Annotated in this window: 42 protein-coding genes (1 of these 42 running past the window's edge); 6 read left to right on the top strand and 36 right to left on the bottom strand. The window is 39.2% G+C overall.

Features of this window, described 5'->3' with window-relative positions; genetic code table 11:
- From ACRRSQ_RS19520 to ACRRSQ_RS19505, 4 genes are all read right to left on the bottom strand, one after another.
- Positions 1-2,780 carry the 5' portion of an AAA family ATPase gene (locus ACRRSQ_RS19520; protein ID WP_440877459.1) on the bottom strand. The gene continues 1,036 nt to the left of window position 1, outside the view, so the window shows 2,780 of its 3,816 coding nt (coding positions 1-2,780); its start codon is at positions 2,778-2,780; the stop codon falls past the left edge of the window.
- Complete coding sequence (gene sbcD, locus ACRRSQ_RS19515; RefSeq protein WP_440877458.1) at positions 2,777-4,015, bottom strand: exonuclease subunit SbcD; 1,239 nt, start codon at positions 4,013-4,015, stop codon at positions 2,777-2,779. Before sbcD ends, ACRRSQ_RS19520 begins: the two co-directional genes overlap by 4 nt.
- Positions 4,016-4,232: 217 nt before the next feature.
- Positions 4,233-4,445, bottom strand: coding sequence for a hypothetical protein (locus ACRRSQ_RS19510; protein ID WP_440877457.1), 213 nt, complete (start codon positions 4,443-4,445; stop codon positions 4,233-4,235).
- Positions 4,446-4,592: 147 nt separating this feature from the next.
- Positions 4,593-5,639 carry a zinc-binding dehydrogenase gene (locus ACRRSQ_RS19505; protein ID WP_440877456.1) on the bottom strand — a complete coding sequence of 349 codons (1,047 nt, stop codon included), beginning with the start codon at positions 5,637-5,639 and terminating at the stop codon, positions 4,593-4,595.
- Between the two features lie 136 nt (positions 5,640-5,775).
- Between ACRRSQ_RS19505 and ACRRSQ_RS19500 the strand changes: the two genes are divergently transcribed.
- Positions 5,776-6,231, top strand: a complete 456-nt coding sequence (locus tag ACRRSQ_RS19500) for a methylglyoxal synthase (RefSeq protein ID WP_440877455.1) — start codon at positions 5,776-5,778, stop codon at positions 6,229-6,231.
- A gap of 247 nt (positions 6,232-6,478) precedes the next feature.
- Here the strand turns inward: ACRRSQ_RS19500 and ACRRSQ_RS19495 are convergent, their stop codons facing one another.
- Both ACRRSQ_RS19495 and ACRRSQ_RS19490 read right to left on the bottom strand, forming a co-directional pair.
- Positions 6,479-7,777, bottom strand: coding sequence for an ATP-binding protein (locus ACRRSQ_RS19495; RefSeq protein ID WP_440877454.1), 1,299 nt, complete (start codon positions 7,775-7,777; stop codon positions 6,479-6,481).
- A 146-nt stretch (positions 7,778-7,923) separates the two neighbouring features.
- Positions 7,924-8,640, bottom strand: a complete 717-nt coding sequence (locus ACRRSQ_RS19490; protein WP_440877453.1) for a response regulator — start codon at positions 8,638-8,640, stop codon at positions 7,924-7,926.
- Positions 8,641-9,177: 537 nt separating this feature from the next.
- Here ACRRSQ_RS19490 and xthA point away from each other — a divergent pair.
- Together xthA and ACRRSQ_RS19480 are read left to right on the top strand one after the other, a co-directional pair.
- Positions 9,178-9,987, top strand: a complete 810-nt coding sequence (gene xthA / locus ACRRSQ_RS19485) for an exodeoxyribonuclease III (protein ID WP_440877452.1) — start codon at positions 9,178-9,180, stop codon at positions 9,985-9,987.
- 15 nt (positions 9,988-10,002) lie between these two features.
- Positions 10,003-10,800 (top strand): ribonuclease H family protein, encoded by a 798-nt coding sequence (locus tag ACRRSQ_RS19480; RefSeq protein ID WP_440877451.1) that lies wholly within the window; start codon positions 10,003-10,005, stop codon positions 10,798-10,800.
- A gap of 87 nt (positions 10,801-10,887) precedes the next feature.
- Here ACRRSQ_RS19480 and ACRRSQ_RS19475 read toward each other — a convergent pair whose 3' ends face one another.
- The 16 genes from ACRRSQ_RS19475 to ACRRSQ_RS19400 all read right to left on the bottom strand — a co-directional run bounded on the left by ACRRSQ_RS19475 (position 10,888) and on the right by ACRRSQ_RS19400 (position 37,225).
- Positions 10,888-13,125, bottom strand: coding sequence for a DUF6351 family protein (locus ACRRSQ_RS19475; protein ID WP_440877450.1), 2,238 nt, complete (start codon positions 13,123-13,125; stop codon positions 10,888-10,890).
- 299 nt (positions 13,126-13,424) lie between these two features.
- Positions 13,425-14,435, bottom strand: a complete 1,011-nt coding sequence (gene pyrD, locus ACRRSQ_RS19470) for a quinone-dependent dihydroorotate dehydrogenase (RefSeq protein WP_440877449.1) — start codon at positions 14,433-14,435, stop codon at positions 13,425-13,427.
- A 135-nt stretch (positions 14,436-14,570) separates the two neighbouring features.
- The gene (locus tag ACRRSQ_RS19465; protein ID WP_440877448.1) at positions 14,571-19,421 is read right to left on the bottom strand and encodes an NAD-glutamate dehydrogenase; all 4,851 of its coding nucleotides are present in this window, start codon (positions 19,419-19,421) and stop codon (positions 14,571-14,573) included.
- A 306-nt stretch (positions 19,422-19,727) separates the two neighbouring features.
- The gene (locus ACRRSQ_RS19460) at positions 19,728-22,040 is read right to left on the bottom strand and encodes an efflux RND transporter permease subunit (RefSeq protein ID WP_440877447.1); all 2,313 of its coding nucleotides are present in this window, start codon (positions 22,038-22,040) and stop codon (positions 19,728-19,730) included.
- Between the two features lie 5 nt (positions 22,041-22,045).
- Positions 22,046-23,071, bottom strand: a complete 1,026-nt coding sequence (locus ACRRSQ_RS19455) for a WD40/YVTN/BNR-like repeat-containing protein (protein ID WP_440877446.1) — start codon at positions 23,069-23,071, stop codon at positions 22,046-22,048.
- A gap of 69 nt (positions 23,072-23,140) precedes the next feature.
- Positions 23,141-24,505: a DUF1329 domain-containing protein gene (locus tag ACRRSQ_RS19450; RefSeq protein WP_440877445.1), complete on the bottom strand. Its 1,365-nt coding sequence runs from the start codon at positions 24,503-24,505 to the stop codon at positions 23,141-23,143.
- A gap of 49 nt (positions 24,506-24,554) precedes the next feature.
- Complete coding sequence (locus tag ACRRSQ_RS19445) at positions 24,555-26,636, bottom strand: DUF1302 domain-containing protein (RefSeq protein ID WP_440877444.1); 2,082 nt, start codon at positions 26,634-26,636, stop codon at positions 24,555-24,557.
- 327 nt (positions 26,637-26,963) lie between these two features.
- Entirely contained in the window at positions 26,964-27,179 is a 216-nt protein-coding gene (locus tag ACRRSQ_RS19440; RefSeq protein ID WP_440877443.1) for a DUF2835 domain-containing protein, read from the bottom strand.
- A gap of 349 nt (positions 27,180-27,528) precedes the next feature.
- Positions 27,529-30,090, bottom strand: a complete 2,562-nt coding sequence (gene pepN / locus ACRRSQ_RS19435) for an aminopeptidase N (protein ID WP_440877442.1) — start codon at positions 30,088-30,090, stop codon at positions 27,529-27,531.
- A 135-nt stretch (positions 30,091-30,225) separates the two neighbouring features.
- Positions 30,226-31,683 carry a Na+/H+ antiporter NhaC gene (nhaC, locus tag ACRRSQ_RS19430; RefSeq protein ID WP_440877441.1) on the bottom strand — a complete coding sequence of 486 codons (1,458 nt, stop codon included), beginning with the start codon at positions 31,681-31,683 and terminating at the stop codon, positions 30,226-30,228.
- 451 nt (positions 31,684-32,134) lie between these two features.
- Positions 32,135-34,171, bottom strand: a complete 2,037-nt coding sequence (gene prc, locus ACRRSQ_RS19425) for a carboxy terminal-processing peptidase (protein WP_440877440.1) — start codon at positions 34,169-34,171, stop codon at positions 32,135-32,137.
- A 15-nt stretch (positions 34,172-34,186) separates the two neighbouring features.
- Positions 34,187-34,828: an RNA chaperone ProQ gene (gene proQ / locus ACRRSQ_RS19420; RefSeq protein ID WP_440877439.1), complete on the bottom strand. Its 642-nt coding sequence runs from the start codon at positions 34,826-34,828 to the stop codon at positions 34,187-34,189.
- A 20-nt stretch (positions 34,829-34,848) separates the two neighbouring features.
- On the bottom strand, positions 34,849-35,130 hold the full coding sequence (locus ACRRSQ_RS19415) for a hypothetical protein (protein ID WP_440877438.1): 282 nt from the start codon (positions 35,128-35,130) through the stop codon (positions 34,849-34,851).
- Complete coding sequence (locus ACRRSQ_RS19410) at positions 35,127-35,591, bottom strand: GAF domain-containing protein (RefSeq protein ID WP_440877437.1); 465 nt, start codon at positions 35,589-35,591, stop codon at positions 35,127-35,129. Before ACRRSQ_RS19410 ends, ACRRSQ_RS19415 begins: the two co-directional genes overlap by 4 nt.
- An 86-nt stretch (positions 35,592-35,677) precedes the next feature.
- A complete protein-coding gene (locus ACRRSQ_RS19405; RefSeq protein ID WP_440877436.1) occupies positions 35,678-36,439 on the bottom strand; it encodes an SIMPL domain-containing protein in 762 nt (253 codons plus the stop codon).
- Between the two features lie 129 nt (positions 36,440-36,568).
- On the bottom strand, positions 36,569-37,225 hold the full coding sequence (locus ACRRSQ_RS19400; protein WP_440877435.1) for a YceH family protein: 657 nt from the start codon (positions 37,223-37,225) through the stop codon (positions 36,569-36,571).
- Between the two features lie 342 nt (positions 37,226-37,567).
- Between ACRRSQ_RS19400 and ACRRSQ_RS19395 the strand changes: the two genes are divergently transcribed.
- Both ACRRSQ_RS19395 and ACRRSQ_RS19390 read left to right on the top strand, forming a co-directional pair.
- The gene (locus tag ACRRSQ_RS19395) at positions 37,568-39,022 is read left to right on the top strand and encodes a DUF1501 domain-containing protein (RefSeq protein WP_440877434.1); all 1,455 of its coding nucleotides are present in this window, start codon (positions 37,568-37,570) and stop codon (positions 39,020-39,022) included.
- Positions 39,023-39,024: 2 nt separating this feature from the next.
- Complete coding sequence (locus ACRRSQ_RS19390) at positions 39,025-41,640, top strand: DUF1800 family protein (RefSeq protein ID WP_440877433.1); 2,616 nt, start codon at positions 39,025-39,027, stop codon at positions 41,638-41,640.
- A 154-nt stretch (positions 41,641-41,794) separates the two neighbouring features.
- Here ACRRSQ_RS19390 and galK read toward each other — a convergent pair whose 3' ends face one another.
- The 14 genes from galK to yceD form a co-directional block, all read right to left on the bottom strand.
- Positions 41,795-42,943 carry a galactokinase gene (galK, locus tag ACRRSQ_RS19385; protein ID WP_440877432.1) on the bottom strand — a complete coding sequence of 383 codons (1,149 nt, stop codon included), beginning with the start codon at positions 42,941-42,943 and terminating at the stop codon, positions 41,795-41,797.
- Position 42,944: 1 nt separating this feature from the next.
- Positions 42,945-43,991, bottom strand: coding sequence for a UDP-glucose--hexose-1-phosphate uridylyltransferase (locus tag ACRRSQ_RS19380; RefSeq protein ID WP_440877431.1), 1,047 nt, complete (start codon positions 43,989-43,991; stop codon positions 42,945-42,947).
- 3 nt (positions 43,992-43,994) lie between these two features.
- A complete protein-coding gene (galE, locus tag ACRRSQ_RS19375; protein ID WP_440877430.1) occupies positions 43,995-45,005 on the bottom strand; it encodes a UDP-glucose 4-epimerase GalE in 1,011 nt (336 codons plus the stop codon).
- A 273-nt stretch (positions 45,006-45,278) separates the two neighbouring features.
- Positions 45,279-48,143 (bottom strand): TonB-dependent receptor, encoded by a 2,865-nt coding sequence (locus ACRRSQ_RS19370; protein WP_440877429.1) that lies wholly within the window; start codon positions 48,141-48,143, stop codon positions 45,279-45,281.
- Between the two features lie 581 nt (positions 48,144-48,724).
- Positions 48,725-49,360: a dTMP kinase gene (tmk, locus tag ACRRSQ_RS19365; RefSeq protein ID WP_440877428.1), complete on the bottom strand. Its 636-nt coding sequence runs from the start codon at positions 49,358-49,360 to the stop codon at positions 48,725-48,727.
- Positions 49,361-49,479: 119 nt separating this feature from the next.
- Positions 49,480-50,493 carry an endolytic transglycosylase MltG gene (gene mltG / locus ACRRSQ_RS19360; protein ID WP_440877427.1) on the bottom strand — a complete coding sequence of 338 codons (1,014 nt, stop codon included), beginning with the start codon at positions 50,491-50,493 and terminating at the stop codon, positions 49,480-49,482.
- Positions 50,494-50,530: 37 nt separating this feature from the next.
- On the bottom strand, positions 50,531-51,331 hold the full coding sequence (gene pabC, locus ACRRSQ_RS19355) for an aminodeoxychorismate lyase (protein ID WP_440877426.1): 801 nt from the start codon (positions 51,329-51,331) through the stop codon (positions 50,531-50,533).
- 102 nt (positions 51,332-51,433) lie between these two features.
- On the bottom strand, positions 51,434-52,672 hold the full coding sequence (gene fabF, locus ACRRSQ_RS19350; protein ID WP_440877425.1) for a beta-ketoacyl-ACP synthase II: 1,239 nt from the start codon (positions 52,670-52,672) through the stop codon (positions 51,434-51,436).
- A gap of 145 nt (positions 52,673-52,817) precedes the next feature.
- Entirely contained in the window at positions 52,818-53,051 is a 234-nt protein-coding gene (acpP, locus tag ACRRSQ_RS19345) for an acyl carrier protein (RefSeq protein WP_440877424.1), read from the bottom strand.
- Positions 53,052-53,229: 178 nt separating this feature from the next.
- Positions 53,230-53,964 carry a 3-oxoacyl-ACP reductase FabG gene (gene fabG, locus ACRRSQ_RS19340; RefSeq protein ID WP_440877423.1) on the bottom strand — a complete coding sequence of 245 codons (735 nt, stop codon included), beginning with the start codon at positions 53,962-53,964 and terminating at the stop codon, positions 53,230-53,232.
- A 7-nt stretch (positions 53,965-53,971) separates the two neighbouring features.
- Positions 53,972-54,907 carry an ACP S-malonyltransferase gene (gene fabD, locus ACRRSQ_RS19335; protein ID WP_440877422.1) on the bottom strand — a complete coding sequence of 312 codons (936 nt, stop codon included), beginning with the start codon at positions 54,905-54,907 and terminating at the stop codon, positions 53,972-53,974.
- A 103-nt stretch (positions 54,908-55,010) separates the two neighbouring features.
- The gene (plsX, locus tag ACRRSQ_RS19330; RefSeq protein WP_440877421.1) at positions 55,011-56,039 is read right to left on the bottom strand and encodes a phosphate acyltransferase PlsX; all 1,029 of its coding nucleotides are present in this window, start codon (positions 56,037-56,039) and stop codon (positions 55,011-55,013) included.
- Positions 56,040-56,051: 12 nt separating this feature from the next.
- Positions 56,052-56,222 (bottom strand): 50S ribosomal protein L32, encoded by a 171-nt coding sequence (rpmF, locus tag ACRRSQ_RS19325; protein WP_440877420.1) that lies wholly within the window; start codon positions 56,220-56,222, stop codon positions 56,052-56,054.
- A 37-nt stretch (positions 56,223-56,259) separates the two neighbouring features.
- The gene (gene yceD / locus ACRRSQ_RS19320; protein ID WP_440877419.1) at positions 56,260-56,772 is read right to left on the bottom strand and encodes a 23S rRNA accumulation protein YceD; all 513 of its coding nucleotides are present in this window, start codon (positions 56,770-56,772) and stop codon (positions 56,260-56,262) included.
- A gap of 116 nt (positions 56,773-56,888) precedes the next feature.
- On the opposite strand from yceD, the gene ACRRSQ_RS19315 reads away from it, so the two are divergent.
- Complete coding sequence (locus ACRRSQ_RS19315; protein WP_440877418.1) at positions 56,889-57,482, top strand: Maf family protein; 594 nt, start codon at positions 56,889-56,891, stop codon at positions 57,480-57,482.
- Positions 57,483-57,671: the final 189 nt, after the last annotated feature.

The raw sequence follows: 57,671 nt of genomic DNA, 5'->3' as shown, positions 1-57,671 counted from the left end.
TGCATTTGCATATCGGCATCTTTTATTTGAGCACTTAACGTCGACATTTTTTGTTCAAGCTGCTGTTTATCTTGTTGAAGCTGCTCTCTTGCCTGTGCCACCGTTTGCTGGCCAAATAATTGCTCTCGCGTTTGCATAAGCTGAGTTTTATCCGTGATTAAGCGCTGAGATAAGCGATTGCTTTCATTAATCTCAGTTTCTATACGTTTAAAATTTTCAGTGATTGAGGCAATTGTGTGGTTTATTTCCACGCTATGTTGAGTTAACTTTTGATGCTGTTGCTCGCGCTGGTTAAATGTGGCGACTTGCTGGTTAAGCTCGTTAAACCACGCTTCACACTTGTTATGTTCGGGCACAGTTAAGTTCGCTTGGCTAATGCTTTGCTCAAGCTGCTGTTGTAAGTTATTTATCGTTTGGGCTTGTTGACTAAGCTGCAGATCGAGTTCGCCTAACTGTTTATTGTGCTGGCCTATCGATTGTTCAACTAATGCCTGCTCACTGCGCTTTTGGCTTAATGATTTATCGGCATCGCTAAGCTGCTGATGCAATGCTTGCAAAGACTTATTCAAATGCAAATATTGCTGCTCAATAGCGGTTAACTGTTCTAAGTTATTGCTTTGCTCGACAATATATTCATCTAATTCGGTTAACTGCTCAATGGTAAAGCTTAGCATTAGTGGCTCGCTAATTTGTTGCCACTGAACTAACAAGGATTGCTGCTGTGTATTTTTCTCAGCTAAGGTTTGAGAAAGTGCGCCAATTTTACCTTCAATTTGTGCCAACTGCTGCTTAACACTATTACCTTGTTGCTCAATTGATGCTACCACTTGTGTTATTTCAACTAAACGTTGTTGATGTTCGTTTGGGTTAATCGCTTGATAATTTTCAATCGCCGGATGCTGAGTTGAACCGCACAATGGACACGGCTGTTCAGCTTGTAAATTGGCGCGGTGATCAGACAGTGCCATAATCGTTTGATGCTGAGCAACAATGGTTTCAAGATCACGCTTTTGCTGATTATGTTCGACATATTGCTGTCTGAGTAATTGACGCTGCGCAGTTAATTCTTGATGCGTTTTATTATCGCTTTCTAACTGCTCAGTAGTGGTTGTTATTTCTGCCGTTAATGCATGGAACTGGCGAGCATATTGTTGGGCAACTAGTAGCTGAGTTTGGTTATTTTGCTGCGCTTTAATCTGCGCTGTCATTGCTTTTTCAAACGACGCTGGCTGTTGCGCTCCATTTTCTAGTTCAGTATCAGCCAAAGCTGCAACAAGAGGTAACGCGTAACCTGCAAGCTCTTGTATTTCAGAAGATATTTTCTTTTCTTCTAAGCGAAGGTTATTAAGCGACTCTTCACATTGTTGGCCGGTGATCACTAGGTTTTGCTGCTGTTTTTCTTCAATATCACGCTGATTATTGATAACCTGCTGCTGTTTTTTCAACGCAATCGATGACTGTGTTGTTTCACCTAATTGCGCAAACTGACTTTGCCATAAGGGCAGAAATTGCGGTAGATTTTTTAGGTGTGTTTGCGTTGATAAATAACCAGCAATCTCCGTTATTTCTTGACTCGTATTTTCTAGCAAATGTTGTTGTTGCTTTAACTTAACATCAACGCCTGATAATTGCTCAGCAAGCACATTTTTGCTTTCCTGTTGCTTATTCATAGCAATAGTAACTTGGTCAATTTCATGATCAAGCGGCACTATTTTTTCATTAATCAGTTGCTCGGCTTTTTGCCACCCCTCTTGTGCGTTGTCCTGCTCTTTTGTCGCTGCCGTTAATTGTTTAGCTAATAAGCCTGACTGACTTTGCGCTTGGTTAAATTGCAGCTTGTTTTGTTCGACAATATTTTGTTGTTTAGCATGTTCATTAATCAGGTGTTTTTGCTGCTCGTACGCTATGCGAAGCGCTTCAGCAGGCGCAGCCAAATTAAGCTGAGTTAATTGTGCATTTGCCGCCAATTCTTGTGCTTGATTTTGCTTAAGAAGCTGTTCACCTTTGATTTTCTGTTGAGTGCTTATATGGTTTTGCTCGTGCCATTTAATCACGTGGCTCAGCCAAGTTTGTTGCTCAACCAGTGTTTTTTCTTGTTGCTCATTTTCTTGTAGTTGTTGATTTAAGGTCTCAACTTCGGTTTCCGTTAAAAGCTGCATGCCTTGGCTTTGCGCTAACAACAACTTTAATGCTTCATTAGCCTCTTTATGCTGAGCAAAAATAAACTGCGAGATTTGACCATAAATTTCAGTACCGGTTAATTCTTCTAGCAGCTCAGCACGCTCACTCGCTTTAGCATTTAAAAATGCGGCAAAATCCCCCTGCGATAACAACATAGATTTGGTAAAACGGGAAAAGTCTAAACCGGTTAACTGAGCAATTTCCTGTTTAACCTGTGATAACTTATCGACAATAATTTCACCGTCGAGGGTGGCAAGTTCAGCTTTTGCTGCTTGTAATTTTCCATCAGCCTGTCCTTTTGCGCGGCGCTGACTCCAAAAGGCGCGATAGCCCTTACCTTTTACTTCAAATTCCACTTCCGCTAAACAGCTACTGGTGTGGCGGGTCATTAATTGGTTTTGTTTATCGGAAATAGTCAGCCTTGGGGTGCGATGATATAAGGCTAAACACATCGCATCTAAAATCGTTGTTTTACCAGCACCGGTTGGGCCTGTGATCGCAAACAGACTATTGCCGTTAAAAGGTGCTTGGCTAAAATCAATGAACCAGTGCCCTTTTAAGGCGTTAATATTTTCAAAGCGAAGCGAGATTATTTTCATGCTTGCTCCTCTTTACTTGCTGCAACCATTTGTAAAAACAGCTGCTCTAGGCGCTGTTTTTGTTCACCTTGCTCATCTTGCCATTCTTCTTGTGCTAAACGTGCGTTAAATACGTCCATTAAAGTAAGTTCATTTAAGGTCACTTTTTCTTGTTGCTCTGGCATCGCTTGGCGAGAAGTTTTTGCCCGCCTAACCAATAAAATTTCTACAGGTAGGTTTTCAACTAAAGACGCTATCCGCATTTGCAAGTCTTGTAAGTATTGCGCGCTGCTAATTTCAATGTCTAGCCAAATACGTTGCTCTGGCGCCTGTTGATGGTTTGCTTGATATTGCTCAACCGCTTGGCTGACTTGTTCAACAACATTTTCTAAGCTGGTTTTAACCATGATCAGCGGCTGAAAACATGGAATGGTTAATGGTAATACTTGGCTCAAGCGCTCTTGCTCAAATTCAGCGATCAGCACAGATTTTTCTTGTTTAGCTTCATCAAAACTCAGTGCAATTGGTGAACCGCTATAACGAATATGTTCGCTTTTTGCGACTTTTTGGCTGCGATGAATGTGCCCTAAAGCAATGTAGTTTGCCGGTGGAAAGGCATCTGCAGGGAATGCTTCAAGTGTACCGATATAAATATCTCTAACCGATTCAGATACAGTGACGCCGACCGTGGTTAGATGGCCTGTTGCGAGAATGGGCAATTTGTCATCTGCCAACGTTTTTGCGTGTTGATATAAACGCTGATAATGATCGGCTATGCCTTGTTGCAGCGACAATTGCTTGTCGCGTGCACTTTGCCCTGCCTTACTTGTTAAAACGTCGCGTGGGCGTATATAAGGAATAGCGCAAACAACCGCAAGCGGTTGGTTATTTTTATCAGATAAGGTAAAGACTTGTTGGTTAATATCGTCGCTAACCACAGGCACAACCTGTGTATTTAAGCTTTTTAATAAGCCTTTTGCTTCACTTAACATGGCGACTGAGTCGTGGTTACCTGCTAAGATCACCAATTGACAATCGAGCTTATTCAGTTTTTCAATAAAATCAAAATAGAGTTCGCGGGCATAACTTGGCGGCGTACCGGTATCAAAAATATCGCCAGCAACGATAACAATATCGATATTTTCATCGCTAATAGTGTTTAGTAGCCAATTTAAAAATTGTTGATGTTCATGCGCTCGGCTTTTGCCATAAAAATATTGACCTAAATGCCAATCAGACGTGTGGAGCAAGCGCATAGTTTTAAATCACTCAATTAAAAAGAAAAAATAAGGAAATGATTCTAACCGATTGATACGTGTTTTTCAGCGCTTAAACAGACTTTGTTTTAAATGAATTGTGTTGCTGTGAAATGGTGTTGCTTTGAAACGGTGAAGTTTTACAAAACAAAACGCACCGACCATGTATATGGTCAGTGCGTTTATTATTTATTATTTACTAATTAATTTATTCATTTTAAGCATTCGATTGAGCGTTGGTTTTGGCAAAATTTTGCTTAACTGGCTCAATATTAACGTCGATTTCAGCTAGCTCTTTGTTAATGCTTTGTTCAATTTTAGTCTTAAGTTGCTGTTTATCAATTTCAACGTCTACTGGCTGTGCAACAGGTGTTGCAGCGGCACTAAGTGTAAACAAACCAACAATAGATGCTAATAAATACTTTTTCATGTTAATACCTCACCGACAAATGTTTAAATTAAACGCTATGTGGTTACTATATCGCCAAGCATGTGGTCGAGCTGTAAATCTATTAATACTTCCTGCAACAAAATGTAATCGCACTACATTTAGTGCAATTATCAAGCGATAAAACGGCTAACTATTGCAATATAAAATAACTTTGCCATCGCTTTTATGTTGCGCATAATGATCAATAGCCTCGCCAAAGTCGCTAAAATCAACGACTTTATAAATATCTGTTTTAAAAACACCTTGCGAAAATAATTTTTGCACTTTACGACTTAACCGTAAAACTTGTAAAGGGTTGGCATTTGAAATGTAATTGGCTAGCCAAAAGCCCTCAATATTCATTTCTCTAAAAATAACATCTGCGACCGGAAATTTTCCGCCAACAGGATCGTGCGTTTCCGTTAATCGTCCGTAAACAATTGCCGTTGATTTATTAGGCATTGCCTTTAAGACCTGAGCGGTGTCGATATCAGCAACGGAATCTAGTAGTACAGTTGCGTTATTTTGGGCACAAAGGTTTTTTAATTGCGCTTGATAGTCGTCAGTGGTGGTCAATAAAACGTGGGCGGCGCCAAGTGCTTGCAATGGGGCTATATTGCTATGACTTCTCACGGTGGCGATGGTTTTTATTCCCAACATTTTAGCATAACGAATAACGCCCTTACCCACTTGGCTAGCTGCCGCATTAACCACAATAGCTTTCGCTTTAAGTGTTATTGCGCGTTCAACTAAACAAACAGAGGTGCAAGGATTAACAATTAACGTTGCCGCTTGCTCATCACTAATATCTTTTCGCACCGGTAAGCAATAATTAGCTTTAGTTACCGCATAATTTGCCCACACACCATCTATGCCGGGTTGAGCAGATAACGCAACACGCTTACCGACTAACCATTTGCCATAAAGCCCAGCATTCGCCTCAATAACAATACCGCAGCCTTCAAAGCCAACATAGGCATTATCGTTAGGAGGCAAGCCATATTTACCGAGCAAATAAACAAGATCAGAAGGGTTAACTGGAGCCGTTAACATTTTAACGAGTACTTGACCCGGTTTTAATGCTGGAATTGGTTTTTCTTGTAACGAAATTCGACTTGATGATGCAAGCTCAGCGTTGTCTGAAAGCTTAAGCGCAAAACCTAGATTTAATTTAACTGACGTTGGTTTATTCATATTATTGTGTTCACAGCCAAAAAAATTAGCCTAACACAATCTTTTTATGACCACACATTTAAAGCACAATTAAGCGCTTGGATTTGCAACAAGTTATGATAATCTAAATCCACCTAGTTATTACTTTGTATGTTTTATGCATTATAAAAAAGTTACTGCAGAAAAAACCAAATCGATTGCTCTCGTTGCCCATGACAACATGAAAAAAGACCTTATTTTATGGTGCCAATACTATAAAGAGAAGTTAGCTGAGCATACCCTATACGCTACAGGCACTACCGGTACTTTATTAGCAAAAGAAACGCAATTATCCATCAATAGCCTGATCAGTGGTCCTCTTGGTGGCGACCAACAAATTGGCGCGCTGATCACCGAGCAAAAAATTGATATGCTGATTTTCTTTTGGGATCCGCTTGAAGCGCAGCCGCACGACCCTGATGTGAAAGCGTTATTACGGTTAGCTGCAGTGTGGAATATTCCTGTTGCCTGTAATCAGGCCAGCGCTGACTTTTTAATTAATTCAAGCCTGTTTGATCAAGCTTATCAAAAATCAATTCCTGACTATGATGACTATATCGCTAAGCGTACTTAGTCTGAATTGCTAAACAGAGTTTAACGGATTCTAAATGGGGTCGGTGACATATTTACAAAGCAGACAATTATCCTGCCACCATAATCAAAGTTTTAAATTAATGTCACCGCTCCCGTCGATTACATAATCATGATTCTAAATGGGGTCGGTGACATGCTTGCAAATCGAACACAATAATGCCTGCTTAATCAGAGTGTTAAACTTGATGTCACCGACCCCTTTGTGCCCCGCCGACTGTCAAAAAAATCTAAGAAAGCTGCTTTTGCTCGGTTAACGGCCAGGTTAATACAAAACTCGCGCCACCTAACTCACTATCAGTAACTGTTGCTGCACCTTTATGCCATTCCATAATACGGCCAACAATGGCTAAACCTAAACCAAAACCACCAGTTTCTTTGTTTCGGCTATTGTCTCCGCGTGAAAACGCGTCAAACACCACACTTTGAAATTCTTTAGATACGCCTTTACCATTGTCTTCAACTTTAATCACACATTGGTTATTTTCAGACATGATGGTGACACGAATATGATCTTTACCATACTTAATAGCGTTTGAGATATAGTTGTGCACGGCTCTTTCAATAAAATGATAGTCACAATCTGCGTACAAGCCATTGGCACTTTTAATGACTTCGATTTGGCCCTGGTATTGTTCGTATTTTTTGACTTGCTGATTTACTAAATCGACCATATCTTGTCGTTCTACTTTTAGTTCAGGCATGGTATTTGAAAAACTAGCGTATAACAGCATTTCGTTGATCAGCTCGTCTAGCTCGCCAACATCTGTGGTAATTTGTGCCAGATAACGTTCACGTTTAGCCTCATCTTTAACCGACGACAACATTTGCAAGGCAAACTTTGAACGAGCTAATGGCGTTCTTAATTCGTGAGCAACAGCATTAGTTAACTCTTTATGGGCTTCAATCAAGCTTTTTATACGATCGGCCATCATATTAAAGGCGGTCACCATAGGCTCGATCATATGTGATGTTGCTTTATCCGATTTAATTTCAAAATCGCCTTCACCAAATGCCTTGGTCGTTTTCTGTAATTGATCCAAATCTCGAGAAATTGGCCATAGCCAAAAGAAAATCATCACACCAAGTAAGCCAAAAACAATTAACCGCACTAGCGCTTCAGCACGAGGCCTTGACGGCATGCGTGTTGGACCTAAGGTTAAAATTTGGTCACTGTCTGCAAGCACATGATGCAAAGTGACTTTTTTGTCATAATAAAAAACATGGGTATTGTCTTTTTCAATCTTGTTGTGCTCATGATATTTTTGTTCAGACATTTCAGACTGCGGCATTAGATTCAATGGTAAGTCGTAACGTTTAGACGTTTTTTTAATAATATCGGGCCACTCTTCCTTTGGGTGTTTACTTAAATAATCACCAACGGCCAGTAGCATGGTTTGATAGCCAGTATAAGATTCAATGTCTTGTTCAACATAAGAATTCCAAATCTCATCAACAACCCAAGTAAAACAAATAAACAAAACAATATTAAGAAAATAAAGACTAAAAAAGGAACGACCGAGTCTCATATAACACCCTTTGACAACACATTGGAGGAATAAAGTTTAATATATTTTATTTTATCCCATATACAAAAAAATTAGTCCCCCTAAATTACTCAAGTTACAAGTAATAACAGGTGAACTAATTTTTCTTAAATTATTGAGCGGTAAATTTAGTTCCAAGCATCTGGAACAAATAAATAACCTTGGCCCCAAATAGTTTTAATTCTAAATGGTGTTTCATTACTATCGTGTAATTTTTTACGTAAACGTGAAATACGTACATCAACACTTCTATCCAGTCCGTCGTATTCACGACCAACGACAGCTTTGTAGATAAAGTCGCGGTTTTGAACTTCACCAGCGCGGCTTGCTAATAACCATAACAAGTCAAACTCTTGGCTAGTTAAGTCAATTGAATCTTCATGTAAAGTAACTTGTCTCGAACTACGGTTAACATATAGTTGACCAATTGATAGCTCAGATTTTTCGTTACCGTCTTGAGGTAATTCACCACGGCGTAATAATGCATTAACACGTGCAAGTAATACGCGAGGCTCTACTGGTTTTATAACATAATCGTCAGCACCAATTTCTAAGCCTAAGACTTGGTCAAAGTCGGTACCTTTAGCGGTTAACATTAAGATTGGGCCGTTAAATGTAGGACGAAGTTCTTTACATACTGTGAAACCGTCTTTACCTGGTAACATAATATCTAATAAAATTAAGTCTGGTGAAAACTGCTGTACTTTCTTAGCAACGTTATCACCACGAAATTCTTGTTTAACGTGGTAACCTTCACTTTCTAAAAAATCAGACACTAGATCTGATAATTGGCGATCATCTTCAACAAGTAATATTTTTTTAACTGAAGAATTTTTATTGGTCATTGGACTGCTCCTACAATGTAAACAATTACATAAATTTATATAAAATTACCTGAAACATTCTTCGTTATAATGCACTCAGATAATTACATTTCTTTTTCATCTTTAACGATATGGCTCTAGATTAAACAAGCTACAATTGTTTAACAATATTTATTACATAGTGATACTGTAATAAAACATTTCATTACATTTACCGAACGCCGCAATTTTCAGCATTTTTGTTATATTTTTGAAATTTTTCTCTTGCTTTTATCAGCATTTCGCATTTTTTATCAGCAAAGTTGTTTTGTATTTGTAAAGAAATAAGACGAGCATTAATCGAAAACTAAACCACTTAATGCTTTGGTTAAATTCCGTAATAAAGCATAGTTCAACTTAGCTAAAAAACTATTTATTTTTCTTTTAAATAAAGACATTAACAAACTATTCGCTTTGTTTTATCATGACACACAACAAGCCGATAAAGCACACAGGTATTGCGCTAGCACTACAACGATGTGATTTTACCTTCTCAACTAATTAAGCAAATTTTACCCTATGAAAATAATCTCTTTTAATATAAATGGCTTACGTGCCAGACTTCATCAATTACAGGCTATTATCGACAAACACGCGCCAGACATTATCGGCCTTCAAGAAATTAAAGTTCACGATGAAGCCTTTCCACTAGCTGACGTTGAAGCTATGGGTTATCAGGTTTATTTTCATGGCCAAAAAGCCCACTACGGCGTCGCTATGCTATGTAAAAAGCCGGCAGATAAAGTAATTAAAGGTTTTCCAACTGATAATGAAGATGCACAAAAACGCATGATTATGGTGGAAACTACCAACAGTGCTGGTGAAAAAGTCACGGTATTAAACGGTTATTTCCCACAAGGTGACAATATCGCGCATGAAACAAAATATCCTTACAAGCGTCAGTTTTATAAGGACTTGATGAGTTACTTAAATGATCACCATAGCCCAGAAGAGAATATTGTTGTCATGGGCGATATTAATATTTCGCCAACCGACCTTGATATTGGCATTGGTGAGCCGAACCGAAAACGTTGGTTAAAAACGGGAAAATGTAGTTTTCAACCGGAAGAACGTGAATGGTTAAAAACACTTATGGATTGGGGCTTTAAAGATACTTTTAGAGAATTGCACCCAACGCGTGAAGAGCGCTATTCTTGGTTTGATTATCGTTCAAAAGGCTTTCCTGACAACCGCGGCCTGCGAATAGACGTAATTTTGGCAACAAATACCTTGGCAGGAACTTGTGTCGAGTCTGATGTTGACTATGAATTACGTGGCATTGAAAAGCCGTCTGATCATGCGCCAATTTGGTCCACTTTTGCTGAGTAATATTGAGTAATCATTATGGCTAAAAAACATTATGTGGTCTGGAAAGGCGCTCAAACCGGCGTTTTTGATACCTGGGCAGAAGTACAATCTCATACTCAAGGGCGTGCTGATGCTCAATTTATGGGCTTTAATTCCAAACAAGAAGCTGAGCTTGCTTTTCAATCGACTTATACGCGTGCATTAATGAAACGCTCGCTAGAAAAAGGCCAAGGCAGTAAAAGCACAACAGGCGGCAGCTCAACCAGCACTAGTAAAACATCGAGTAAAAGTTCGAGTTATCATGCCAGTAACGATGCAGACGTTAACATTTATTGTGACGGCGCTTGTTCTCCTAACCCAGGCAAGTCTGGCACCGGTATAGCGATTTACCATAAAAGCGAGCTGAAAGCGCTCTGGTATGGTTTATATAACGCAAATGGTACCAACAATACCGCAGAGCTAAATGGTTTATTAGAAGCGTTTAAATTAGCGCAAAACTACATTAGCCAAGGCTTGAATGTGCAAGTGCTGTCTGATTCAAAATACTCGATTGATTGTGTGACCAAATGGGCAACAGGTTGGCAGAAAAAAGGCTGGAAAAAAGCCAATGGTGAAGCCATTAAAAATCCTGAATTGGTGCAAGCCTGTTTTAACCTTTATCAACAGATAAAAACCAACTTGAAGGTTTCACATGTCAAAGGCCACGCCAATATTGAAGGCAATGAACTCTCTGATCGCATGGCCGTTTACGCACGTAGTCAACACGAAAAGTCGTTTGTTCAATTCCAAGAAAACTTGAATATTAAAGCCATTCTTGCCATGGAATCTGGCTAAGCTAGCAAACACTACCGCGCTTTATTAATGATAATTCGCGGTAGTTAATAGTGTTTAAATACTAATAGCTTTAAATATTAATAACGTTTAAATATTGGCAGGCCTACCAACATCTACTTGTTGATAATCACAAACACCGTCAGGAAATATTTGTTTTAACCTTGCCAAGTACGGCGTTAAATCGAGCTTGCCGTAAATACCTTTTTGAATCGCGCTTTCTATGCTGATTAATTGGCATTTAAATAAATCTCCTGCCCACCGGCTACCTGCTTGAATTCGGCTTGTGCTGTACATTGGAAATAATTGATGGCATTTTCCGTCAGCTTTATTATTCCAGCTACCATTCCAAACGTTGTTACCCTGCGCAATTATCGCACCTGAAGCGTCAAAACAAGCATCATTAAGGTACTCTGGCTTACTCTCAACTGTGTTTTTAGATAACGGCTCAGTTTCTTGGTTTAACGACTGTGAAGCAAGCTGCTGCTTATCTCTTAGGGCAAGTAACCATTCGTCCATGACTTTGAAGGCTAGATGTGCGGGATTATAGTTTTTATCGGCAATCCAAATAACATGATTTATTGCGTGACCGTTTGCTTTTTCAATACGTAAACGGCTATAAAACGAAGCTGAGATATGATGCATGTCGAGTTCATCTTCTAAATAATGCCGCACATCAAGAATAGGCAAGTCGACCTTACCAATAAAGACTTGTCCCCAGCGATAAGCTGCTTGCATCGCGCTAATGGATCCTTGATGACGTGGTGCAACGCCATCATCCCCCTCAGTTATGTTATTGTTTCCCCATAACGATAACCATAATGGAATTTTACGACCAAACGGCGTGAAGATAGACTCTTTTACCATTTGTTGCTGTGGCTTCCAACTGCCTATCTTTTCATTAATATCAAAAAACTCTTCAAAAGAAATGGTATTATTTATCAGGGCCTTTAAACCGTATTGCACGCCAACATTGTCCCACGTACTTAAGCCATAACCTTGCTTGTCAGTACCCAAAATCGCTTTTAAATCTTGCCAATAACTCCATTTAACTTGCTCACTTACCTTAGGGTGAAAAAACTCTCGAATAAAGCCCTGTTTCGGGTTATTGATAAAACTTGATAAACCAAAATAGCCATTAATGCATTCACTATTGCCTTTGGGTAATGAAGGAACAAAACCGGCCATAATTTGATTCATTGGCTGCAGGTAAGCGGCTCGTTGCGGAAAATCGTTAGTGGCATTCATGCCTTCGATTTGACGACGTTTTTGCCAGTCTAACCAAGCTGAGCGCTTATCGGCACGAAAGGTAAAATAATTATTAAGTAAATCACAATCGAGCGCATAAGTCGTTTGGGTGATCATATCTGGGTATGAATAAAGTGGAATGAGACCGTCTAAAATACCGGTGCTGTTTTGCGCAATAAGGTATTGCGCCAAACCACCACCAGAGCCGCCAATGCCAACGGTATATAACGGCTGCCCATATAAACTGGTGAATTGTTTTTTTACTCGTCTGGCAGTATCTTCTGCTAACAACATGTTGTAAGTATAACTGGTGCGATTGCCACTTGAGCTGATAACCGCATAGCCATCGAGCAGTTGCTCAACTTGTCTTTTCAGCACCTTGCTGTGCTTTTGTTTCCCTTGCCGATAGCCAATACCAGAGCCGCCGTTGAATTGATAAATTAAACGTTTATTCCATTGCGATTGCGCTAACCTGTCGCCAACTTCTGATAAGGTAATTGGCATGATCAACGTATAAATAAAGCGATTAATCGTGCCCTGCTCAACCCGAAAGATGCCGAGCAGCTTTTCATCCAAAATGTATTGCTGGGCAATTTCTTTATTGGTTAACTTTTCTTCTATTAACTTAACGATGTTTTTTTGCTCGTTAACACCATAATAGTTTAAGCGAGAATTGGCGCCGCAATCCTTACTGTAACCGATTATTTTATCTTTTGATTCAATCGATTGATAAACAGGTACACCATAACCTAATTGGTTATCAACATTAGGTTGGCCAAGGTCTGTATTTAAGGTCATACAATAAAAAGGGTATTGTAACGGGCCAGAGTACAGACTTTCATTAGGCCCTTGTTGACCAAGCGCAATAGGAAAGTTAAAAGTTTCAGCTGGCCTTATGCTGTTGCTTATGTGGGTATCGACGGTTAATAAATAACTGTCAGACGTTGGGGCTATTGCTTTGACTTGTCTAAAATCAAAACTTGCTTTTTCTTTGTTAAAATACAGTAAGCTTGCGCCAACTAAAACAATAACCAAGGCAACGGTAATTAAAATTATTCGATATAAAATCCTCTTGATCATCATACACTCCTCAACTAAAAAATGAGAAAACGACTGCCATAATTTACTACTAGCAAAACTAAGTTTAGTTGAAAAAAGTACGAGTTACGTAAAGCAGTCGTTCGATATTATGAGATGAAAATAGGCAAAAATTAGCAATTAAACACGCTAAATCTGCAGTGAAAAATTTACGTTAATGGATATCAAACAAGATAAGTTATTGAGGATAGGTTATAAAAAATGCCAGTTCAGACAAACTTTATGTTTGTGCTAACTGGCATTATTTGAATACAAAATTAGATATTTTTAAAATACTAAAATTAAATAGCGTTAACGATGTCGGCAACTAAGTCAGGGCCACCATAAATGAAGCCAGAATATAGCTGAACAACTGAGGCGCCAGCAGCGAGCTTATCTTTTGCATCTTGTGCGCTCATAATACCGCCAACACCAATAATCGGTAACTTGCCACCCAACGCAGACGATAATAGTTTAATCACCTCTGTGCTTTTTTCTGTCACCGGAGCACCACTTAAACCACCTTGTTCATCACCGTGTTGCTGCCCTTCAACCCCTTCACGTGATAAGGTAGTATTGGTTGCAATAACACCATCAATTTCATTATCAATCAGCGATTGAGCAATAGAGTCAATTTCTTCTTTCGACAAATCAGGGGCAATTTTAACAGCAACTGGAATGTACTTACCGTATTGTTGTGCTAATGTTTTTTGTTCCGCTTTTAATGCAGACAATAGTTCGTTTAATGCATCACCGTACTGAAGTGAGCGTAAACCTGGCGTGTTAGGTGAAGAAATATTGACCGTAATATAGCTGGCGAAGTCGTACACTTTACGCATACAGTGAATGTAATCGTCTTTGGCATTTTCTTCTGGGGTATCTTTATTTTTACCAATATTAATACCTAAAACGCCTTTAAAATTGGCTTTTTTAACTTGGTCAACCAAATAGTCGACGCCTTTGTTGTTAAAACCCATGCGGTTGATAATGGCATTTTTTTCAACAATACGGAAAATTCTAGGTTTATCATTACCCGGTTGAGGGCGAGGTGTTACTGTACCCACCTCAACAAAGCCAAAGCCCATTGCAGAAAAGGCATTAATACATTCACCATTTTTATCTAAACCAGCGGCAAGACCTACAGGGTTTGGAAATTCAATGCCCATAACGTTAACGGGCTTTTGCGCTAATTTCTTTTTATAAAATAAATTAAGAGGTGAACTACCCGTCGCTTTTAGTCCTTTAATAGTAATTTCATGAATAGTTTCGGGGTCAAATTGAAAGAGCACCTTTCGAATAGCTGAATAAAACATAATACCTCTGTGGTTAAAATTACAAAATGGACGGTAACGGATAAAAAAAATCCCCGCTTTGCGAGGATTTTATCAGCTTAGTTTATGTCGCGAAAGTTCAGATAACAAACTGATGCAAATAAACTTTGCATTAAGCTATCTAGACGGATCGCAATTTAAACTTAATAGCATTAGTTCACGAAGTGCTACTGAGAATTTCGCAAACTCGTGCGTTTGACCAATTCTAAAGTCAGCTAAAACATGTATCCAACGTGCTAAAGCCGGCTCATTGGTTTCAATCCACTTATCTAATACACCGTCAATTTCAGTTTGATCTGCCGTGCAATGGCAACGCAGAACCACTTGCGTTAGCGAGCGTTGCTGCCAGTCAAGCTCTTCTCTAAATGAAGCTCTTGCTAGTGCTTGCCAATGGTTTGAAACGGCTTGGCCAGTGATTTGATCTAAGAACCAATGTAAGTCTAAACGTACACCGAGTTTAAAGTATAAACCGGCAATAAAGTCTGCATCTCTTTCATCGCTTGCTGCAATATCGGCAATATCCATTACAGGGAATAGCGAACTAAGTTGTGAAATACGCACTGCTACAGTCTTAGGTACACCATTATTGGTAAGGTCTTTTTCAATACGCTCTAATTGCTTAACTTCATCTGCAACTAAGAATTTATTTAACTTCTTAGATAAAGAAACAAAGGTTGGACGATAAAAGTCGATAGTTTGCTGAATATCATGTGCTTTGTTGCGATGTCTGATAAACCAACGGGTAGCACGTCTTACTGTGCGACGTAGTTGGAACAACATTTCCGTTTGAATTAGCGTTGATATTTTGTTGTCTAAGGCTGTAATTTGTTGCCAAACATCTGATAATTCAAACACTTCGCTAGCAATTGTATAACAATTAGCAATTTCAGCAACCGAAGCACCTGTTTCTTCCTGCATACGATTAATGAAATTAAAGCCCATATCGTTACCAATATTATTGGCTAAACGCGTGGCAATTATTTCTGCACGTAGCGGATGCTCTTGCATCTGATCTTGATAATTTTGTTTTAATTGCTCAGGGAATGAATTTATTAATAAACGATCATGGTACGGGTTTTTAGTAATTTCAGCACAAACTAAGTCTTCTTTTAGTACCATTTTGCTATACGCTAATAATACTGAAAGTTCTGGACGAGTTAAGCCTTTGCCTTTAGCCAAACGTTCCGCAATTTCATCATCGTTAGGAATAAATTCTAACGCGCGATCGAGTTTCCCTGTGCGTTCTAATTCATGAATAAAGCGAACTTGTTCATTTAATTGGTTAACGCCACGCATCGCGGTGATCGACAACGAATGCGTTTGACGGTAACAGTCAAGCAATACAATTTCAGACACTTCATCGGTCATATCGTAAAGTAATTTATTACGCTGCTTAACCGTAAGATCGCCGTTTTGTACTAAGCCATTTAATAAAATTTTAATGTTAACTTCATTATCTGAACAATCTACGCCACCAACGTTATCCACTGAGTCAGAGTTTATACGGCCACCATTGGCAGCAAATTCAATGCGACCTAATTGAGTTAAGCCTAGGTTGCCACCTTCACCAACAACTTTCGCTTGTAATTGGTTACCATTGATACGTAGTGAATCGTTTGCACGATCCCCTACTTCTGCATGACTTTCACTAGAGCCTTTAACATAGGTGCCGATACCGCCATTCCACAGCAGGTCAACTTTCATAGTAAGCAGTGCTTGAATTAGCTCATTTGGCGCCATGTTTTGTTTTTGTGTACCCAACATTTTTTTAATTTGCGGAGTCAGTTTAATTGACTTGGCTGAACGATTAAAAATAGCGCCGCCTTCAGAAATCAGCTTTTTATTGTAATCTTCCCAGCTACAGCCCGGTAAATTAAACAAACGCTCACGCTCTTTATAGGTACTTGCGGCATCTGGATCTGGGTCAATGAATATATGCATATGGTTAAACGCAGCTTGTAGACGAATATGTTTAGATAACAACATACCGTTACCAAACACATCACCAGCCATGTCACCGACACCAACACAGGTAAAGTCGGTAGTTTGACAATCGATATCCATTTCACGGAAATGACGTTTCACTGACTCCCATGCGCCTTTTGCGGTTATACCCATGCCTTTGTGGTCGTAACCTACACTGCCGCCTGAGGCAAATGCGTCACCCATCCAAAAGTTATATTCTTCAGAAATAGAGTTTGCAATATCAGAGAATGTTGCCGTGCCTTTATCGGCTGCAACAACTAAATACGGGTCATCTTCGTCGATTCTTACCACATCTTGTGGTGGCACAATTTCGCCATTAACAATATTGTCGGTAATATCGAGCAAACCACGAATAAAAGTGCGGTAACACTCTTTTCCGGCCTCAAATATTTCTTGGTGAGAACCACCTTCCGGTAGTTGTTTACAAACAAAGCCACCTTTTGCACCAACAGGCACGATAACCGTGTTTTTAACTTGTTGCGCTTTCACTAAACCTAAGACTTCGGTGCGGAAGTCTTCTCGGCGATCTGACCAACGTAATCCGCCACGAGCAACTTTGCCGCCACGTAAATGCACACCTTCAATTTGTGGTGAATAAACAAAAATTTCAAATTTTGGTAATGGCAGCGGTACTTCAGAAATATTCTCTGGCAAAATTTTAAATGAAATATAAGGCTTATCACCCTTTTCAGGATCCGGCTGGAAATAATTTGTTCTAATGGTCGCGTGGATCATTTCAACAAAACGTCGAATAATTCTGTCATCATCAAGGTTGGCGACATTGTCTAACGAACTTTCAATTTCTTCATCAAGTTTGCTTTTCGCTTTAGCAGTTGCCTTGCCTTTTGGATCAAAGCGCAAATTAAACACTTTGATCAATAACTTGGCAATATCAGGATAACGTGCAAACGTATCTTCAATATAGCTTTGGCTAAACGTACCACCGATTTGGCGCTCATACTTGGCGAAAGCTCGTAAAATAGACACTTCACGGCCATTAAGTTCAGCACCTAAAATAAGACGGTTAAAGCCGTCATCTTCTAAATCACCTGCCCAGACTTTGGCAAACGCTTCTTGGAACAAACTTTGTACAATTTCCAAGTTAAACTGACCATCACCCGTTAATAGCATCGAGAAATCTAAAATCCAATGAGTTTCACCATCATTAGTTTTCACTGCATATGGGCTTTCACCAATAACGCGTAAACCGAAGTTTTCCAAAATTGGGAGTACATCAGACAAATGCAATGGCTCGCCTGAATGAAATAGTTTTAACTTAACAAAACGGCTGCCCGCTTTTTCTTCTTGCGGTTGGTAAAATAACATTTCTAAATTATTGTTATGATCAATCGCTTCAAGTTTTTCAATATCAACAATTGCAGAACCTGGTAATACTTCATCTTTATAAGCTTGTGGGAAGTTTACGTATTTTCTACTTAAAGCTTTACCTTGTGCTTCACCTTTATGTGAGTTTAATGCGCCGGCAAGTTTATCGTCCCAACTGCGGGCCGCTTCATTTAAATTCTTTTCAATTTCTTTCACATTCACATCTGCTTTTGTTGAATTTACGCGAACAATATAATGAGTACGAGCTTGAACAGATTCAGAGAAGTAAGTGGTAAACTCAACTTCCTTATCACTACCTAGCGCTTCTTGTAATAGCTTTTGCGTTTGAATACGTAGTTCAGTGTTATAACGCTCACGAGGTACATATACCATGCAAGAATAAAAACGATCAAAAGCATCACGGCGAATAAACAGCCCAGTGTAATCGCGCTCTTGCATTTGCAAAATACCTAAAACATTTTGCAATAACTCTTTAACACTGGTTTGTAATATCTCGTCACGAGGATAAGTTTCTAAAATATTAATCAAGGTTTTGTAGGCGTGTACGCCTTCAGCAAAACCTGATGCTTCACATACCGCTTTTACTTTTGCCTTGATCAATGGAATATTTAAGGCGCTGTTAGTGTAATAAGCAGAGCCAAACAAACCAACAAAACGTTCTTCTCCAACAATATTTCCTTCGTTGTCAAAACGCTTGATGCCGATATAGTCTAGGTGTGCAGGACGATGCACGCGCGAGCGCGAGTTAGTTTTGGTTAAAATCAGTAAATTATCGCCCAACGCAATTTCACGCGCCGATTGACTTAACCCTGACATGCGTCGCTCTGACGTACCTTTAGATTGCTTCATCAAACCTAAGCTTGATTTAACATTAGCTTGTAACGCCATGTCGCCTTTTAAGGTTTTTACATCGTATGAACGATAGCCCATTAAAGTGAAATTGTTATTTAAAATCCACTCTAAAAACTCGACTGAGTTTTTCTTTTCACTATCACTACAAGGTAATTTGGCTTTTTTGATATCGCCAATAATATCTTTTAAGCGTTTGCTCATCGGTTGCCAGTCGGAAACCGTTAGCGAAACATCACTAACAACTGACAGTAGTTCTTGAGCAATATTATCAAGCACAGATTGTTCAGATTGACGGTCTATTTCAATAAAAAATACCGTTTCTGCAGACGTGGATTTTATTTTTTTATCCGCGGCCGTCGATAATTGTGAAATTTGCTTATTTTTATCACGAACAATTCTTAGCGGACAATTCAGCATTAAATGCGGAAATAAACCTAAGCGACTTAATGCAATGCGCAGTGAATTCACCAAAAATGGCATATCTTTTACGATAACTTCAATTACCGTATGACTCGATTTCCAACCATGTTTGGCCACTTGCGGGTTAAACACTTTAATCACGGGTTCGTCGTCTTGATGAGCATTGAGGGAATTCCACAAACTTAACGTGGCCCCATACATGTCACTGTCGTTTCGGTGTGAAATATCTACATTTGAGATATTGCGGTAAAGCAAATCTGCAAATTGCTCAACTAATGGAGCGGTATCTGATGGAACTTTTTGCTGTATTAATTGAGCAACGTTTTTGAGTATAACTGAGGGTAAACCGTCTACTAACGCCATGCCGTTTTCCTTTTGGATAAAACGCTTGAAAAATAATTGTATTTTGGATTTAATTTTTTATTTATTTTTACGTCCAACAGTGGTGGTTGTCGTAAAATTTTTATCATTGTCTATCAGGATAGACCATAAAACGGATTTTATTAGTAATTTTAGGCTATTGCGAGCAATATTTTGTTAGAAATAAGTCAAAACAAAGAGTTTAACTGGTAGGACATATAGGTTTATTCACTTCCTTTAAATAGAAAATGGCCTTTCGGCCATTTTCATGTGTAATTATTCATTATCTAAGTGTAAAAATATTTTCATTTATTTTGACTTGGGCCACAAGAAGGCGGCAATTGCTGGTAATACGATGACGGCCGCTAGCATATTCACTAAAAACATGAAGGTTAATAGTATACCCATATCTACTTGGAATTTAAGATCCGAGAAGAACCAAGTCGACACACCTATTGCTAATGTCACCCCTGTAATAAGTACCGCACTGCCACGCTCTTTTAACGCAGATAAGTAGGCTTGCGAAACGTTTTCACCTTGGGTTAATTTTTGACTCATGGTTGATAAAATATAAATACCATAATCAACACCGATACCAACACCTAAAGCAATAACCGGTAATGTCGACACTGTTAAGCCAATATCAAGCACCGTCATTAACCATTGCGCTAATGTAGATACCACATAAAGTGGCACAACAACGGCGATTGTCGCTCTTACGCTCTTGAAGCTGATCAGACACAGTAAAATAACTGCGCCGTATACATATAGCATCATAGGTAGTTGCGCGGCTTCGACTGCTTCGTTGGTTGCTGCCATTACGCCGACAGGGCCAGAAGCTAATTTAAAGGTGAACTTTTCATTGTCAAAACTTAACGCGGCTTCTTTAACAGCATCTACAACACGATTAATCGTTTCAGCTTTGTGATCTTCTAAAAATAAAATCACCGGCATAACGCTACAATCGCTATTGAGTAAACCACTAGAAGAAGGTACTCGCGCTATAGATTGCACTAGCGATTGTTGGTTTCGTGATAACACCCGCCATTTAGGATTACCTTCGTTATAACCCGAGTTCACTATTTTGGCGATTGACGCCAAACTTACCGCAGATTGCACACCTTGCACATTTTCCATTTGCCATTGAAAACGGTCAATTTGTTCCATGGTGTCATAATAAGCACAGGCATTAAGTTCACCTTCAATAATCACTGACATGTAATCTACACTTATTGCGTATTTGTCAGTTATTAAGAAGGTATCTTGGTTATAGCGTGACTGCTCATGTAATGCTGGTGCGCCTGCGTGAAGCTCACCTATTTTTAGATTTTGCGAGTAATAAAAACCAGCTGCATATAACAATGCCGTGATCAGCAAAATTACCGTTGCAGGACCACGAGAGGAAAATGTTGCCATTGCTCGCCAAACTGCTGCAGGTTTATCATCATTTTTATTGACTTTTTTACCTTGTGGGAAGTTGATATATGAAACAAGCACAGGCAATAAGATTAAATTGGTTAAAATGATCATGGCAACACCCATTGAAGCGGTAATTGCAAGTTCACGAATAATACCAATATCTATCGACAATAAGGTTAAAAAGCCGACCGTATCCGATAACAACGCGACACCACCTGGCACCAATAACACCCTAAAGCTCATTTGCGCGGCTTCTTTACTTGAACGCCCTTTATTTACTAGTTTTCCTACCGAATTAATCATCTGTACGCCATGGCTCACACCGATAGCAAAAACTAAGAACGGAATGAGTATCGACATAGGATCTAAGCCAAAGCCTAGCGTTGATAACATCCCCATTTGCCAAATAACTGCGATTAACGAACAGGTGATAGGCAATATGGTGAGTACTATCGATTTACAAAAGAAAAATACCATGATTGCAGTAATGGCAATGGCGACAGCAAAAAACAGCACAACACCTTTTGCCCCTTCGGCAACATCGCCAACCATTTTAGAAAAACCTATAATATGAATACTAATAGAGCCTTTCTCATATTCTTGACGAATTTCTTGTTCTAGTTGGGCTGCAAAATTAATGGTATTAAGTTTTTCACCCGTGTTTGGGTCAATATCTAACAGAGACGCTTTGACCATTGAACAGCTATAGTCATCAGCAACAATACTACCAACAATGCCGGCTTTTTCGATATTGCCTTTAACAATGGCAAGTCCTTGCGCCGTCGGTTGGAAATCAGCTGGGATCACAGGCCCGCCAGCAAAACCATCTTCAACAATCTCAACAAAACGAGTACTTGGCGAATACAACGATTTTACTTGGATACGGTCAACGCCAGGTATGAAAAATAATTTATCGTGTACACCTTTTAAACTGGTGAAAAAATTCTCACTAAAAATATCACTTTCACTGTCACACACTGAAATAAGAATATTATTAGCGCCACCAAAGTTTTGGCGGTGCTTCAAATACGTTTTCATGTACTCATGATTTAGAGGAATATTTTTAGTAAATGATGCATCTAGTTTGATTTGACTAGCTTGAAATAATAAGAAAATGCTGGTGAGGACAAACGCCGAAAGCACCAACATGCGGTGTCGAAAAATGCCAACTTCTAGTCGATTTATTAGGGAATCTATGGTCATATTGTTTACTTCGTTATGGTGATATTTTTAATGCCAACTTCTGAAACAACCACTAATTGATTGTTAAACCATTCTCCGGCAATAAGCGGTTTACCGTCAGGTTGTACTTTTTTGACAAACGATATGCCATCGTCTTCACTGATCAATAAGGTACCGTTGTTCCCTAGCAGAAAAACACGGTCATCATCAGATAATACAATAGAGTTAAGTAACGACGTGGTACCTGTTGCTATTTTTTGCCACGGCGTACCATTTTTTAAACTTCTAAAGACATTGCCTCGTAAACCAACAATAAGTAAATTGCCTTTGGACGTGCGAGAGATATCAAAAAATGACCCTTGATAAATTTCGTCAAACTTTTCCCACGTACGGCCAAAATCATTACTTTTAGCAATTAAACCTATTTCGCCGACTAAATATAGCGTTCTACCGTCCATATAAATTCGATTGAAGTGTGGCAAAATACTCGAGATTTCATCTAAATACGCTTCTTCATCTTCAAGCTTAATTTCTTCTAAATATTCCACATCTTCTGGGGGTAATAGCTCACCGTGAAATTCGAACTGCCAGTGCTTACCACCATCTGTAGTTCTAAATAATTGTCCGTAAGCACCTAAAGCGATGCCATTACGTTCATCTTTAAAAACCACATCAAATAATGGTTTTTCAAGTTCTGGTAAATATTGTTGTAACTGCCATGTCATACCGCCATCAGCAGTATGTAAAATTGTTGCGTCGTGACCAACAACCCAACCAAGCTTTTCATCAAGAAAATAAACGCCGGTTAATGTTGCCTGAACGGGCACTTGTGCTTGTTGCCACTGTGTTGCGTTTGAAGAAATTAATATATGACCATATTGCCCTACTGCAACAAGTTTTTGATCGGCAACGTTGGTGATGTCAAGTAATAGTGAATGCTGAGCTAACGGCGCTATTCTTGAAGGTAAAATATCGCTTGCAGCGTTAGTGTCTGCAGCAAATAGAGGGAAATTTAATACACTTGTTAACAAGAAAGTGAAAAGGTACTTCATATAAATCTCTTACTAGGGGTTAAATAAAAACGGCTGACCAATGCCAGCCGATTTTTACACGTCAGACTGTTATCTTCGCCCTTCACGTCTTAATGCTGATGGCGTAAAGCCTTTGTCATCAAGTTTTGTCGAAAAATCATACATCTTAGTTTCATTATCTAAACCAATAGCAATGTAACGTCTTGATTGTAAATCATGAAATACTTCAAGCGTAGACCATTGTGTTGGAACTTCATAATAATTAATACCATGAGCAACACCAACGCGGTATAACTCATCGCGATTATCATATATGTCAGTTACGGCAATTTGCCAGCTATCTTCATCGATAAAGAATACACGTTTTTTATAAGTATGACGTGTATTTTCTTTTAAGTTAGCTTCAACTACCCAGACACGGTGCTTTTCATAACGAACGTGCTCAGGGTTGATATGACCTGGATGAATAATATCTTTGTACTTCAAGCTATCGCTGTGTAAACGATAATCGTTATAAGGAATTAATAACTCTTGCTTGCCTTTTAGTGTCCAGTTATAACGATCTGGCGCACCATTAAACATATCAAAGTCATCGGTAGTACGTAAACCATCTGACGCTGTACCCGGTGCATCGTACGCTACGTTTGGTGCACGGCGAACACGACGTTGACCCGTATTATAGGTCCACGCTTGACGTGGCGTTTTAATTTGATCCATGGTTTCATGTACTAATAATGCAGTACCGGCTAAACGTGCTGGCTCAGACACTTTTTGTTTGAACTTAAACAAAATGTTGTTCTGTTGTAATTCTGCCGGAGAAGCGCCTTTAGTGCCGTATGGCAGTAACATTTGCTCTTCAAAACCTACATAAGTGAAATTACCGTTCGCAGTAGGTGATGCTTGACCACCATTACGGGTGGCTGATTCGCCACGATAACGCACAATATGGTTCCAAATGGCTTCTAAACCATCAGCAGGTTGAGGAAAAGGTACACCAACAGCTGCGTTGCTAATACCGTTACCATTTTCAACTAATTCACTGCGCGTTGCATTTTCAAATGTCGCTTGATAAACATGCTCTGGGTATGAAGCAGAACGATGCGTTTTATAAACATTCATTTTGAAGGTATCAGGGTAAGTTTCAAATAACTTAACCTGACCAGGTGTTAGCAAACTTTTATACTTATCTAAATTTTGCGCAGTAATTGTGTATTCAACGGCATCACCAGCATATGGATCTGGATGATGGTCACCCGGTTTATAACCTGCTGGCGCTTGCGTAATACCGCCAGTCCACTCAGGAATTGAACCGTCTGCGTTAGCCGCACGAACTGCGCCCAATGGCGTTAATTCATTTTTTAATTTAGCCGCATCTGCTGCGCTAATTTTTGCATATGCGCTGCCACCAGCAAAAGCAAGGGAGACAGCAAGAGATAATAGAGTTATTTTTTTCATTAAACTTTACCTTAAAAGGTTTAAACCTTCGAAAATCGTTAAATTCGTATTAGATTGAGTACTTAATATTGAAAGAAACAAAATCACGATCTTCCAGTTGATTGGTTGTACCTACCCCGTCGAAAAAGCTGTTGTAGTTAAATTCAGCTGACCACTGGCTTTGATAATCGAATGTCAAACCAAGTGCTAACGACTTACGTTTTTCAACAAAAAGGAATAATGGATCTGGCGTTGTACCTTCAACATCATGTGAAAAGACAACACGTGGTGATACGTTAATACCGGCAAATACGTTATTGTAGTCAAGCTTACCAACTAAACGATAACCCCAAGCAAAATCAGTTGGGAACGGGTTGGTTTCAACACCATCTTGTAAAAACAGTTCTAAGCCTTCTTTGCCTTCAATACCGCCATTTCGAGCTGTACCTGGGCCGTTTAAACGTAAAACACTTTCATCAGGCATGTCATTAATATTAATGCCACCCACTTCAAGTAAACCGGTTAATTGGCTAGCACCTAACGATGGGCCAAATAAATGAGTCATCGTCACTTGCGCTTGTACGGTATCAGATAAAATAAAACCATCAGCAGTTTCACCTGAACCATAAACGCTACCGTCTGCTTTTACCATCTGCGAAATACCATCAAGGGCCGCATAATCAGGGTTGCCGGTATTAGCTAATTGCTGAGGCATTGCAGCAAATAGTAATTCAACGTCATCAATTTGCAATGGTTCGTCTTGACGGTAAGAAACTTCACCAGCAACAGACGTTGTACCTACTACGGTATTAAAGCTCATTGCGTAAAGTTTAATATCTTCAGGGTAAGTTAATAATACTTTAGAGAAAGTGTCTAGCTCATGGAAGGTATCTTCTGTAACACCTGTTTTTAAGACTTCTAAATCAGCCAACACGGTTGAAGTATTAAAATCAGCTGTTTGACCAGAGAAAAATGGACGACGACTGTGGTAATTCATGTGGTAGAAACTTAACTCGGTATCGTTAAGCTCAGGCAAGTACCAAGATAAACGTAAACCGTATTGACCGCCGTCTTCAGGTTCAACAATAGCGTTATCACCAGCACCACGTAAGGTAACTTTTGTGCCTAAGCCAATAACTGCTGCAACCGCATCCTCTACAGGCACTAAACCTGCACCATAACCGGCACCTAAATTATTAAGCGTCGCTAGCAAATAATCTAAATCCATATCTGGATTACCAGCAAAACCTAATTGCACTAGGTTATATTGACCACCTGCACCCGCAAAGTCATTGGTTGAAAAGTAACTGCCCGGCGCGGGTAATACGGTTTTTTCCCATTGGTATTGGTAGAACATTTCAACGTTAACGTTTTCAGTAATACCTAATGAGCCCCAAACTGCGCCAAAAGGAATAAATGCTTCTTTTAGCTCTGCACCAGGTGCTTTTAAACGTGATACATCAATAGGGTTTAATTCACTAATACCATGAGAGATAAGCGTACTCTCACCCCAGCTGATCACTTGTTGACCAATACGAACAGAAAATGGCATTTCGCCAATGTCAAAATCACCGTATAAGAATGCATCTAATAAACGAACGTCTGAACAAACATACTCAGCAGCTTCTTTATCACGACATGGATCATTGTAGCCTGACGAAACACCATTAACGGTAGATAGTGGGTTTTTATAAGCGCGACTTTGGTTTTCCATGGCAAAGTCATAAAAATACATACCACGAACAAACAAACCCATGTTGTCTTTTCGAATATCTAATTCATGCACGCCTTTAAAAATTTGAGAGAACGCTTCTCCGGCATCGTAATTTAGGTTACCTAAATCACCATTGGTTGAATAGCTACCTGCCCCGTCCCACACGTCAACATTAGCAGGTACTTGATTGGCTATACTCCACTGACTAAAGTCAATGTTGTTATTAACGTTGTTTGATTTACCAACGTTGGCATCCCAGTTTCTGTTTTCAACACGCCAACTTGAACCTAATGTGAATGTAGAGTCGAAGCTAATATCAAATCCACCTAATTCGAAATTTGCTGCTTGGACGTTACTTGCTGCCAATGTTACTAGCGCTGCACTTACGCATGCCGCTATTGGCTTTTTATAGAACCTATTGCTAAGGCAATGTTTCATCTATTCTCTCCCCAGTCTCGAAACAGAGTTATTTATTATATTTTTTGGTACTCACAAAAGTGAGATAAAACAATAATTGCATCATTTTATCAACTAGGCAAGCGTAAAAAACACTTGTTTAGGGCTTGTATTTTATTGACTTGTAAACAATAAAGCCAACAGTATAAATCACCGTTTAAAACAACTGTTTTAAACTGATAATTTTTTAAACTATTCCCTTAGCAATAAATGAATGTATTCACTGTTATTTAACAGCATAGTAGAAAATTCAAAAAGACAAGTAACTTAGCACGATGGTCTGACCACTGTTTAAAGCAAAAACTCTAACTAAGCGATTTTTGACAAAGATAAAAATTTGTTATTTTCAGTATATAAACAAAAATACCCTTTTATACCGCTATTGCTAAGATGTTTTCTTAAGTGCATCGCGGGAAATTGTATCTTGGTACCCAAATCACTGGTCACCACTATGGAATGAACTTTGCCTTGATAATAAGGTAAGAATTCTTGATAAGTAATGTTTAAATGGAAATGATATTTCATAATTTTTAACAGGTTAAGCAGCACACAAAAACTTTGAATAAAGCACTAACAGTTACAAACTGTTAATGCTTATTGATTAGAGCGTGTTGATCTTTGTGGTATGAATTTTGTCCAATTTAAACGCTTTCTGATCGCGGCACTAACTTGAAGGCATAGTGGCTCTACGTCTAAAGTTAGTAACAAAGAGCAGGAAGCGTTTAAATGGCTCCTTCGGACAGCGTTTGTTTGCCATTTCTACTGCGTTATCACTCATTTATGTAGATAACTACACGACAATCGCTCTGCCTTGTATAAATGGCAAACAATTCGCTGCAAAAACATACACCAAAGGTCAACACGCTCTAGTAATTTACGCTAAGGCGGCATCAAGTTTTTCTTTTAAATCTTTTGATAGGTTAGCTAAGCTCGATAGTTTCTCTAACTGCGCTTTCATTAACGCTTGTCTGGTTTTATCAAAACCTTTGTACTGAATTAAAGGTGTAATAAGGCGAGATGCAACTTGTGGATTGATGTCGTTTAGCTTGATTATTTGCTCTGTTAAGAATTGATAACCCTTGCCACTTTGACAATGAAAGTATTGTGGATTTCGGCTAGCAAATGCGCCAATTAACGATCTCGCCCTATTAGGGTTTTGTAAACTAAACTTCGGATGATTAATCAGTTTAGCCAAACGTTCAAAAATATCATCACTTGATACACTGGCCGCCAAGGTAAACCATTTGTCCATCACAAGCGTGGTATCACTCCATTGCTGTTCGAATACTTGCATTTGCTGATCAAATATTTCAGCGTTATTGGCGGCGCTGCAATCTAATGCGGCAAGTGTATCGGTCATATTATCTGATATTTGATATTGCTGTTTAAGCAAATGTTGATTTTCTTCAACAAGTGTCAAATACGATAAACAGGCATTTTTTAACGAGCGCTTACCAATAGCGTCACCACTATTATTATATTCTTTTGCCATATTGGCTTGATAGGTTTGCCCCAATAGTGCGGCACTGCCCTTCGCTAAGAATAGTTTTACCGATTTTATCGCGTTAACTAGGGCGATAGGATCAACTTCGTCAATTGAATCGGCCAATTCATCAAAGCTTGGCAAGGCAAGTTGCTCCGCTTTAAGTGCGGGATCAATATCAGCAACTAAAATATTGTTAAACGCATCGGTTAAGCTTTGCGGTAATGTTGAATCTGGTGACACCACTAACTGTTTTATATAGGTATTAAAGAGTTTTTGCCCTGCGTCCCAACGGCAAAATTCATTATTAGCTTTGACCATTATTGTTGCTAATGCTTGATCAGACTGTGGAAAATCAACTTTCACCGGCGCGCTAAAATCCCCTAAAAAGGCAACAACGGGCGCGGTATTAAAGCCGTTAAACTGCCAGCTTTGCTCAAGCTCGGTTAGCTCTAATAAATGGGGCTGAACTTTATCACCGTCGATTAATTCAATTTTCACCGGAATATGCATCGCTTGCTCAGTAGTATTTTTATCGCACTTCAAGCTTTGTTTAATGGTTAAGGTAAAGGTATTGCTTTGTGCATCGAAGCTTTCTTTAACCGTTAATAGTGGCGTGCCCGCCTGGCTATACCAAAGTTTGAATTGAGAAAGGTCAATGTTAGACGCATCACTCATTGCTTCAACAAAATCGTCACAAGTAACAGCCATGCCATCAAAGCGCTTAAAGTATAAGTCCATGCCTAGTCTAAATTTGTCTTTTCCTAACAAGGTATGCATCATACGAATAACTTCAGAGCCCTTTTCATAAACCGTTAAGGTATAGAAGTTATTCATTTCAACAACTTTTTCAGGACGTATTGGGTGAGCCATAGGGCCTGCATCTTCAGCAAATTGCAGTGAACGTAATACACGAACATTTTGAATACGGGTTACGGCTGCAGAATGCATGTCAGCACTAAATTGTTGATCGCGAAATACCGTTAAGCCTTCTTTTAAACTCAACTGAAACCAATCTCGACAGGTAACACGGTTACCGGTCCAATTATGAAAATATTCATGGGCAATAACAGCTTGAATATTAAAATAATCAGTGTCAGTTGCGCTATGTTTATCTGCCAACACGTATTTACTGTTAAAAACATTTAAGCCTTTATTTTCCATCGCGCCCATATTAAAAAAGTCGACCGCAACAATCATGTAAATATCTAGATCGTATTCTAAACCAAAGGTTTCTTCGTCCCATTTCATCGAGTCTTTTAACGCTTGCATTGCATGCTGCGCTTTATCGAGATTACCTCTGTCGACAAAAATTTCCAATTGCACGTCACGACCACTTACGGTGGTGTAACTGTCTTGCAATAAATCGAAATCGCCAGCGACAAGGGCAAATAAATAACAAGGTTTTGGAAACGGGTCGTGCCACTTTACAAAATGTTTGCCGTTGTCTAACTGCCCTTTATCGATACTGTTACCGTTTGATAATAAAAATGGGTATTTGTTTTTATCGGCGATGACGGTTGTGGTAAAGACACTCATCACGTCTGGGCGGTCAAAATAATAGGTAATGCGTCTAAACCCTTCCGCTTCACACTGGGTACAAAATGCATCTCCAGATTTAAATAACCCTTCTAACGACGTATTTTCCTGCGGGTTAATTTCTGTGATTACGGTCAGCTCAAATTCAGTTTCATTAACGTTGACTGATAATTGTGTATCTGACACTTGATAATGAGACTCAGCCAATTGCTCGCCGTTAAGCTTTAGCCCAATAAGTGTTAGATGCTCACCACTTAGTATCAAGGGTTCATTAGCGTCATTTAAACGCGTTAACGACAGCACGCTAGTCACTTTAGTACTAGTGTCTTCAAGTTCAAAAGTTAAGTCGATATTATTTACGGCAAACGCTGGAGGAAGATAATCGGCAAGATAACGTGCTTTAAATTCTGTCATTTGAATTCCATACAAAAAATTGGTGATGCTTTACCCTTAGTGGCAAATTAATCACATACATCTGAAAAATAGTCATAAAAAAACCTGTAATAGGTTACAGGTTTTTTTAAAAAGATTAAATGAGCTCAGTCGTAATTATTTAGCAAGTTTTTTAATATTAAAACCGACAAAGCCATAGATAACGGCAAGTACCGGATTAATTAAGTTGAAGAAACAATAGAAAATATAATCAAATGGGTTGATCAATAAAACACTGTACATGTATGCACCACAGGTATTCCAAGGAATAAGCGGCGAGGTAATCGTTGCAGAATCTTCTAATGTTCGACTTAATACCACTGGGTGTAAGTTACGACGTTGAAATTCTTCTTTGTACATACGACCAGGCATCACAATAGCCATATATTGATCAGCAGTCACTAGGTTAGTACCGATACACGTTGTCACTGTACCGGCAATTAAACTGCCGGTAGATTTTAACGACGATACAATAGCATCAACAAATTTACGTAGCATGCCTAAATGTTCTAGCACTGCGCCAAAGCTCATTGCGGTCATAATAAGCCAAATGGTATTAAGCATTTTCGACATACCACCGCCACTTAAGAGCGAGTTTAGCTCTTCATTACCTGTTTCGATCACTACGCCATCAAAAAATGTCGTCCACACCACTTTTAAATTAGCGGTAAAAGCATCAGTACCCTGCTCTGCAACTGACAAGATGAGTTCTTGTTGAAAAACAATCGCCCAAACAGCGCCAACAATTGCGCCAACAGAAACCGCAGGGAAAGCTGGCACTTTTTTCATCGCTAAAAACAATAAAATCGCCACAGGGATCAAGTTAGCAAGGCTTAAATTAAACTGTTGCTCTAATTGCGTGCTCAATAAGGCAATTGACGTATCATTGGCACTGGTGGTTTCATTTAGGCCTAGAATGATAAAAATAACTAACGCCGTTGAAATTGACGGTACGGTTGTCCATAACATGTAACGAATATGTGAAAATAATTCACTACCTGCAACCGCTGGGGCTAAGTTCGTTGTTTCAGATAGCGGTGAAATTTTATCGCCAAAATAAGCACCTGAGATGATCGCACCAGCAGTTATCTCTGGTGACAAGCCTAACCCTTGTGCAATGCCTAATAAAGCGACACCAATAGTTGCCGCTGTTGTCCAAGAACTACCAATACTTAATGCAACGATGCCACAAATTAAACACGTTGCCGCATAAAACCAACTTGGGTTGAGAATTTGCAACCCATAATAAATCATTGTTGGTACGGTACCCGACAATAGCCAAGTACCAATAAGTGCACCAACGGCAAATAAAATGAGAACCGCGCCAAGTGATAGAGAGATGCCTTTAACGATGGCCTGTTCAATCGACTCCCACAAAAATCCGTTCTTAAGGCCGATGACGATTGCAATGCCCATACTTGCCATTAGTGCAATTTGGTTAGGCCCATAAGAAGAATTATCACCAAAATAAATAACACCCGCGGATAACATGATAATCAAACTAACAATGGGAAGTAATGCATCCATTAATGAGGGTGATTTGGTGATCTTGTTTGTTTCTGTTGGTTCTACCATAAAAGAAGTAAACCTTATTATTTGTCTAGTAAAAATAAAATTAGAGGCCGTCTCTAATTTTTGCTGCTAATAAAATGCCCAGTGCTGTAGCTAAGTGCAAGCAATTTATTTTTCAAAAATATTGAATAAAACTATAAGAACATTTTGATGAGCAAATATATATGCATATTTTTTAAATAAACATACACAAAATGTAAACGAGCTGAATTTTTAGTAGTTTTATTCATTGTTCAGTTACTTTAAAAAGCGTTACTGAATTGTGTTTATTTTTTATTCACCCTTAAATGTAGTTAGCCTATAAATACAAATAAAACCCTTTAAATACAATAGCTAGAAATAACAACACATAAATCAGCATCAACCGTGTCAGGGGTATTTATTGCGCGGCAAGTTAAATTTAGAGACAAAAAAGCCGTCTTAATAGACGGCTTTATTTAAGTAAAAATATTCACTATTTTTTGGCGACTTTTCCTAACGAAACTAAGTCGAAAGTAATTTTTGCCGTTTCATCTAAAAACGGATCTAACTCATCCAACTCTTCTGGTAAGTCATCATCGAGGTTATCAATCTTTTCTTTACCCATAGCGACAAGGCGTTCATTAACACGTACTAATTGCTTAGCTTTGCGCTCTTCACGTTTTGCTTTACGTTCTTTAAGGTTTAAAGAAATAGAGTCTTTGTCTTTTTCTTCTTTATAAACCTTAATGTCTTCAAGCAAGTAATTGTATTCTGCGTTGTCTTTGATGCGTTCTTGATGAAGTGCATCTAAGTAAGCGACATCGGCAGATAATTCACCCAATGGCGCATAACGCGCTTTAGGAATTTGGTCCCAAGGTAATGCATTTTCTTCTTTGCTTTCGCCCCACTCTTGCGGGTCAACTGCGGTAGGAAATGCGATATCAGGTAAAACACCACGATGCTGTGTACTGCCGCCGTTAATACGATAAAATTTAGCAATGGTAAATTGAATGCTACCAAATGGTTTTTCATATAAATCGTAGACACGACTTAAACCACGATGTTGTTGAACTGTGCCTTTACCAAAGGTTTGTTCGCCAACAATAACGCCTCGATTATAGTCTTGTATCGCTGCTGAAAAAATTTCAGAAGCAGATGCGCTGTAACGGTCAACCATTACTGTTAATGGCCCGTCATAATAACTGATGCCATCTTTATCGCTGTTTATCGAAATACGGTTTGCACCGTCACGTACTTGAACCACGGGGCCTTTATCAATAAATAAGCCGGTTAATAATGTCGCTTCAGTTAACGAACCACCACCGTTACCACGCAGATCAACAATAATACCTTCAACACCTTGGCTTTTCAGGCTTTCTAGCTCTTTTTTAACATCTCTTGAGAGGTTGTTATAAAAGCTTGGAATATCAATTACGCCAAGTTTTTTACTGTTTTCATCGCCTTCTTTTTCAAAATACACTTCAGATTTTGCAGCGCGGTCTTCAAGTTTTATTTTTTCACGAACTATGGATACAACTTTAATGCTGGCATCGTCTTCGGCATTTTCAGGTAATACTTGCAAACGAACTTCGCTGCCTTTTGGACCTTTAATTAAGTCGACAACATCGTCTAAGCGCCAACCTATTACGTCAACAAATTCGTCTTTACCTTGAGCGACAGCAACAATGCGATCTTTAGGCTTAATATCTTTAGATTTATCCGCCGGCCCACCTGAAACAACACTTTGAATGACGGTATAGTCTTCTTCTGCTCTCAGTACAGCGCCGATACCTTCAAGTGATAAATTCATTTCCATTTGGAAACGTTCAGCGTTTCTTGGGGATAAATAAGAAGTATGAGGCTCAACAACACGGGCAAAGCTGTTCATGACAATTTGGAAAACGTCTTCACTTTCACTTTGCTTTAAACGTTTAATCGCATAACGATAACGTTTACCTAAAATTTCTGCTGTTTTTTCCCAATCTTTACCGGTTAGTTTTAGATTAAGCGCATCGTATTTAACTTTTAAGCGCCAAAGTTCGTTCAATTCGGCAAGATCTTTTGGCCATTCGGCTTCTTCACGGTCGAATAAATATTCTTCGTTTAGGGTAAAATCGAACGGTTTTTCAAGTAAACTTAATGCATATTCATAACGTTCAAGGCGACGTTGTAAATTTAAGTTATACATATCATACGCAGCGTCAAGTTTGCCGCGTGTTACCACACTATCAAAGCTATTACGGTATTTTTCAAAAGACGCTAAATCAGAAACAAGAAATACATTGCGAGAATAATCGAGTTGTTTAATGTAGCGGTCAAACACTTCTGATGACAATGCATCATCAATTTTTACCGCTTTATAATGAGCGCGAGTAAATTGTGCCGTTATCCGTTTACTTGACGTGGCATGTTGGCTCTCAGGAGCCAAGACAGGAAGTGACTCTGGCTGGTCATCAGCTTTTGTCGCTAGGACATTAACGCTACTAAGCGTTAATGTGACGGCAAGTGCAATACGACAAAATTTCATCATACTTACGGCTCCATATTAGTCAGAAAAAATGTTTTTCAGTTGGGTTTTAATCACCATGCCTGAAACTAACTGAACACTAATATCGTCGCCTGAAACTTCAGTAATAGTAGCTGCCATAGGCGCGTTGCCTAATTTAACTTGTACCTTAGCTCCAACAACAACAGTAGCATTATCAACAGGTGTAAGTTTAGCTTCTACTTTAGGTTCTGTCTTTTTCTTTGCTTTAACAGACTTAAATTTGGCCGCCTTACTTTTATCTATAGACTTGTCTTTAGTCGTCTTAGTTCCTTTATAAGGCTTTTTATTTTCTTTGTCTTGTTGCTTTTTGTTACCAAACTTTTCTTGGCTTTCTTGCAGGGTTTTGCTGGCGTAGTCGGCTTGCTCTTGATCGATTTCAGCAACCTGATTGCCGTCAACATCAACACGGTGTTGACCAACTTTAATCGCCTTAAGGTATCTCCAACTACTTGTGTAGTGACGAAGTGCTTGGCGTAAACGTGTTTTACTAACCGTTTCATCATCAGCAAGCTTTTCTGCTAAGTCCTGAAAAATACCCACTTTTAGTGGTTTAGCAGGCCCTTCAATTGAAAAACATGCAGGGAATTTTTCAGTTAAATAACCAATGATTTCTTTGGTGGTAATTCTTTTAGTTTCCATAAATACAACTTTAAATAATATTAATCTTGAAGATATTGTTCACGGTTTTCCAACACATGTCGGCACCAATCATAAATATCATCTGTTTCTACATCAGGCAAAGCGTCTTGCCCAATCCAGGTATCCCACACCAAAGCTAATAAGCTTGTTAAAATCTCTGGTGAAATGTCTTCTTCAGCTAAATCATACAAGGTATGGTAAAGCTCATTTATTTTTTCCGCGACTATTTCTTCTTGCCCTTCCCAGTCACCCACTACGGCTTCTGAAACAAGGTAGTCGTGAATAACTACAAATTCTTTCATGGCTTAGCCAAACTTTTTTCTAACGTTATTGCCACTTGTTCTAAGCCCTTTTGATCATCTTCATCAAAACGGTTATAGCTCATACTATCAATATCAAGCACAGCTATCACCTCGTTATCAACACAAATTGGAATAACTAATTCAGAATTGGTACGGGCATCACAAGCAATATGACCATCAAATTGGTGAACATCAGCAATTCGCTGAGTTACCTTAGTCGTCGCTGCAGCACCACAAACACCTTTCTCCATGGCAATGCGAATACAGGCTACTTTACCTTGAAAAGGTCCTAAAACCAATTCGTTATCAATTTTGCGATAAAAGCCAACCCAATTAATATCAGCTAACTGTTCAAATAACAGGGCACTAATATTTGCCATGTTGGCAATTGTATCACTTTCACCTGAAATAATGGCGGCTATTTGCTCATCTAGCTGCTGATAAAATGTTATTTTATCCATTCAATTTTATCTTAAGTCAAAAATGCGCATAACATACCCCGAACCAAGCTAAATTTAAAGCTTTATCCCGTGTAAAACGCATTTGTTTAGTTAACTAGCGCAAATTTTGCAATTATATGGGCAGAAATTGCTTTTTTTCCAACATTGGGTTGAAATCTTTCATCCGACATTGCTGACATCATACGCGCAGGAGCGCCATACGATTGTTCTTTTAAATACACAATATGACCCAATTTTTTACCGGTATGTTTGGCCATGACTGTCGCTTTTTCGGTAGCGTTAACTATTGCTTGCTCAAGCGCCTGCTGATAAAGCTGCTGCGCTTTACTTATCGACATTTGCAATGGCGATACCCTATTGATACCAATAGATGTTGCTTTATTAAGTAACTTTTCATAAGTATTGATATCAGTCAAATGAACCACAATTACGCGACTAACTTGGTAAACGAGCTTTTTCTTTTGTTGATTATGTTTTCGTTGCAGTTTATTAACATTATCAATTTTTACGTAGCTATTATTCGCTTGTTTCTCAATAATACTTAATTCGGGCAATTCAGTGTCGTTATCAATATAAACAGGCACGATTGTGATGCGCTCTGATTCGATATCTTGATTATCTATTGTTAAGCTTAACGCTTGCTTAACTAACAGTTGGCTTTTTTGATCAACCAAAGCTTTCGCTTTACTGGAGCTGACCGCTCGCTCACTAATCGTAAACACACTGGTGAATACATCAGGAATTGCTGAAATCTCTGCTTTACCGGATACTTCAATACCAACAAAGTCGTCAGCAAAAGTCTGCAACGAAATAGCGCATAAGACCAAACACTTCAATAATGTTTTCATGAGTATTCCTCTTTAATGATTTTGTCTAGCTAAAAGACATAAGTAACAAGTTAAAAGCTACAAGACATAAGCTAGAAGTTAAAAGCTATAAGCTAATATGTGAAAAGCGCAAAACAATAAATGAAAAACTTAACTTAACAGCTCATTCATTTGTTCAGTAAGTTTAGCAACTTGCATCTCTAGCATTTCTACGCGTTGCAATAATGCTTCATCCGTCAAGCCTTGCCCTGTAACCGCCGCCGTTACGGTATTTTCATGCGTTACATCTGCTTGGCTGACTTCGCCTGAAAATAAATGTGCATAGCGCGATTCTCGTTTGCCGGGTTCACGCGCTAGTTTAACAACGTATTGTTGCTCATTTAAGTCATGCAATTGTGTTAATGCCGCTTCGACTGCATCAACATTAGCAAAATCAGCTAAACGATTACTGCGTGTCCTTAGTTCACCCGGTGTTTGCGGACCACGTAGAAACAATAAACAGATGATTGCACGCTGCTGCGCGGTTAATTGCAAATCACCAAATTCAGTATTACAAAAGCGATGTTGATACTTTGCAACTCTGCCACTAAAAGCGCCTTGATCACTAATGAGATTTTGCGACATAAGCTCATCTACCACCTGCTGTACTTCGCTTTCGGTTAACGACAGTACGGGTTCGCGGTTACTTTTTTGATTACAGGCATTGGTTAAACTGTTAAGCGATAGCGGGTATTGATCAGGTGTGGTAATTTCTTTTTCAAGTAAAACACCAATAACGCGGCATTGCATTGGGGATAAATGATTCATTTAGCTTCCTTTTAACTATTCAATGGCCTAAGAATAAACTCAACACTTTATTCAGTTTACTTAAAACTTAATAGCCAATAACAACTCGATAGGTAAATATTTGATTATCATACTAGTATACTTTTTATTTTGCGTGATTAATCTTAAACAATGTCGAAAATTTTCTATTTACCTTGAATGATTGATAGGACTTATATTACATTGATTTAAAAATAAACAGCTTAGTTAAAGCGCAGATGAAACTTATTTTATAGTTTATAAGCAAACTAAAGTTGTTGAATACCACTTTAACTGTAGTCTGGTTGTGTATTTTCGACCAAGTGTAAAAGTAAGGTTTATCATATGACAGTAAAACAACACATATCACGTAGGCGCTTCCTCAAACGCTCATCTTTACTCTCTTTAACAAGTGCAACTACTATAGGCTCATTAGGTTTAGGAGGGCTACTAAATACCTCTTCCGCCTTGGCAGCTACTAGCGATTACAAAGCATTAGTGTTTGTTTTTCTCGCAGGCGGTAACGACTCCTTTAATATGATAGTACCTAAAGGTGATGGGCCGCTAAGAGATCAGTATCAACAAGGTCGACGAACTATTGCCATACCCGCCGAGCAATTACACACGTTAGATTTAGTTACTGCTCCTCAGATATATGGAGGAGAAAATTACGCAGAATTTGGTATGCATCCGGCTTGCGCTGATTTAGCCACCCTGTTTAACGACCAAGAAATGTCGGTTTTGTGTAACATTGGTAACCTTAACGTACCAACAACACGCGAGCAGTTTTTAGATAAGTCAGTATCATTACCTGAGCAACTATTTTCACATTCAGATCAACAACGCCAGTTTCAAAGTGATCCCTCTACTAAATTTACCTTTGGTTGGGGCGGTCGAGCTGCCGAGCTTTTAACCAGTTACAATACTGGCTCGGTATCACCACTGATTTCTGTTTCAGGTTTAAATTCATTTCAAGTCACTAAAAATAGCGTTATTAACCCTTATGTCATGAGCAGTACCGGGCTCACTAAACTAGATGGCTATAATGGCCAGCGACAAACCATGCTTGAAAATGCATTTGACAGTGTCAGTGATAGCGATCATTTAATGGTACAAAAGTATCGCGACGTGTTTAGTTCAGCACGAGGTGCACAAACGATTATCGGCAGTGCTTTTAATCAAGCTGATGCTAACGGCGTTGATTATGATAGCGTTTTTTCTGCGGCTGATAGTAATAACACTAAAACGTCAAAACGACTAAAAACCATCGCCAAAATGATCGCAGGTCGAGAATCTACGGGTAATAATCGTCCGGTGTTTTTTGTTCAAGTTAACGGCTTTGATACCCATCAAAACTTATTGGCAGATCACTCTTTACTGATGAGCGAATTAAATGATGCATTAAAAGGGTTTAGAGACGCACTTGTTGCACAAGGGGATTTTGACAAAGTATTGACCTTTGTTGGCTCTGAATTTGGCCGGACTTTTACCCCAAATGGTGACAGTGCAGAAAGTGGAACTGACCATGCATGGGGTGGACATGCCCTTGTAATGGGCAATATGGTAAACGGTGGGCAATTTTTTGGCACACACCCAGACTTAAAATTAGCACAAGGCCTTGACGCTAGCACTGGTCGTGGTCGCTGGGTTCCCACTACCGCAACATCGCAGTGCGGTGCGGTTATTGCTAAATGGCTTGGGGTGCAAGACAGCGATTTAAATCAACTCTTCCCTTCCCTAGATAACTTCCCTAGCCCCTTTGATGCCTCAGAAAACCTAACGTTTATCAAAGGAGCATAACGATGAATATTACCAGAAAGTTTGTCTTATCTTCTGCAACAATGCTAAGCAGTCTTTTTATGCTCGCCTCATGTGGTGGCAGTGGTGACTCAGACACAACTACCACACCCGATGCACCAAAAGCACAAATAAGCATTAATACTGTCGTAAGCTCTGCCATCGAAAAAAGTAACCAACTTGCTAAATTCACCGTTTTACGTCAAGGCACAACTGCGGCGCTAAATATAAATTATTCACTATCCGGCAATATTGATGCTGCCAAAGGCTCTGCAAGCAGTGAAGACTACCTATTGGTATACAGCGATGGAGGCAACGTCGGAGCGACTATTGAACTAGCTGAAAATCAAAATTCACGTGTCATCGAAGTACATCCGGTGCAAGATGGCATGCATGAAGTTCCCGAGGTTTTAACATTTACCCTAGAGAGCGCTAGCAGCTACGATACTTCCAATGAAAACAAGGTTGAAATTGTTATTACAGACGCAACGAATGCCCCAGAAAATGCCAAGGTATTTCTGGGAATTTTTAGCCCTCAAGATAACGCACAAACATCGGCAACAGGCGTTTTAAGTTTAATATTGCAAGGTGACAACAATCAGGCAAAGCTCAGTTATACGTTTTCAGATTTAACGACGATACAAACCGACCAACATATTCATTTAGCGCCTGCGGGGTCAATGATCAAAGACATAGAATTTACTGGTCCGCAAACCAATTATTTATGGGATTTAGCCCCTGGCGGTATTTTCACCACCGAGCAACAAATGCTTGATACACTTTTTGAAGGCAAATTTTTTGTCAACATTCATACCGCTAACTATCAACAAGGGGAAATTTCTGCTGCCATCACCTATGACGCTAATGTAGAGCCGCCCGTTGATAGCCCATTATCAGAAGAAGATGTTGACCGAGATATTGTGCGTTTCTTAAATCAAGCAACTTTTGGCGCGACTCCTGCTGACTATTCAGTGCTTCGCAGTCAAATTAGCGCAGACGGCGTTAATAGAATGCAAGTATATAGCGCTTGGCTCGAACAACAATTTGCAACGCCACAGACTCATTATCTTGCGTTAACAGATGAAACTATTCCCTTATTTGGTGAAGAAACGGAAAGAAATCTAAGGCGAGATAATTTTTGGCCAATAGCGGTATACGGTAACGATCAACTAAGGCAGCGTATGGCGTTTGCACTCAGTGAAATTTTAGTCGTAGGCGATGCCAATAGCCCGCTAAAAACCGCACACCGAGGTTTAACGCATTATTGGGATCAATTAGCGAGTAATGCCTTTGGTACTTATCGCCAAACTATAGAAGATGTTACTTTACACCCGGTAATGGGCGTTTGGCTTAGCCATTTACGTAATCAAAAAACGGATCTTGAACTCGGTTATTACCCAGATGAAAACTACGCACGAGAGATAATGCAACTGTTTACTTTTGGCCTAGTTCATCGGCAAAAAAATGGTGCTATTAAATTAGGTTCAGATAATTTGCCAATACCAACTTACGACAACCAAGTTATCAAAGAAATGGCCAAAGTATTTACTGGTTTAGGTTTTAGTTATAAGAATAGCGATAGTGATAAAGTTGAAAATAACTATTTCTTTTTAGGAAACGCAACGAACGATTACCAATACCGCTGGACTGAACCGATGAAGTTTTTCACTGCACACCATGAATTTGGTGAAAAAACATTATTTTCAGACAAGGATAACCTAATCACCGTACCAGACAGTTCAGAACAGTCGGTTCAAGCAGCACAGCAAGAGCTTGATTTTGTTTTAGATGCGCTAGTTGCCCATAGCACTACGGCTCCCTTTATAAGTCGTCAGTTAATTCAACGTTTCGTTACCTCAAACCCTAGCGCTGACTATATTGAACGCGTTGCAAATGCCTTTGGCAATACCGGTGATTTGAAAGCCGTTATTCGTGCAATTTTGTTAGATAAAGAGGCACGGAATCCAAACATTAGTAACTCACAAACCTTTGGTAAAGTAAAAGAGCCGTTATTACATATGACAGGAATAATGCGTTTACTCAAAGCACATTCTGACATTCCTTTGGCTGGCGGAAATAACGGTTTAGATTTAGCTGTTGCTGACCAATATGCTAATGATGCAACCTTACTACGTGTCGATTCACTTAATATTGGTCAATATGCACAAGGATCGCTTTCGGTATTTAACTTTTTCTTACCTGATTTTTCGCCGACGGGAAATATTTCCGCCCAGTCGCTCGTTGCACCAGAATTGCAGCTACTCACAGAAACGCAGCTGTTTTTAACATTAAATACCTATCATAAATTATTAACACGTGGCTTTTTACGAAATACAGCTGTTAAGCATTCAAACTTTACTGAAGAGCAGCTTAAGGTTGAGTTAACGCCAAGTATACTTACCAATATTTGGACGACAACCGAAGGTGATGAACAAGTTAAAGCGACTGCTGTGGTGGATTATTTAGATTTTTATCTGACCAGCGGTCAGCTTAAAACCAGTGATAATCAAAATTCGCGTCAAACGCTGATAAATACATTAACCGAAAGTGATGACAGTGAGCGCTATAATATTGCAGTTTATGGCGTAGCTGCACTACCCGAGTTTCAATTACAACGTTAAAAGAGCATAGCCTATTCGACTTTAATGAGCTTTTAACGTTTTACCCACTAAAACATGAGATCAAAAAAGGCGTTAAGGATATTTTCCTTAACGCCTTTTTAACTATCAAATTATGCATAAATATACATACTATTAAATTTACTGATAGGTTTAATTAAAAACTAGTCACCGCTAAACCGTTACCGGCTTTACACACATAAATATCAGCGTGCAAATCAAATTGTGCGTGATATTTTTCAGTAACTGCAGCTTTAATGCTGTCAACATCTTCAGCACGACATAAACATACGATAGCGCCACCAAAACCGCCACCTGTCATACGAACTGCGCCGCGATCACCTAAGGCTTCTTGACAAATAGTCACTAAACCGTCGGTTGCAGGTACTGTTACTTCAAAGTCATCACGAAGCGAGACATGCGAGCCAGTCATTAATGAGCGAAGCGCGTCCATGTCATTATTTTTAAGTGCCACTGTCGCGGCAATAACGCGCGAATTTTCAGTGATCACGTGATGAGCACGTTTGTATTCGTTTTCAGTCATGTCACTTTTCGCTTGCGCAAGTTTATCTAAATCTGCGCCACGTAGTGTTTTTACACCCATTTTACTTGCCGCTTGCTCACAATCAATACGGCGTTGGTTGTATTCACTGTCCACTAACTTACGCGGGTAATTAGAGTTAACAATAACAATTGATAAATCTTCAGGAATTGAAATCGCTTCAGTTTCAAGGTTTTCGCAGTCAATAAGTAACGCGTGACTTTTTTCACCTTCAGCAGAGATTAACTGATCCATGATGCCACATTGGCAGTCCATAAAGTCGTTTTCAGCTTCTTGACCTAATACCGCAATGCGTTGTTCAGATAAACCAAAACCACCGATAGCATTAAATACACCGCCAATAGACACTTCAAGAGCAGCTGACGAAGATAAACCACTACCTTGCGGTACGTCTGACTCAATTAATAAGTCTACGCCTTTAAGGGCAAAACCTGCACGCTTAAATACAAATGCCATCGCTCTAATGTAGTTACCCCATTGCGAATCGCCTTTGGTGATTTCTTCACTTGCGCTAAATTCGTCTTTTTCACCTGGGTAGCTCATTGAGTGCACAACAATTTTGTCATCTTCACGTTGACGATATAAAACACGCGTTGCGTATTCTAGCGCACAAGGTAAAACAAAACCGTCATTATAATCGGTGAATTCACCAATTAAGTTTACGCGACCTGGCGCAATTGAAATAGCGTTAGCTGGTTGTTGATAAAGTTCTTCAAATCTATCTTTTAGCATATCAAAGCTCATTTTATTCCCCTTGCTTATAATGCGTTGTACTTACTTCGCGTAAAATTTTCGCAGCGGTTTCAGCGCTTAAATCACGCTGACTTTCGGCTAACATTTCATAGCCAACCATGTGTTTTTTCACACTAGCTGAGCGTAATAACGGCGGATAAAAATGTGCATGCAAACGCCAATGACTATCATCTTCTGCTTTTGCCGGTGCACTGTGCCAACCCATAGAGTATGGGAAACTACAATTAAATACGTTGTCGTAGCGAATTGTTAGCTCTTGCAAAATTTCAGCTAAAGCGTCTTTTTGTGCTTGAGTTAATTGACCAAAGTGACGAACGTCACCTTTAGCAACTAATAAGGTTTCAAACGGCCATGCAGCCCAAAACGGCACAACCACTAACCAATGGTCATTTTGTGCAACAACACGGTCTTGTTGAGCCACTTCTTTGGCAACATAGTCACCTAATAAGTTACTGCCGTGTTTTGCTTGATAGGCAAACTGGTTTTTATCTTCAACTTCAACTTCTGTCGATAGGTGGTCATGCGCCCAAATTTGACCATGTGGGTGCGGCTGAGAACAGCCCATAATCGCGCCTTTGTTTTCAAAAACGTGCACGCAGTTGTACTGCTCGGCAAGTTCAACATAGTTTGACTGCCAAGTATCAATCACTTTACTGATTTCATTTGGCGTTAACTCAGGTAACGATTTATTGTGATCCGGTGAGAAACAAATCACGCGACATTCACCATTAGCGACATCGGCTTCAAATAATGGGTTTTGCTCAGCATCTGCTAATGCTTCTGTGCCCGATTGCTCTGAAACTAATGCGCCAAAGTCATTTTTAAACACAAAAGTGTCTTTGTATTCTGGATTATGCGTATCGTTTGCACGTGAATTACCCGGACATAACGGACAATTTTCATCGTATTTTGGTAACGCTTCGCCTGATGGTGCTTCAGTGGCACCTGACCAAGGACGATTATTACGGTGTGGTGATACTAATACCCAGTCACCCGTTAATGGATTTTTGCGACGATGGGTAAATTCTAAGTTATTCATTAATTACTCCAACCCATTTGGGTATTTTGACTGCCAATGCCAGGTATCATCTGTCATTGCTTTAATATCGAGTTTTGCGGTCCAACCTAATTTTTCTTTGGCAAGTGACGCTTCAGCATAATTGCTAGCAATATCACCAGGTCTTCTTGGCGCCATTTTATAGGCAACATCAACACCTGAAGAGGCTGAAAATGCTTTGATCACTTCTAGCACTGAATAACCTTGCCCAGTGCCTAAGTTATACGGTAAAAAGCCGCTGTCTTGTTTATGTGCTGAAAATGCCGCAACATGGCCTTCCGCTAAATCCATAATATGAATATAGTCACGAACACCTGTGCCGTCAGGTGTGTTGTAGTCATCACCAAAAACGCTAACAAATTCTCTTTTACCAACCGCTGTTTGGGCAATAAATGGCATTAGGTTATTCGGAATACCAGACGGACTTTCGCCCAACAATCCACTAGGGTGAGCGCCAACAGGGTTAAAGTAACGAAGTGCAATAGCTAACGCATTGTCGTCTGAGGCACAATTGTCCGCTAATATTTGTTCAACCATCACTTTTGTCCAACCGTATGGGTTAGTTGCAGAGATAGGATGTTTTTCATCGATAGGAAGATATTGCGGATCGCCATAAACCGTTGCTGAAGAGCTGAAAATAATACGGTTAACACCAACTTCTTTCATCACTTCTAACATTGCCACTGTACCTGAAACGTTATTTTGGTAATAACGCAGGGGTTGTTCGGTCGACTCTCCTACCGCTTTTAACGCAGCAAAGTGAAAAACAGCTTCAATATTATTTTCTACAAGGGCGGCTTTAAAGTGGGCTTTATCAAGGATATCTCCTTCGATAAAGTCAAAGCGTGCGCCGGTGATAACTTCTAGTTGATCAAGTACTTTAATGCTGGCATTGGATAAGTTGTCATAAATAACTGGCGTATAACCTGCTTTATGCAAAGCTATACAAGTATGGCTACCAATATATCCCATACCGCCTGTAACAAGAATTTTCACTATCGTTCCTTAGAAAAGAATACAAAAACTATTTGTATGATAAATAATACTATAAAATTAATTTGTAAAGCAAGTGTTAAATTAAACGCGATGCAAATTACGTTTCACATCATATTATCATGAACATATGATGTTTATGTAGCTAAAATTATTTAAATAACGCAATTATTTTTTAAGCCCTATAAACAACTGCCCAGTATATGAATAAAATAAAAAAATCGAGCACAAAATTGTGCTCGATTTTATTAAATATAAACTTAATTGGCTGGATAACTAAAAGCGATATACCATGCCTAAATTAAAGCGACGCCCTGGTGCTGCGATATAATTAATCAACTCTTCATGATGTAAGTAACGAATCGTTTTAGAGTCATTTAAGTTGATCGCTGAGAAGTTAACTTTAAGGTGTTTACCAATCTTGTAATTAACACTTAAATCCAGTTGACCGCGAGCATCTTCTAGCTCAGGTAAAAAGTCATCAGTGCCCCACCCTAATCGCACATTTTCGCGGCGTGTAAATTCACTACGCCAGTTATAGGCTAAACGTACACTTAAATCACCGTCATCATAAAATGCAGATACATTGTAGCTGTGCTTAGACAAACCACGGCGGCCAATTTCGTTGCCTTCGGTATCGGTTAAGTCTGAATCTTCATCTGAAAAGGTGTAGTTTAAACCAAGTCCTGTATGTTCAAACAGACTTCCTAAATCCGCTAATGAATGTTGCAGAGCAAATTCAGCACCGTAAATAGTTGTTCCAGGTAAGTTTTGATATTGACGCGCTTGAAAGGTTTCATCGCCAATAACTAAATCAAATGTTTCTGCTGGTAGTGCAATAATACTGTCTAAATCTTTATAGAAAAGAGCTGCAGAAAACATGCTTTCAGCTGAGTAGTACCACTCATAAGAAAGGTCAAGGTTAACTGCTCGTACTGGATCTAAGTCAGGATTACCAAGAATTGCAGTACCGTTGTAATCATCAATATCAGAGCCATAAAAGTATTGCGTACTTGGTGATATTTGACCTAAACCAGGACGTTGTACGGCTTTATAAGCAGCAAAACGCATAATCATTTCATCATTTAAACCTAAGTTTAAGTTCATCGATGGTAAAAAATCATGGTAGCTATTGTCATAGGTATTCCAATCAAAGCTGCCGCCAGCAATCTTTTCGTAACCCGCAGACGTTGTTTTTGTTTCTATGTAACGGGCACCAAAGTTACCATAAAAAGGTAAGTCTCCAATTTCACTTGAAAAGTCAGCGCGCATGTATAAAGCAAGGGTATCTTCACCTATGTCATAACGTGTGCTTAAATCTTCATAATAACCGTAACCTGTCTCTTCATTAATGGCACGAATATCATGCATATTGAAATAGTCAGTGAAAAAGTCTATGTCACAATCTGTACCAATCCAATTCTCGGGTAAATCACTGCCTTCTAAATCAACGCCGTCACTTTCAACTAAACAATGAGCAAGATCAGAAGAGATCTGTTGGTTATTAGCCCATTCATTACTATCAGGGTTTACCGCAACTTTCTGCATATTTACATTGAGGTATTTACCATCCACCATGGTTTGCTTGTTTTGGTTCATGTTTTCATAAGATACTTTTTCAAATGAACGACCTGCAACACGAATACCAGATTTAAATTGAGTAAAAAAATCGTTATCTAAGTCTAACGTAAAATCAAGCGTTAAGGCGTCATCGCGGTTACGTGCATCATGAGCAATACGCTGCATTTGATAGTAGTGCAAGCGATCATCTAGCGGGTTGGTGATATCTATTTTTTCACCCGTTTCAGGATCGTATAAACCGCCATTTGGAATGCCACCACCTGAGAAGTCAAAATTTAAATCGCCACCCCAGTCTTTACCGTCGATTCTATTATCACCGTTCCAGTCATAGCCCATCGTCAAACCCGCTTGTTCTGTTTGGGTTCTACCGTAAGTAACATTATATTGCATGGCAATATTTAAACTGTCGTTAACTTGAACATCACCACCTAAGGTAAATTTATGTGAACGCGCGTTTTTCTCACGAATTGAAGGCGCGCCCCCCATACGAACGCTAGCGCCACTAATAGTGCCTTCATTAATAATGTAACTACCATCGCCTAAGTTTGCACCACTCCAATCAGAGCCTTCTTTAATTTCAGAATGAGCAGCACTTGAGGCCATAGAAGCAGAAGAACCCGTTACAAATTCATCATTTTGAGTAAAGGTGTAATCAAAGAAAAAATTGGTGATATCGTTAGGCTGCCATTGCAATGTAGTATTGAACGAATCACGTTGACTTTCTTTATAGCTGGTTGAAGATTTTAAACCGTTAGGAATGTAATACACATCGCTATTATTGATTTCACCATCGCCATTAACGTCAATACCACCTTCTCTTTTTAACCAAGCACCATCTGCACTTTCAAAGTCACCCGCGCCATATACGTCAGTTTTACTGGTAACGTTTTTACGACCGGCATTCACTATTACGCCAAAATCGCCAATTGCAGTATCACGAAAGCTTTTTGCTAAAAAGGCGTTAAAATCTGGGTCAAACTCACCGCTTTGTTCATTGTATTTAGTCTTAGCTGAAACTGTCGCCACTTGATTTTTCTTCATATCTAACGGACGACGCGTTTTTAAATTAACCGTACCACCTAAAGAGCCTTCAATTCTGTCTGACGTAGGTGCTTTTAAGACTTCAATACCCGAAAATAGCTCTGACGGAAGATCTTGAAAGTTTATGCTTCTTCCTGCGCCTGAACCCGAACCAACCTGACCATTAATTTCGACGTTGTTGTCAGATATACCACGAATTTGAACACTAGAGCCTTCACCGTCTGCTGAACGCCCCATTTGAATACCGGTTACACGCTGGAGCGCCTCAGCAATATTTTCATCAGGAAGTTGACCAATGTCTTCGGCCGAAATAGTGTCTTTAATTTCAGTTGAAAATCGTTTGTCGTTCATTGACTCTTTCAAGCTGCCACGCACACCAGTAACGGTAATAACTTCGACTTCTTCAGCCGTTATTTTTGGTACATCAACCTTATCTTGTGCTAATGCAGGCAATGTTGAAACGCTAGCGGCGATTAAACACGCCTGACTAATACGACTTAACGCAAACTTTTTTTGCACAACCATTTTCTCCTCAGAAATTTTAACAAACAATTACCTGCGACTTCTTTGAGTCTGCTACGTTAATTATTCACTCATGTTTTATCAGTTTATTTGCAGGCTAAAATATTGAATTTTGAAAGTGCCCGTAAAAACATTCGGAGGAATATACTATTTATAGGATGAATAACAATGCGCCGAGCGGCCCGTTTAACACTTATGTGACACAAATGGGCACATACAAAGAAAAACAACACCACAGGTACATTTCAATTACACAGAAAATGATTTTGTTACACTCTTTGTTTAGCAAGTGTTAGCAAAAAACTTAAAGTAAATTCATTAAATTGACGGTAAGTATGTTGTAAATGGTTGCAAACAAAGGTTGATAAGTAGCTAAAACGTTCGTTTTTGTAGCAGTTAAAAATGGCAGAAAATGCGGTTAATAATGAGTAATAACGGATGAAGGTTGAAGGTAGATAAATTAAAAACTCATACTGCTTTGAGGAGTATAATCGCATGAGAAAGAAAAAATGCGTGCCTCACTCTAGGCGATATATCGCTGAAATGAGGCATAATTGAAGTAGGCATATTAGCCCTTTTTATAAACGACTGGCAATAAGTTGGTCAACAACCGCCTTTACTTGAGCGGAAACTGCTTCTTTCGATTGAGAAGCATCGATAATAGTAAATTTATTTGGCGCTTCCTTTGCTTGCGTTAAATAACCTTGACGTGCTTTTTCTAAAAATTCCATTTTCTCATCTTCTAAGCGATCCAAACCTTCACCGCGCTGTTTAACACGCTCAAGACCTACTTTCGGATCTAAATCGAGAATTATATTCATGTCAGCTGAAAAACCACTGAGTGCTAAATCGTTAATTTGCTTAATGGTATCAATGTCAATTCCACGCGCGTAGTGCTGAAAACTAAAAGTTGCCGCATCAAAACGGTCACTTATCACCACCTTACCAGCTGCTAATGCAGGGATGATTTTTTCATTAACATGCTGCGCACGAGCCGCGCCAAATAGCATCAGCTCAGTCAAGTTATGCATTTCCGGTGTAGAGGGGTCTAATATCACCTCACGAATTTTTTCACTGATCGCTGTGCCGCCCGGCTCTCGGGTTACAACGGTTTCAATATTTTTGTCTTGTAGATATTGTTCAATCGTTTTGATTACTGTGGTTTTTCCTGCGCCGTTACTGCCGTCGCATACTAACATAAAGCCATTTTTCATTAATTTATCTCAAAGCACATTGGGTAAATAGTGCTGTAGTCGATTGTCATATTAGGTTGCTATCTTAACGTGACTGACATCATTATTCAGCACCTTGTTCAGCGATTATTTCAATAAAGTTAACTTTTTCGTTTAAGCTGATATTTCGCTACTGCGCGATTATGCTCGACCAAGGTTTTAGAAAAAACATGATGGCCATTACCTTGGCTGACAAAATAAAAATAGTCGGTACTTGCTGGCTGCATAACCGCTTCTAACGCGGCTAAACCTGGCATAGCAATAGGCGTTGGCGGTAAACCGTTAATGCGATAAGTATTATAAGCAGTTTTTTCACGTAGGTGCTTACGGGTAATATCGCCTTGATAGCGATCACCTAAGCCATAAATAACCGTTGGGTCGGTTTGCAGGCGCATTTTCTTATATAAACGATTAACAAATACTGACGCAATAACTGGCTTTTCACTTAATTGCGCACTTTCTTTTTCAACAATTGATGCCATGATCAACGCTTGATAAGGTGTTTGGTATGGCAAAGGCTCAGCACGTGATTGCCATAAATTGTCTAAGTGTTTTTTCATGACTTGATGAGCACGCGATAAAATCGTGATATCGCTGGTATTATCGGTATAGGCGTAGGTATCAGGAAAAAACCAACCTTCAGGGTTTTGACCATCTATGTTCAGTTTTTTCGTTAACGCAGTGATAGCTTGCTTGATGTTGTCATAATCTAAGGTATGTTTAACCTTAGGTTGTTTAGCAAGTAATGCCAACCACTCTTTAATGGTTGTGCCCTCGATAAAGGTGACACTAAATTGATGCTCTTTACCTGAGATAAATAATTGCAACAATTCAAGCGCACTGGCGTTGGCGTTTATTTGATAAGTGCCGGCTTTTAATTGTGTATATTGCGGATTTAAGCGCACATAGGCACGTATCCAAAACCTGTTTTCAAGCCAGCCTTTATCACGTAATTTGGCAGAAATTCCATTTAACGACTCGCCACTGATCACAGTAAATAATTCAGGATGTTCAATCGGCAAAGCTTTATTGATGTTTTTATGCATTAATGAAAAAAAAGTGAGCAACAAAACAACAACTAACACACCCAACAATAAGAATAGTTTTTTAAACACTAAATGATCCCTGAAAAGACGATGTTCCGATAGCCGATTATACCTGACTCGCTAATCTTTGTTGCACCGAAGTGACTAGATCGAGCGATAAGGTTTGTTGATTATAAAACTTGACCGGCACGATGCCCATAACGCAGTTACAGATAAACATAGCGTCTATCCTATCTAACGCGCTTTGCTCTATTTTCACTTGTTTTGCATCGGGAAAAGCCGCTAATATTTGGTCGCGTTGTAAGCCAGAAATACCTGCATCGGTGATCCGTGGTGTATACAGTTGTCCTGCTTTAAACCAAAAGACATTGCCAGAAGTCGCTTCAACAAGTTGATGGTTAAGATCATAAACTAATAAATCGTCTTCCTCACGCTGATCTAACTCTTGTCGAACGATAACTTGTTCTAAGCGATTTAAATGTTTAATTCCCGCTAACAAGGGATTTAAGCCAAGTAGCGTTTTGCTATCACCAACATTAATACCTTGTTGTTGCCATAGTTGATAATGGCTAGGAAACTCGTGCACGCTAACAATTACAGTTGGCTCGCTACACCCTATTCGTGAATAGCCCCGACCGCCTTGCCCTGCTGAAATAAGCACTTTCAATACGGCTAACGGAAACTTTTTAGCAACCTCAGTTATTTCCTGCTCAAGTTTGCCAAAGTCAACGTTAGATAAGGCTAAACGTTTGCAGCCATTTTTAAGACGCGTTAAATGCTGATGGTATAATTCGACCTTACCTTGGTTTATTTTGGCCGTGGTAAAAATACCATCGCCGTATGCTAAGCCACGGTCAAAAGCCGATGTATGTTGTTGGTCTTGAAAATTAACTGAACAATAAAGCATGATTATTTTTTACGTATAAAAAAGCCTAAATACTGCTTACCAGTATTCAGGCTTAAACTTTTGATATCAAGAATTAATTATACTGTTAAAGTAAAATTAACCTTAATTAAACTTTTTCAACAACAGTGAACCATTGGTGCCGCCAAAACCAAACGAGTTACATAAAGCGTACTCTAGGTTGACATCGCGGGCACTACCTTGAATAAAATCAAGATCACAACCTTCACTTGGGTTTTCCAAGTTAATCGTTGGTGGAACCACATTATTTTCTAATGCTTGTGCGGTAAATATCGCTTCTACAGCACCAGCGGCCCCTAATAAATGACCGGTCATTGATTTAGTAGAACCTACCATCAACTTATGCGCTTGCTCGCCAAACACTGATTTAACAGCACTGGCTTCAGCCAAGTCACCGGCATTAGTTGAAGTACCGTGCGCATTAATGTAGCCAATTTTATCTTTAGCCACACCTGCATCACGAATAGCGTTTTCCATCGCTAAAGCGGCACCTGCACCATCTGCTGGCGGCGACGTCATGTGATAAGCGTCACCACTCATCCCAAAACCGACAATTTCAGCAAAGATTTTTGCACCACGTGCTTTCGCATGTTCGTATTCTTCAATAACAACAATGCCTGAACCGTCACTTAATACAAAGCCATCACGGTCTTTATCCCAAGGACGACTTGCGCCTTGAGGATCGTCGTTTCGTGTCGACAGCGCACGCGCTGCACAGAAACCACCAATGCCTAATTCCGTTGATGCTTTTTCAGCACCACCAGCTAGCATAGCATCCGCATCGCCATGAGCAATCATTCGCGCAGCATGTCCAATGTTATGAACACCAGAAGTACACGCAGTAACAATTGCGATATTTGGTCCACGTAAGCCTAATTTAATCGACAAATGCCCTGCTGCCATATTTAAAATGGTAGATGGACAGAAAAAAGGAGAGAGCTTACGAACGCCGCCTTTAAGGTATTTTTGATGGTTTTCTTCGATTAACGATAAACCACCGATACCAGAACCAACGGCAACACCAATACGACCCGCATTTTCTTCGGTAACTTCTAAGCCTGAATGTTTAAAAGCTTGAATACCAGCTGCTAAGCCATATTGAATAAATAGATCCATTTTTTTAGCATCTTTTTTGGCTATGCCAAATTGCTCAGGATCAAAATTTTTGACTAAACCAGCAAACTTAGTTGGAAATTGGCTAACATCGAAATGATCAATTAAATCAATTCCGCTATTACCTTGAAGTAAGTTTTGCCAAGTAGAATCAGGATCGTTTCCCAGAGGGGAAAGCATACCATAACCGGTAATTACAACACGACGCATGGGAAGAGTTGCCTCCGATAGAGTTGAATTTTTGAAAGGTTTTTGATTATTTAATTAAATCGTGAGAGCTTGTTAAATAATGCAAAATTATCAATATAAAGACTCAGACGATTACACCTAAGGTATAACCGTCTGAATATTACTATTACTGGTTAGCAGTAACGTAATCGATAGCAGCTTGAACAGTTGTGATCTTTTCAGCTTCTTCGTCAGGAATTTCAGTATCAAATTCTTCTTCTAACGCCATTACTAATTCAACTGTATCTAAAGAGTCAGCACCTAAATCATCAACAAATGAAGAATCATTTTTTACTTCTTCTTCACTTACACCTAATTGTTCTACAGTTATTTTCTTAACGCGTTCTTCGATAGTACTCATTTTATTTCCTTTACTAGAAATGCAATTTTAAAAAATTGCGTGTAGTTTATTCTTGAAATGCAAAGCTTGCAAGCATCTAATTTTGTTTTTTTTGTGGTCTAACCTGTTGAGCCTTAAATTTTAATACAATGAAACACCTTGTAACATCAAAATATAAAAGCTCAACAAAAAGAAACCATTAAACCATGTACATGCCACCATTTACATGGATAGTTTCGCCAGTAATGTAGGCTGCAGCGTCAGACGCTAGAAATGCAACTGTGTTAGCAATTTCTTCTGGCTTACCTAAACGATTCGCTGGAACTTGAGAGAATATACCTTCTTTTTGTTCGTCAGTTAATGTTTGGGTCATATCTGTGTCGATAAAACCAGGTGCAATAGTATTCACAGTAATGCCACGAGAAGCAACCTCACGCGCTAATGATTTACTAAAACCAATTAAGCCCGCTTTTGCCGTTGCATAGTTCACTTGACCTGCATTACCCATAGTACCAACCACAGAGCCAATATTGATAATACGGCCGTTGCGTTTTTTCATCATTGGACGTAAAACAGCTTTACTGATTTTAAATACTGATGAAAGGTTTGTGTCGATAATGTCATTCCACTCGTCATCTTTCATGCGCATGAAGATATTATCACGGGTAATACCAGCATTATTGACTAAAATGTCGATACCGCCATGGTTAGCTTTAATGGTTTCAAATAAAGCCGCGATAGAAGCATCGTCAGTCACGTTTAGTACTTGACCTTGGTTCTCACCTAAATAGTCACTAATATTGTTAGCACCGTGTTCAGAAGTTGCAGTACCAATAACGGTTGCACCTAATTCTTTTAATTGTGTCGCAATTGCTTTACCAATACCACGACTTGCACCTGTTACCAGTGCGACTTTTCCGTCTAAAGAAAACATATTTTACCTACTTAATTAAGTCTAAAGCTTTCGTTAATGACGCATTATCATTTAACGAAACTGATGTAATTGTTTTATTGATGCGTTTGATTAAGCCTTGTAATACTTTGCCTGGGCCTGCTTCAACCACAAGTTCAACATTGTCGGCAGACATTTTTTCAATGGTTTCTGTCCAGCGAACCGGGCTATAAAGTTGTTTTACTAAGGCGGTTTTAATTGCGTCAGCAGAGTTTTCTATCGCAACATCAACGTTGTTAATCACTGAATAGCTTGGCGCGTTGAAAGTCACTTGCTCTAATTCAAGGGCTAATTGCTCAGCAGCAGGCTTCATTAATTCGCAATGAGAAGGAACGCTGACAGGAAGTGGTAATACACGCTTAGCGCCTGCTTCTTTACATAACTCAGAAGCACGCTCTACCGCTTCTTTATTGCCCGCGATAACTACTTGTCCTGGCGAGTTGAAGTTTACCGCTGAAACTACGTCATTTTGCTGCGCTTGCTGACAGGCTTCAATAATTTTATCGTCGGCTAAACCAATAACAGCCGCCATTGCCCCCGTACCTGCTGGCACACATGCTTGCATTAACTCGCCACGTTTTTCGACCAGTTTAACGCCTTGCGCTAAAGAGAAAACACCTGCACAAACTAACGCTGAATATTCACCTAAGCTATGGCCTGCTAGTACGCTTGGCTTCACATCAGTTTCTGATGCCCATAAACGCCACATCGCAACACTTGCCGTTAACAATGCCGGTTGAGTGAAATTAGTTTGATTTAATTGTTCAGCTGGCCCTTGTGCTACCAACTGCCATAAGTCATAACCTAAAGCACCAGATGCTTCAGTGAATGTATTTTTAACGATTTCGTGATCAGCAAAGTCGGCAAGCATAGCAACCGCTTGCGAGCCCTGACCAGGAAATACAAATGCTAAATTATTTTGCATTAGATTACCTAAATAATGGTTAACAAAATTCACTTTTAATCAGATTACAACAACACAATGAAGGTAATATGAATAAAAGCATTAAAAATTTCTAACTGAGAAATTAGTCTTTATGCAACAAGCTCTGTTCAAGTTTTACTTTTATTTTTTCAGGAACTTGTCGTTGTACTTCTTTAGACGCTTCATTAATCGCAGATAAAAAAGCCTGAATATTGGCATTACCATGACTCTTCACAACAATGCCGCGTAATCCTATCAAACTTGCGCCATTATACTGGTCGGGGTTCAGCGATTTAAAAAGCTTTTTTATCGTTGGGGCGATTAAACGACCAATTAAGCGGGCAATTAGATGCTGTGACAGTATATCTTTAAAGCGATTAAAAACTAAACGAGCGACACCTTCACAGGTTTTTAGCGCAACATTGCCGACAAAACCATCACAAACAATCACATCGGCCTTATTAGAAAATATATCGTTTCCTTCGACAAATCCTACATAATTAATGTAACTATTCGCGTTTAAGTGTTGTGCAGTAAGCTTAATATGATCACTGCCCTTAATTTCTTCTTCGCCCATATTTAACAAAGCAATACGAGGAGCATCAATTCCGTCAACCTCTTCTGCCATCACAGCGCCCATCACGGCAAACTGATACAACACATTTGAGTCGCAAAAAACATTCGCGCCCAAATCTAACATAAAAACATGCTTATCATTATTTTGGGTAGGTAAAGAGGAAATTAACGCCGGGCGTTCAACACCTGGTAAGGTTTTTAATACAAAGTGTGCTATTGAAAAAAGTGCGCCTGTATTGCCTGCACTTACGCATGCTTGAGCTTTTCCCTCATGCACTAAGTCTAACGCCTTACGCATTGAAGAGTCTTTTTTACTACGAATAGCAACTGCGGGTTTATCATCCATTTCGACCACTTGTGTAGTGGCAAAAATACTAAGTTGGGGATGATTAAGAGAATTGAGATTTTCTAGATGTTGTACAATAACCGACTCGGTACCGCACAAAATAAGATGCAAGTCTGGCGTTTGTTGAACAGCCAAAACTGCAGCAGGTATTGTTATATGGGGGCCTTTATCGCCCCCCATAACATCTAACGCTATGGTTAGATCAGTCAAAGTAATAACAACTTATTTGTTGATTACTTTTACACCTTTGTAAAAGCCGTCAGCTGTTACATGGTGACGACGATGCGTTTCACCTGATACTGGATCTACTGATAAGTTTTCAGCAGTTAATGCGTCATGTGAACGGCGCATGCCACGTCTTGAACGAGATTTCTTACTTTTTTGAACAGCCATTGCCTAGCTCCTAAAATCGGTTGGTAACTTAAAATAGTTACTTAAGTTTTTTTAACACGTCAAATGGATTCGGCTTATCTAGCTCTTCAGGCAATTCGCCCCAAACACTGTCAGCTTGCGCATTACAGTCTTCGAGTTCATGCCTAGGAATTAGAGGTATCGCGAGTAATAACTCGTCTTCAACTAATTCACGCAGGTTAACTTCACCATTTTCATCTAATTCTATTGCGTCATAATATGACGGCAATTCAGCAGCTTTTTCCGCATTTTTAGCAGGACTAAAAGAAAAGTCGATCTCTAAGTCTTGTTCAAATCCGTCAGTGCACCGCTGACAAGTTAATGTAACTCGTGCCGAGCCAGTTCCTGATATTTCTACCAAGCCCTGTTCATCCACACTAAATTTTACATTAATGTTTGCTTGCTCTCCCACACTTTCACATGCGGCGAGCAATCTATTCATTCCCGATAATTCAAAATACCCGTCGCAAACTAAGCGGCGCTGAGCACTTTTATACGGGTCTATCGTTATTGGGAGTTTAAGATTTTGCATAAGGCGCGCATAATAAAGCCCCAATAGGGCTGTGTCAAAAGAAAATTAGTTAAATTTCTTTAAAAAATCAATATCGACCCTATATTAACAACATTCTGATTATATTTTGAGTAATAATGATGCAACGCTTAGTTTTAGGCTCTACTTCCCCTTTTCGAAAGCAACTTTTAGAAAAACTAAATTTACCTTTTGATTGCGCTAAACCAAATATAGATGAAACACCAAAAACCGATGAATCTGCTCTTGAGTTGGTCCAGCGTTTAGCGGTTGAAAAAGCACAAGCCGTAGCCAGTGAATTTCCTGATGCGTTAATTATTGGCTCTGATCAAGTCGCACTTTGCGATGGTGATATTCTAGGTAAACCGCATACCTTTGAAAATGGCGTGAAACAGCTAAGTCAATTTAACGGTAAAAAAGTTTCTTTCTATACCGGCCTATGTGTTTTTAATAGCAAAACGGGCCAAAGCTATTCGTTAGTTGAACCTTTTTATGTGCATTTTAAAAATAACAGCCAAACAGCCATTGAAAATTACTTAAAGGCAGAACAACCTTACAATTGCGCAGGTAGTTTTAAAAGTGAAGGTTTAGGCATTTGTTTATTTGAAAAGCTCGAAGGTGACGATCCAAATACCTTGATAGGCTTACCCTTAATAAAATTAGTCGCTTTGTTAGAGCAACATGGTTTAGATGTTTTACAAGCACAGCCTTAAATAAGCGCCTAACACAAATAAAAAAACCTAAAGTAAAATGCTTTAGGTTTTATATTAGTTTTTTATATTAGGTTTCTATATAAGGTATTTATTGTATTAAACGAGTCGTTACACTAGAGCGTGTTGACCTTTGTAGTATAGATTTTGTTCGAATTAAACGTGATTTAATCAAGGCATAGCGATTGAAGT

It is taken from the genome of Thalassotalea sp. PLHSN55 (assembly GCF_052030545.1).
Classification (GTDB): Bacteria; Pseudomonadota; Gammaproteobacteria; order Enterobacterales; family Alteromonadaceae; genus CANMXU01.
This window is presented reverse-complemented; position numbering and strand designations above follow the sequence as displayed.

Bases quoted from the DNA above. Each gene is read 5' to 3' on its own strand.
- fabG (WP_440877423.1), bottom strand. From the start codon at position 53,964: ATGTTTTCTTTAGACGGAAAAGTCGCACTGGTAACAGGTGCAAGTCGT.
- ACRRSQ_RS19415 (WP_440877438.1), bottom strand. From the start codon at position 35,130: ATGAAAGAATTTGTAGTTATTCACGACTACCTTGTTTCAGAAGCCGTA.
- ACRRSQ_RS19440 (WP_440877443.1), bottom strand. From the start codon at position 27,179: ATGAAATATCATTTCCATTTAAACATTACTTATCAAGAATTCTTACCT.
- prc (WP_440877440.1), bottom strand. From the start codon at position 34,171: ATGATGAAATTTTGTCGTATTGCACTTGCCGTCACATTAACGCTTAGT.
- ACRRSQ_RS19380 (WP_440877431.1), bottom strand. From the start codon at position 43,991: ATGAATAACTTAGAATTTACCCATCGTCGCAAAAATCCATTAACGGGT.
- ACRRSQ_RS19405 (WP_440877436.1), bottom strand. From the start codon at position 36,439: ATGAAAACATTATTGAAGTGTTTGGTCTTATGCGCTATTTCGTTGCAG.
- sbcD (WP_440877458.1), bottom strand. From the start codon at position 4,015: ATGCGCTTGCTCCACACGTCTGATTGGCATTTAGGTCAATATTTTTAT.
- acpP (WP_440877424.1), bottom strand. From the start codon at position 53,051: ATGAGTACTATCGAAGAACGCGTTAAGAAAATAACTGTAGAACAATTA.
- pepN (WP_440877442.1), bottom strand. From the start codon at position 30,090: ATGACAGAATTTAAAGCACGTTATCTTGCCGATTATCTTCCTCCAGCG.
- ACRRSQ_RS19450 (WP_440877445.1), bottom strand. From the start codon at position 24,505: ATGAAAAAAATAACTCTATTATCTCTTGCTGTCTCCCTTGCTTTTGCT.
- ACRRSQ_RS19510 (WP_440877457.1), bottom strand. From the start codon at position 4,445: ATGAAAAAGTATTTATTAGCATCTATTGTTGGTTTGTTTACACTTAGT.
- proQ (WP_440877439.1), bottom strand. From the start codon at position 34,828: ATGGAAACTAAAAGAATTACCACCAAAGAAATCATTGGTTATTTAACT.
- nhaC (WP_440877441.1), bottom strand. From the start codon at position 31,683: ATGGTAGAACCAACAGAAACAAACAAGATCACCAAATCACCCTCATTA.
- ACRRSQ_RS19395 (WP_440877434.1), top strand. From the start codon at position 37,568: ATGACAGTAAAACAACACATATCACGTAGGCGCTTCCTCAAACGCTCA.
- galK (WP_440877432.1), bottom strand. From the start codon at position 42,943: ATGAGCTTTGATATGCTAAAAGATAGATTTGAAGAACTTTATCAACAA.
- ACRRSQ_RS19505 (WP_440877456.1), bottom strand. From the start codon at position 5,639: ATGAATAAACCAACGTCAGTTAAATTAAATCTAGGTTTTGCGCTTAAG.
- ACRRSQ_RS19480 (WP_440877451.1), top strand. From the start codon at position 10,003: ATGGCTAAAAAACATTATGTGGTCTGGAAAGGCGCTCAAACCGGCGTT.
- ACRRSQ_RS19390 (WP_440877433.1), top strand. From the start codon at position 39,025: ATGAATATTACCAGAAAGTTTGTCTTATCTTCTGCAACAATGCTAAGC.
- fabD (WP_440877422.1), bottom strand. From the start codon at position 54,907: ATGCAAAATAATTTAGCATTTGTATTTCCTGGTCAGGGCTCGCAAGCG.
- xthA (WP_440877452.1), top strand. From the start codon at position 9,178: ATGAAAATAATCTCTTTTAATATAAATGGCTTACGTGCCAGACTTCAT.
- ACRRSQ_RS19445 (WP_440877444.1), bottom strand. From the start codon at position 26,636: ATGAAACATTGCCTTAGCAATAGGTTCTATAAAAAGCCAATAGCGGCA.
- ACRRSQ_RS19400 (WP_440877435.1), bottom strand. From the start codon at position 37,225: ATGAATCATTTATCCCCAATGCAATGCCGCGTTATTGGTGTTTTACTT.
- ACRRSQ_RS19315 (WP_440877418.1), top strand. From the start codon at position 56,889: ATGATGCAACGCTTAGTTTTAGGCTCTACTTCCCCTTTTCGAAAGCAA.
- pabC (WP_440877426.1), bottom strand. From the start codon at position 51,331: ATGCTTTATTGTTCAGTTAATTTTCAAGACCAACAACATACATCGGCT.
- fabF (WP_440877425.1), bottom strand. From the start codon at position 52,672: ATGCGTCGTGTTGTAATTACCGGTTATGGTATGCTTTCCCCTCTGGGA.
- ACRRSQ_RS19455 (WP_440877446.1), bottom strand. From the start codon at position 23,071: ATGAAGTACCTTTTCACTTTCTTGTTAACAAGTGTATTAAATTTCCCT.
- ACRRSQ_RS19490 (WP_440877453.1), bottom strand. From the start codon at position 8,640: ATGACCAATAAAAATTCTTCAGTTAAAAAAATATTACTTGTTGAAGAT.
- ACRRSQ_RS19475 (WP_440877450.1), bottom strand. From the start codon at position 13,125: ATGATCAAGAGGATTTTATATCGAATAATTTTAATTACCGTTGCCTTG.
- pyrD (WP_440877449.1), bottom strand. From the start codon at position 14,435: ATGTTTTATTCAGCTATTCGAAAGGTGCTCTTTCAATTTGACCCCGAA.
- ACRRSQ_RS19495 (WP_440877454.1), bottom strand. From the start codon at position 7,777: ATGAGACTCGGTCGTTCCTTTTTTAGTCTTTATTTTCTTAATATTGTT.
- ACRRSQ_RS19460 (WP_440877447.1), bottom strand. From the start codon at position 22,040: ATGACCATAGATTCCCTAATAAATCGACTAGAAGTTGGCATTTTTCGA.
- ACRRSQ_RS19500 (WP_440877455.1), top strand. From the start codon at position 5,776: ATGCATTATAAAAAAGTTACTGCAGAAAAAACCAAATCGATTGCTCTC.
- ACRRSQ_RS19410 (WP_440877437.1), bottom strand. From the start codon at position 35,591: ATGGATAAAATAACATTTTATCAGCAGCTAGATGAGCAAATAGCCGCC.
- rpmF (WP_440877420.1), bottom strand. From the start codon at position 56,222: ATGGCTGTTCAAAAAAGTAAGAAATCTCGTTCAAGACGTGGCATGCGC.
- ACRRSQ_RS19465 (WP_440877448.1), bottom strand. From the start codon at position 19,421: ATGGCGTTAGTAGACGGTTTACCCTCAGTTATACTCAAAAACGTTGCT.
- tmk (WP_440877428.1), bottom strand. From the start codon at position 49,360: ATGAAAAATGGCTTTATGTTAGTATGCGACGGCAGTAACGGCGCAGGA.
- yceD (WP_440877419.1), bottom strand. From the start codon at position 56,772: ATGCAAAATCTTAAACTCCCAATAACGATAGACCCGTATAAAAGTGCT.